60 protein-coding genes (2 of these 60 cut by a window edge) are annotated in these 57,671 nt (G+C 47.1%); 21 read left to right on the top strand and 39 right to left on the bottom strand.

Annotation, left to right across the window (positions count from 1 at the left end):
• The 21 genes from fliG to nrfB form a co-directional block, all read right to left on the bottom strand.
• On the bottom strand, window positions 1–924 hold the 5' portion of the coding sequence (gene fliG / locus U9J37_RS01575; protein ID WP_005471842.1) for a flagellar motor switch protein FliG. 135 nt of this gene lie to the left of the window's left edge; 924 of the gene's 1,059 nt are visible here — the first part of the coding sequence; the start codon lies at window positions 922–924; its stop codon lies off the left edge, out of view.
• Window positions 917–2,665 carry a flagellar basal-body MS-ring/collar protein FliF gene (gene fliF / locus U9J37_RS01570; RefSeq protein WP_005471729.1) on the bottom strand — a complete coding sequence of 583 codons (1,749 nt, stop codon included), beginning with the start codon at window positions 2,663–2,665 and terminating at the stop codon, window positions 917–919. The genes fliG and fliF overlap by 8 nt, the downstream gene beginning before the upstream one ends.
• A gap of 15 nt (window positions 2,666–2,680) precedes the next feature.
• Window positions 2,681–2,992: a flagellar hook-basal body complex protein FliE gene (gene fliE / locus U9J37_RS01565; RefSeq protein WP_005471738.1), complete on the bottom strand. Its 312-nt coding sequence runs from the start codon at window positions 2,990–2,992 to the stop codon at window positions 2,681–2,683.
• Window positions 2,993–3,089: 97 nt separating this feature from the next.
• Window positions 3,090–4,496, bottom strand: coding sequence for a sigma-54-dependent transcriptional regulator (locus U9J37_RS01560; RefSeq protein WP_005471653.1), 1,407 nt, complete (start codon window positions 4,494–4,496; stop codon window positions 3,090–3,092).
• A gap of 2 nt (window positions 4,497–4,498) precedes the next feature.
• Window positions 4,499–5,557 (bottom strand): sensor histidine kinase, encoded by a 1,059-nt coding sequence (locus U9J37_RS01555; protein ID WP_005471760.1) that lies wholly within the window; start codon window positions 5,555–5,557, stop codon window positions 4,499–4,501.
• A gap of 125 nt (window positions 5,558–5,682) precedes the next feature.
• Window positions 5,683–7,149 carry a sigma-54 dependent transcriptional regulator gene (locus U9J37_RS01550; RefSeq protein WP_005471867.1) on the bottom strand — a complete coding sequence of 489 codons (1,467 nt, stop codon included), beginning with the start codon at window positions 7,147–7,149 and terminating at the stop codon, window positions 5,683–5,685.
• A 257-nt stretch (window positions 7,150–7,406) separates the two neighbouring features.
• Complete coding sequence (fliS, locus tag U9J37_RS01545; protein WP_005471670.1) at window positions 7,407–7,817, bottom strand: flagellar export chaperone FliS; 411 nt, start codon at window positions 7,815–7,817, stop codon at window positions 7,407–7,409.
• Window positions 7,818–7,828: 11 nt separating this feature from the next.
• Window positions 7,829–8,152: a flagellar protein FliT gene (locus tag U9J37_RS01540; RefSeq protein WP_005471735.1), complete on the bottom strand. Its 324-nt coding sequence runs from the start codon at window positions 8,150–8,152 to the stop codon at window positions 7,829–7,831.
• Window positions 8,139–10,160 (bottom strand): flagellar filament capping protein FliD, encoded by a 2,022-nt coding sequence (gene fliD, locus U9J37_RS01535; RefSeq protein ID WP_322413860.1) that lies wholly within the window; start codon window positions 10,158–10,160, stop codon window positions 8,139–8,141. Before fliD ends, U9J37_RS01540 begins: the two co-directional genes overlap by 14 nt.
• A gap of 21 nt (window positions 10,161–10,181) precedes the next feature.
• Window positions 10,182–10,610, bottom strand: a complete 429-nt coding sequence (flaG, locus tag U9J37_RS01530) for a flagellar protein FlaG (RefSeq protein WP_005471797.1) — start codon at window positions 10,608–10,610, stop codon at window positions 10,182–10,184.
• Between the two features lie 69 nt (window positions 10,611–10,679).
• The gene (locus tag U9J37_RS01525; RefSeq protein ID WP_005471766.1) at window positions 10,680–11,810 is read right to left on the bottom strand and encodes a flagellin; all 1,131 of its coding nucleotides are present in this window, start codon (window positions 11,808–11,810) and stop codon (window positions 10,680–10,682) included.
• Window positions 11,811–12,069: 259 nt separating this feature from the next.
• Window positions 12,070–13,203 carry a flagellin gene (locus U9J37_RS01520; protein WP_005471736.1) on the bottom strand — a complete coding sequence of 378 codons (1,134 nt, stop codon included), beginning with the start codon at window positions 13,201–13,203 and terminating at the stop codon, window positions 12,070–12,072.
• Between the two features lie 264 nt (window positions 13,204–13,467).
• The gene (locus U9J37_RS01515; protein WP_005471846.1) at window positions 13,468–14,601 is read right to left on the bottom strand and encodes a flagellin; all 1,134 of its coding nucleotides are present in this window, start codon (window positions 14,599–14,601) and stop codon (window positions 13,468–13,470) included.
• Window positions 14,602–14,714: 113 nt separating this feature from the next.
• The gene (locus tag U9J37_RS01510) at window positions 14,715–15,617 is read right to left on the bottom strand and encodes a Dyp-type peroxidase (protein ID WP_005471845.1); all 903 of its coding nucleotides are present in this window, start codon (window positions 15,615–15,617) and stop codon (window positions 14,715–14,717) included.
• Between the two features lie 81 nt (window positions 15,618–15,698).
• Window positions 15,699–16,157 carry a DUF2919 domain-containing protein gene (locus U9J37_RS01505; protein WP_038140215.1) on the bottom strand — a complete coding sequence of 153 codons (459 nt, stop codon included), beginning with the start codon at window positions 16,155–16,157 and terminating at the stop codon, window positions 15,699–15,701.
• Window positions 16,158–16,230: 73 nt separating this feature from the next.
• Window positions 16,231–16,665, bottom strand: coding sequence for a cytochrome c-type biogenesis protein CcmH (locus U9J37_RS01500; protein ID WP_005471752.1), 435 nt, complete (start codon window positions 16,663–16,665; stop codon window positions 16,231–16,233).
• Entirely contained in the window at window positions 16,655–17,203 is a 549-nt protein-coding gene (locus U9J37_RS01495) for a DsbE family thiol:disulfide interchange protein (RefSeq protein WP_005471721.1), read from the bottom strand. The genes U9J37_RS01500 and U9J37_RS01495 overlap by 11 nt, the downstream gene beginning before the upstream one ends.
• Window positions 17,181–19,088 (bottom strand): heme lyase CcmF/NrfE family subunit, encoded by a 1,908-nt coding sequence (locus U9J37_RS01490; protein ID WP_005471870.1) that lies wholly within the window; start codon window positions 19,086–19,088, stop codon window positions 17,181–17,183. Before U9J37_RS01490 ends, U9J37_RS01495 begins: the two co-directional genes overlap by 23 nt.
• Before the next feature lie 2 nt (window positions 19,089–19,090).
• Window positions 19,091–20,062 (bottom strand): cytochrome c nitrite reductase subunit NrfD, encoded by a 972-nt coding sequence (nrfD, locus tag U9J37_RS01485; protein WP_005471703.1) that lies wholly within the window; start codon window positions 20,060–20,062, stop codon window positions 19,091–19,093.
• Window positions 20,059–20,751: a cytochrome c nitrite reductase Fe-S protein gene (nrfC, locus tag U9J37_RS01480; protein ID WP_005471632.1), complete on the bottom strand. Its 693-nt coding sequence runs from the start codon at window positions 20,749–20,751 to the stop codon at window positions 20,059–20,061. The genes nrfD and nrfC overlap by 4 nt, the downstream gene beginning before the upstream one ends.
• Before the next feature lies 1 nt (window position 20,752).
• A complete protein-coding gene (nrfB, locus tag U9J37_RS01475) occupies window positions 20,753–21,340 on the bottom strand; it encodes a cytochrome c nitrite reductase pentaheme subunit (protein WP_038217740.1) in 588 nt (195 codons plus the stop codon).
• A 534-nt stretch (window positions 21,341–21,874) separates the two neighbouring features.
• Between nrfB and nrfA the strand changes: the two genes are divergently transcribed.
• Window positions 21,875–23,242, top strand: coding sequence for an ammonia-forming nitrite reductase cytochrome c552 subunit (nrfA, locus tag U9J37_RS01470; RefSeq protein ID WP_005471723.1), 1,368 nt, complete (start codon window positions 21,875–21,877; stop codon window positions 23,240–23,242).
• A gap of 80 nt (window positions 23,243–23,322) precedes the next feature.
• Here nrfA and U9J37_RS01465 read toward each other — a convergent pair whose 3' ends face one another.
• Window positions 23,323–23,862: a TPR domain-containing protein gene (locus U9J37_RS01465; RefSeq protein WP_039624277.1), complete on the bottom strand. Its 540-nt coding sequence runs from the start codon at window positions 23,860–23,862 to the stop codon at window positions 23,323–23,325.
• A gap of 88 nt (window positions 23,863–23,950) precedes the next feature.
• Here U9J37_RS01465 and U9J37_RS01460 point away from each other — a divergent pair, with 88 nt between their 5' ends.
• Window positions 23,951–24,292 (top strand): DUF2956 domain-containing protein, encoded by a 342-nt coding sequence (locus U9J37_RS01460; protein WP_005471769.1) that lies wholly within the window; start codon window positions 23,951–23,953, stop codon window positions 24,290–24,292.
• Window positions 24,273–24,626 (top strand): DUF4156 domain-containing protein, encoded by a 354-nt coding sequence (locus tag U9J37_RS01455; protein ID WP_039477948.1) that lies wholly within the window; start codon window positions 24,273–24,275, stop codon window positions 24,624–24,626. The genes U9J37_RS01460 and U9J37_RS01455 overlap by 20 nt, the downstream gene beginning before the upstream one ends.
• Here the strand turns inward: U9J37_RS01455 and U9J37_RS01450 are convergent.
• Window positions 24,623–24,910 (bottom strand): winged helix-turn-helix domain-containing protein, encoded by a 288-nt coding sequence (locus U9J37_RS01450; protein ID WP_038140190.1) that lies wholly within the window; start codon window positions 24,908–24,910, stop codon window positions 24,623–24,625. The genes U9J37_RS01455 and U9J37_RS01450 overlap by 4 nt on opposite strands.
• 201 nt (window positions 24,911–25,111) lie before the next feature.
• On the opposite strand from U9J37_RS01450, the gene U9J37_RS01445 reads away from it, so the two are divergent.
• Genes U9J37_RS01445 through U9J37_RS01430 form a run of 4 tightly spaced genes read left to right on the top strand, consistent with a single transcriptional unit; the run spans window position 25,112 to window position 27,473 of the window.
• The gene (locus tag U9J37_RS01445) at window positions 25,112–25,459 is read left to right on the top strand and encodes an ArsC family reductase (RefSeq protein WP_005471750.1); all 348 of its coding nucleotides are present in this window, start codon (window positions 25,112–25,114) and stop codon (window positions 25,457–25,459) included.
• Window positions 25,460–25,480: 21 nt separating this feature from the next.
• The gene (gene dapE / locus U9J37_RS01440; protein ID WP_005471663.1) at window positions 25,481–26,614 is read left to right on the top strand and encodes a succinyl-diaminopimelate desuccinylase; all 1,134 of its coding nucleotides are present in this window, start codon (window positions 25,481–25,483) and stop codon (window positions 26,612–26,614) included.
• A gap of 2 nt (window positions 26,615–26,616) precedes the next feature.
• A complete protein-coding gene (locus U9J37_RS01435; protein WP_005471858.1) occupies window positions 26,617–27,291 on the top strand; it encodes a M15 family metallopeptidase in 675 nt (224 codons plus the stop codon).
• An 8-nt stretch (window positions 27,292–27,299) separates the two neighbouring features.
• On the top strand, window positions 27,300–27,473 hold the full coding sequence (locus U9J37_RS01430) for a DUF2897 family protein (RefSeq protein WP_005471631.1): 174 nt from the start codon (window positions 27,300–27,302) through the stop codon (window positions 27,471–27,473).
• Between the two features lie 17 nt (window positions 27,474–27,490).
• Here U9J37_RS01430 and U9J37_RS01425 read toward each other — a convergent pair whose 3' ends face one another.
• From U9J37_RS01425 to syd, 6 genes are all read right to left on the bottom strand, one after another.
• Window positions 27,491–28,612: a diguanylate cyclase domain-containing protein gene (locus U9J37_RS01425; protein WP_322413859.1), complete on the bottom strand. Its 1,122-nt coding sequence runs from the start codon at window positions 28,610–28,612 to the stop codon at window positions 27,491–27,493.
• Window positions 28,555–29,394 carry a CHASE sensor domain-containing protein gene (locus U9J37_RS01420; protein ID WP_322413858.1) on the bottom strand — a complete coding sequence of 280 codons (840 nt, stop codon included), beginning with the start codon at window positions 29,392–29,394 and terminating at the stop codon, window positions 28,555–28,557. The genes U9J37_RS01425 and U9J37_RS01420 overlap by 58 nt, the downstream gene beginning before the upstream one ends.
• Window positions 29,391–29,921: a YfiR family protein gene (locus tag U9J37_RS01415; protein ID WP_043886851.1), complete on the bottom strand. Its 531-nt coding sequence runs from the start codon at window positions 29,919–29,921 to the stop codon at window positions 29,391–29,393. The genes U9J37_RS01420 and U9J37_RS01415 overlap by 4 nt, the downstream gene beginning before the upstream one ends.
• Before the next feature lie 2 nt (window positions 29,922–29,923).
• Window positions 29,924–32,071, bottom strand: a complete 2,148-nt coding sequence (locus U9J37_RS01410; protein WP_005471786.1) for a TonB-dependent receptor plug domain-containing protein — start codon at window positions 32,069–32,071, stop codon at window positions 29,924–29,926.
• A gap of 233 nt (window positions 32,072–32,304) precedes the next feature.
• A complete protein-coding gene (locus U9J37_RS01405; RefSeq protein ID WP_005471839.1) occupies window positions 32,305–33,081 on the bottom strand; it encodes a Zn-ribbon-containing protein in 777 nt (258 codons plus the stop codon).
• 2 nt (window positions 33,082–33,083) lie between these two features.
• Complete coding sequence (gene syd, locus U9J37_RS01400) at window positions 33,084–33,629, bottom strand: SecY-interacting protein (RefSeq protein WP_043886852.1); 546 nt, start codon at window positions 33,627–33,629, stop codon at window positions 33,084–33,086.
• An 82-nt stretch (window positions 33,630–33,711) separates the two neighbouring features.
• Between syd and queF the strand changes: the two genes are divergently transcribed.
• From queF to U9J37_RS01370, 6 genes are all read left to right on the top strand, one after another.
• Window positions 33,712–34,557, top strand: a complete 846-nt coding sequence (gene queF / locus U9J37_RS01395) for an NADPH-dependent 7-cyano-7-deazaguanine reductase QueF (RefSeq protein WP_038217762.1) — start codon at window positions 33,712–33,714, stop codon at window positions 34,555–34,557.
• Between the two features lie 14 nt (window positions 34,558–34,571).
• On the top strand, window positions 34,572–36,842 hold the full coding sequence (locus tag U9J37_RS01390; protein WP_043886853.1) for a tetratricopeptide repeat protein: 2,271 nt from the start codon (window positions 34,572–34,574) through the stop codon (window positions 36,840–36,842).
• A gap of 110 nt (window positions 36,843–36,952) precedes the next feature.
• Complete coding sequence (locus tag U9J37_RS01385) at window positions 36,953–38,518, top strand: GGDEF domain-containing protein (RefSeq protein WP_005471687.1); 1,566 nt, start codon at window positions 36,953–36,955, stop codon at window positions 38,516–38,518.
• Window positions 38,519–38,691: 173 nt separating this feature from the next.
• Window positions 38,692–40,053, top strand: coding sequence for a nucleotide 5'-monophosphate nucleosidase PpnN (gene ppnN, locus U9J37_RS01380; RefSeq protein WP_038190039.1), 1,362 nt, complete (start codon window positions 38,692–38,694; stop codon window positions 40,051–40,053).
• A gap of 62 nt (window positions 40,054–40,115) precedes the next feature.
• Window positions 40,116–40,895, top strand: a complete 780-nt coding sequence (gene xni, locus U9J37_RS01375) for a flap endonuclease Xni (RefSeq protein WP_005471615.1) — start codon at window positions 40,116–40,118, stop codon at window positions 40,893–40,895.
• Between the two features lie 214 nt (window positions 40,896–41,109).
• Window positions 41,110–41,859 carry a DNA/RNA non-specific endonuclease gene (locus tag U9J37_RS01370; RefSeq protein WP_005471847.1) on the top strand — a complete coding sequence of 250 codons (750 nt, stop codon included), beginning with the start codon at window positions 41,110–41,112 and terminating at the stop codon, window positions 41,857–41,859.
• 65 nt (window positions 41,860–41,924) lie between these two features.
• Here the strand turns inward: U9J37_RS01370 and rlmM are convergent, their stop codons facing one another.
• The 7 genes from rlmM to pomA all read right to left on the bottom strand — a co-directional run bounded on the left by rlmM (window position 41,925) and on the right by pomA (window position 48,640).
• Entirely contained in the window at window positions 41,925–43,016 is a 1,092-nt protein-coding gene (gene rlmM / locus U9J37_RS01365) for a 23S rRNA (cytidine(2498)-2'-O)-methyltransferase RlmM (protein ID WP_038217771.1), read from the bottom strand.
• Window positions 43,013–43,411: a DUF423 domain-containing protein gene (locus tag U9J37_RS01360; protein ID WP_005471814.1), complete on the bottom strand. Its 399-nt coding sequence runs from the start codon at window positions 43,409–43,411 to the stop codon at window positions 43,013–43,015. Before U9J37_RS01360 ends, rlmM begins: the two co-directional genes overlap by 4 nt.
• Window positions 43,401–44,027, bottom strand: a complete 627-nt coding sequence (locus U9J37_RS01355) for an alpha/beta fold hydrolase (protein ID WP_322413857.1) — start codon at window positions 44,025–44,027, stop codon at window positions 43,401–43,403. Before U9J37_RS01355 ends, U9J37_RS01360 begins: the two co-directional genes overlap by 11 nt.
• Complete coding sequence (locus U9J37_RS01350) at window positions 44,020–44,928, bottom strand: transcriptional regulator GcvA (RefSeq protein ID WP_038140155.1); 909 nt, start codon at window positions 44,926–44,928, stop codon at window positions 44,020–44,022. Before U9J37_RS01350 ends, U9J37_RS01355 begins: the two co-directional genes overlap by 8 nt.
• Before the next feature lie 378 nt (window positions 44,929–45,306).
• Window positions 45,307–46,755 carry a tRNA uracil 4-sulfurtransferase ThiI gene (gene thiI / locus U9J37_RS01345; RefSeq protein ID WP_005476044.1) on the bottom strand — a complete coding sequence of 483 codons (1,449 nt, stop codon included), beginning with the start codon at window positions 46,753–46,755 and terminating at the stop codon, window positions 45,307–45,309.
• Window positions 46,756–46,920: 165 nt separating this feature from the next.
• Window positions 46,921–47,865, bottom strand: coding sequence for a flagellar motor protein MotB (locus U9J37_RS01340; protein WP_038217777.1), 945 nt, complete (start codon window positions 47,863–47,865; stop codon window positions 46,921–46,923).
• Window positions 47,866–47,875: 10 nt separating this feature from the next.
• On the bottom strand, window positions 47,876–48,640 hold the full coding sequence (gene pomA, locus U9J37_RS01335; RefSeq protein WP_005476021.1) for a flagellar motor protein PomA: 765 nt from the start codon (window positions 48,638–48,640) through the stop codon (window positions 47,876–47,878).
• A 250-nt stretch (window positions 48,641–48,890) separates the two neighbouring features.
• Here pomA and xseB point away from each other — a divergent pair, with 250 nt between their 5' ends.
• The 3 genes from xseB to dxs are packed head-to-tail and all read left to right on the top strand — an operon-like array spanning window position 48,891 to window position 51,924.
• Complete coding sequence (gene xseB, locus U9J37_RS01325) at window positions 48,891–49,133, top strand: exodeoxyribonuclease VII small subunit (protein ID WP_005476034.1); 243 nt, start codon at window positions 48,891–48,893, stop codon at window positions 49,131–49,133.
• 20 nt (window positions 49,134–49,153) lie between these two features.
• Entirely contained in the window at window positions 49,154–50,038 is an 885-nt protein-coding gene (ispA, locus tag U9J37_RS01320; RefSeq protein WP_005476040.1) for a (2E,6E)-farnesyl diphosphate synthase, read from the top strand.
• Between the two features lie 20 nt (window positions 50,039–50,058).
• Window positions 50,059–51,924 (top strand): 1-deoxy-D-xylulose-5-phosphate synthase, encoded by a 1,866-nt coding sequence (gene dxs, locus U9J37_RS01315; RefSeq protein ID WP_005476004.1) that lies wholly within the window; start codon window positions 50,059–50,061, stop codon window positions 51,922–51,924.
• Window positions 51,925–51,977: 53 nt separating this feature from the next.
• On the opposite strand, the gene truC is transcribed toward dxs, so the two are convergent.
• A complete protein-coding gene (gene truC / locus U9J37_RS01310; RefSeq protein ID WP_005476009.1) occupies window positions 51,978–52,700 on the bottom strand; it encodes a tRNA pseudouridine(65) synthase TruC in 723 nt (240 codons plus the stop codon).
• Window positions 52,700–53,014, bottom strand: a complete 315-nt coding sequence (locus U9J37_RS01305; RefSeq protein WP_005476000.1) for a YqcC family protein — start codon at window positions 53,012–53,014, stop codon at window positions 52,700–52,702. The genes truC and U9J37_RS01305 overlap by 1 nt, the downstream gene beginning before the upstream one ends.
• 76 nt (window positions 53,015–53,090) lie before the next feature.
• On the opposite strand from U9J37_RS01305, the gene U9J37_RS01300 reads away from it, so the two are divergent.
• Window positions 53,091–54,128, top strand: coding sequence for a DUF3549 family protein (locus U9J37_RS01300; protein ID WP_005476022.1), 1,038 nt, complete (start codon window positions 53,091–53,093; stop codon window positions 54,126–54,128).
• A gap of 3 nt (window positions 54,129–54,131) precedes the next feature.
• On the top strand, window positions 54,132–54,431 hold the full coding sequence (locus tag U9J37_RS01295) for a DUF3301 domain-containing protein (protein WP_039477971.1): 300 nt from the start codon (window positions 54,132–54,134) through the stop codon (window positions 54,429–54,431).
• Here U9J37_RS01295 and U9J37_RS01290 read toward each other — a convergent pair.
• On the bottom strand, window positions 54,379–54,897 hold the full coding sequence (locus U9J37_RS01290) for a GNAT family N-acetyltransferase (RefSeq protein ID WP_038217789.1): 519 nt from the start codon (window positions 54,895–54,897) through the stop codon (window positions 54,379–54,381). The genes U9J37_RS01295 and U9J37_RS01290 overlap by 53 nt on opposite strands.
• An 832-nt stretch (window positions 54,898–55,729) precedes the next feature.
• Between U9J37_RS01290 and U9J37_RS01285 the strand changes: the two genes are divergently transcribed.
• The 3 genes from U9J37_RS01285 to U9J37_RS01275 form a co-directional block, all read left to right on the top strand.
• Window positions 55,730–56,011 (top strand): hypothetical protein, encoded by a 282-nt coding sequence (locus tag U9J37_RS01285; RefSeq protein ID WP_005476007.1) that lies wholly within the window; start codon window positions 55,730–55,732, stop codon window positions 56,009–56,011.
• 302 nt (window positions 56,012–56,313) lie between these two features.
• Complete coding sequence (locus U9J37_RS01280; protein WP_005476010.1) at window positions 56,314–57,267, top strand: BMP family ABC transporter substrate-binding protein; 954 nt, start codon at window positions 56,314–56,316, stop codon at window positions 57,265–57,267.
• 2 nt (window positions 57,268–57,269) lie between these two features.
• A protein-coding gene (locus U9J37_RS01275; RefSeq protein WP_005475994.1) for a diguanylate cyclase domain-containing protein crosses the window boundary here: on the top strand, window positions 57,270–57,671 show its 5' portion. 1,095 nt of this gene lie beyond the right edge of the window; 402 of the gene's 1,497 nt are visible here — the first part of the coding sequence; it begins with the start codon at window positions 57,270–57,272; the stop codon falls past the right edge of the window.

The raw sequence follows: 57,671 nt of genomic DNA, 5'->3' as shown, positions 1-57,671 counted from the left end.
ACGCATCATCTCAGCGGCACGTTTAGACATATTCTTGAAGATCTTCTCACGCAAGCCATCGTCTGCACCCTTAAGCGCGCGCTGTAGCGCATCTTGTGGTACATCACGCAGCAATTTCTGAATACCTTGGTCGTCCACTTCGATAAGGTTTTCGAACACGAACATCAAGTCTTGGATTTGAGTCGCCATGTCCTCGTCTTGATCGCGGATTTGATCCATCAAGATACCTTCGACGTTGTTGTCCATGTAGTTCATGATCTCTGCCGCTGCCTTCAGGCCGCCAATCTTGGCCGCTTGTGCACCCGCTTGACCCGCGAACTGTTTCTCCATGATTTCGTTCAACTCTGCCAGTGCCGATGGCTGAACTTCTTCAAGGTTGGCAATACGCATCATCAAATCGAGGCGGTCACGCTCAGCAAACTGAGACAAGATTTCGGCTGATTGATCCGGCTCTAAGTAGGAAAGTACGATAGTCTGAATCTGCGGGTGCTCGTTGATAATGATGCTGGCCACTTGACGTGGGTCCATCCATTTCAATGAGTCGAGACCTTTTGAGCCCGTACCCAACAGGATTTGGTCAACCAGGTTGTTCGCTTTGTCTTCACCCAGCGCCGCAACAAGGGCATTACGCATGAAGTCTTCACTGCCCATACCAATGTTGGTGTATTTTTGAATGTCTTCCAAAAATGCACGGTGTACCGCACCGACTTTTTCTTGGCTGAGATCCGCAGCACGCGCCATTGCGCTACCCACGCGTTGAACCTGTTTCGGCTCCAAATGGCGGATGATGCCCGCGGCGTCTTCCTCGTTCAGGCTAAGAAGAAGAATCGCTGCACGCTCTTCCCCAGGAATGGTTGATATGTCTACGGCGTTTTCGGCAACGTCACCACCGCCCTCTTGTTGAGGCACTATTTCGTTAGGCATCTTGCATCCAATTCTTCACTACTTGAGCCGCAAGCTCTGGTTCATTTGCCACAAGAGCACGGACGGCTTTCAATACGTCTTCATCTTTGTGTAGGTTAGGCAAGTCAATGCTTGAACCAAATTCAAACAGCTCACCACCTTCAAGGTCGCTACCAATTAAGCTGGTTTCACCATCAGCGCCAATTGGTAATCCATCTGGTCCATACAACTGGTCATCGTCATCATCCGACGCAGGGTTGAGAAGTTTCTTCATCGCTGGGCGAACAAGCACCAACACAACCACAATAATTACGAGTGCACTTGCGAACCAACGTACCCAATCATTGAAGTTCGGGTGTTCCCAAATCGGCACATCTTGCAGCACTTCAACTTCAGGTTCTGCAAACTGCATACTCAATACGTTTAGTAGATCGCCGCGCGCTTCGCTGTATCCAACTGCCCCAATCAGTACTTGGCGGATCGAAGATAGGTCAGCGTCCGATAAAGGTTGATACGTTGTCTCACCCGTATCTGGATTCACAATCGCGCGATTTTTGATAGCGACGGCTACGGTTTGACGGTTCACCACACCTGTCTGGCGACGTTCATGGCTGATGGTCGTATCAAGCTCATAATTGCGCGTTGCTTCTTTGTGAACAGAGCCCTGCCCTAAACCTGTCCCATCTTTCATTTGCGCGACATCTTGTGGAATTGAGGCATCCGCTGGCGGTTGATTACTCAACGCACCCGGTACGCCCGCTACCACACTTCCATTATTATAGTCTTCAAGCGTGTATTCGCTTCGCGTTGATGGGGTATTGGGGTCAAAGCTTTTACGTGTTTGTTCAACAGCGCTGAAGTCGAGCTGAATATCAACCTGAGCGGTGTAGTTACCAAAACCAAGAATAGGAATTAATACAGAATCGATTTTGTCACGTAGCGCTTGTTCTTGCTTGCGCTCAAGCTCGTGTTCTTTACGGCGAGCGGCAGAGGCAGGGTCTTGGGAACCCGAACTCAACAATCGACCATGTTGATCGGTGACCGTGATGCGATTCGGTTTCATGCCAGGAACGGCACTCGACACCATATCGACCACAGAGTCGACTTCTTCTTGTTTGAGGTTAGCCCCGGTTGCCAAGGTCAAAAAGACAGACGCAGATGCCTCTTGGTTATGGCGAACAAACACACTTTGTTTTGGTAGCGCAAGCAGTACACGAGCCTTGCGCACTTGCTTCATTTCTTCAATTGCTTTAGAAAGCTGGCGCTCACGACTGAGCTTCAAGCGCTCAAGTTCAAGACGCTGAGAAACGCCAAAACCCATATCTTGAAGCAAAATATCATCGCCCGCGTTTTTCTCTTGGTTCAATCCAGCACGAACCATATCCAACTTAAGCGTGTTGTATTCACTTGAAGGCACTAGGATAGTGTTGCCATCAAGTTTGTAATCAAGTTTTTGTTGATCAAGGTAGTCCAGAACAGGAATCAGCTCTTCGGTCTCATAAGCTCCAAGAGGTCTCATCTCTGGCTCTTTCACCCAGAAGAACAACATCACGATCAAGGCAACACAAATGGAAATAGAGAGGACTAACACGACTTGGCGAAGCAGGTCGAGGTCACCCACCGCCATGTCGAACTTGGAGCTGCTTTTCTCGTCGAGATCGGGGTTTTGCACACCTGAATCAAGATCAGATGTCGCCAACATTGCGCTGTCAGCACCCGCTTCTGCTACGGTTAGGTCTGTTGATTGATTTTGCTCTGACACAGGTGTTACCTATCTTTACACTGGCATGTTCATCAATTCTTTGTACGCTTCCACAAGTTTGTTACGTACTTGAATTGTTGCTTCAAACGCCACGCTGGACTTATTTCGGGCGATCATGACATCAGACAGTGATACGTTTTCATCACCTCGATCAAAACGTGTTTGTAGATCACCTGATGCTTTAGAAAGACTGTTGACGTTGTTAATCGCATTATTGAGCAGCTCACCAAAATCCGCGCCGACCGTATGGCCTGTTACTGCGGGCTTGGTATTCCCTGCTTCAAACATCATCGCTTGCATTTCGCTTTGGAAACCATCAATTTTCATCGATACCTCGGTCGTCAACTCTTTGACTAAAACTTTTGTTGTATTTATGACGCTGCAAAGTGTGTGCCATTTCCTTATGAGCGTCGAAAATAGCATGTTAGTTTGGAATATCAATCCCCGCATCGCGCATTTTTGCTAACTTGTAGCGCAAAGTTCTCGGACTGATTCCAAGTTTTTCCGCCATTTCTTTTCGGCGTCCGTTACACTCCACTAAAGTTTCAAGAATGATGGCGAATTCTTGGTCTCTTAGTTCACCACCCAGTCCACCAACCGATGAGGCCACTTTGCTCGAATCCACCTCTGCAACAGGCTGAATCACAGGCGCACGGGCGTCAGAATTTTCCACCACTTGCTGTAAACCCGAGGCGTCTTGCCAATCTAACCCTTCAAGCAAAATCTGCTCTGCGCCAATGTGATTGTTTTCACTCAAAATAAGCGCACGCTGAACGACGTTGTCGAGTTCACGAACATTACCTGGCCAAGCATACCCGGCAAGTTTGCTTATCGCTTGTGGGCTTAGGGTCGGTACCGGCATCCCCAGTTTTTTGCAGTTACGTTCAATAAGGTGGACAGCAAGAGGCTCAATATCGCCAGGACGGTCGCACAATGCAGGCCACGCAATTGGGAACACATTTAAACGGTAGTACAAGTCTTCGCGGAAGTTACCTTCTTGAACATATTGCTTAAGGTCTCGGTTACTGGTAGCCAAAACACGAACATCCAACTTAATGCTCTTTCTGCTACCTAAGCGCTCGACTTCTCGCTCTTGAAGAACACGCAATAGTTTGGCTTGCAGGTTCAAATCCATCTCACTGATTTCATCAAGTAAAATAGTGCCGCCTTGCGCTTGCTCAAACTTACCCGGACACGCTTGAACCGCGCCAGTAAACGCACCTTTTTCATAGCCGAATAAGGTCGCTTCGAGCATGTTGTCAGGAATCGCTGCACAGTTTATTGCAACAAAAGGCCCATCTTTACGATTTGACGCATTGTGGATATAGCGAGACATGACCTCTTTACCTGAGCCACTAGGCCCTAGGACCATCACGCTGGCGTCAGTTTTCGCCACTTTATCGGCCAGTGCCAACAACTTAATGCTCTTTTCGTCGGCAACCACCGCATCGCCATTGTCTTCCGACTTTACCGGCGCATAGCGGCTAACCATGTTAAGCAACACTTCTGGGGCAAAAGGTTTCGCCATGTAGTCGATCGCGCCATCTTTCATGGCCGAGACGGCATCTTCAATGTTGGCATACGCCGTCATCAACAGTACCGGGAGGTTTGGCCAATGCTGTTTGATATTACGCAGAAGAGCCAGTCCTCCCATCCCCGCCATCTGAACATCGGAGACCACAATATCAACCGTATTGGATTTAAGTTTGACCAACGCATCTTCTGCGCTATCTGCTTCTAGCCATTCGTAACCAGCCAAAGCGAGCGTGTCGACTAGGGCTTCGCGTAGACCTTCATCGTCTTCAACAATCAGTACCTTACTTTGAGCCATTATTACTCTCCAGTCTCAATATGTTGTTCAGAAGTGGTGTGGCGCTCTAGCGGGATGCACATGGTAAAACAGGCACCATCCCCCTCTTCTGAGATCAGCTCTAACCTTCCGTCGTGAGCACGACAAACCATTTGTACAACCGCTAAGCCAAGGCCGGTCCCCTGAGAGCGAGTCGTAAAGAAAGGTTCCATAATTTTACTTTGCAATTCCTTGGGCACGCCTGGGCCACTGTCTTGCACCGAAATTCTTAATTCGTTGTTTACGGGTCTAAAAAAGACGTCAACTTGAGAGGCTTTGCCCGCAATTTGGATCGCGTTCATCACCAAGTTACTTAAAGCAGATGCAATCGCGTTCGCGTTACCAAGGAGCTCTGTCTCTTCTTGTTCCACTTCGATGAAGTAATCGATCTGATTATTCTTCAGCGCCGTTTCCACCATGGGCGAGTATTCAGCCACAAGGTCTGAGATGGTAAAAGGTTTGACGACTTTATTGTCGCCGCCTTTTGCAAACAACAACATGTCGTTGACCTGCTTTTCTAAATCATGCAAACGATCCATCAGCTTGCTTTGAAAGCGATCTTTGGTTGCTGGCGGCAGATTTGGAGCACCAAGGTTCGAGGCGTACAACATGGCACTCGATAACGGAGTTCGTACCTGATGAGCCAAAGAGGCCACCATTCGACCCAGAGATGACAAACGCTGTAAATCACTGATTCTCGACTGAAGCAAGCGCGTCTCGGTGAGGTCCGTGATCAGAATAAGCTGGCCTGTTGCCGACGCAGATATCGCAAGTCGAACCTTACGTCCATTACGCAAAGAGATCTCGTGCCCGTCATCTTCACGCGGCGCGAAAGCTTGTTGAATGATGTCGAACCACTTTTGACCGACAAGAGGAACTTCAAGTAAGCGCTGCGCTTCTGGGTTTGCTTCACACACCGTACCTTGAGTGTCGAGTAGAATTACGCCTGCAGGCATCACATTGAGCACTTGCTGATAACGTTCTACTTGTTCTTCTAAGGTACCAAGTGAGGTTTGATTCTCAGTAACTGGGTTGGGCTGCATGACGTATTTCTGCCTTAAAAACTACAATAGCCTAGAATGCAAAAATCATTCCAGACTATTGTTGTTTATTTTCAAGCAGTTAGAGAAAGGTCGAGATTTTGACAGTCTCGTGAACGTGCAGTTTTCTAACGTTGCAGATTGTATTTGCGCATTTTTTCAACCAAGGTTGTCCGGCGCATACCGAGCATATCGGCCGCTCTCGCGACAACGCCACCCTGTGCTTCAAGTGCTTGGTTGATCATGTTCACTTCCAAATCGGCGAGCATTTCTTTCAAATTAACCCCTTCAGGAGGTAAGTTTTGCGGCGCTGCCTCGCTATCTTGGAACAGGTCATTCGACTCTAAGCTAAAATCTTCAGAGAAGATATCGTAAAACGCATCGCGCTCTTGTTCTTCAACCGTGCGTCCGGTGTTATACCCAGGTTGAAACTCAGGAATATCACTGTAGCGGTATTTGGTTGGCAAGTGGTTGACATCGACAAGACTGTTCGGATAAAGAATGATCATTCTCTCAACTAAGTTGGCAAGCTCACGAACGTTACCTGGCCAGTCGTGCTCCATCAAAGAGTTAATAGAGCGTGGTGTGAAGCAGATTGGTTGCGCGCCTTCCGCTTCCATCCGTGTCATCAGTTCTTGAAGTAGAAGTGGGATGTCATCTTTGCGATCACGAAGCGCTGGCATCTCAATTGGGAACACATTCAAGCGATAATAGAGGTCTTCACGGAACGACTCATCTTCGATCATTGACTCTAAGTTTCTGTGAGTTGCCGCGATGACACGAACATCAACCTTAATCGTGGTATTGCCACCAACACGCTCAAAGCATCGCTCTTGCAGCACGCGCAACAGCTTGACCTGCATAGGCATTGGCATATCACCAATTTCATCAAGGAACAGTGTCCCGCCTTCAGCCAGTTCAAAGCGCCCTTTTCGCGAGGTAATGGCACCAGTAAATGCGCCCTTTTCGTGACCGAATAACTCACTCTCTAGCAAGTCAGGTGGGATTGCGCCACAGTTAATCGGAACAAATGGACCGCTTCGACGAGTGGAATGGTAATGAATGTTTCTTGCAACAACTTCTTTACCTGTCCCCGATTCACCCAAGATGAGCACATTCGCTTCTGTACTCGACACCTGCTCTATAAGATGGCGAACTTCCTTAATCCCATGACTTTGGCCAACGAGACTGCGGAACAAGGTATTTTTGCGCGCCGATGAGACGACATTCATGCCTTTACGGCCAAGAAAGTCTTTACAGTGTCTTAGTGCTTCGCTTAGTTGTGGGTAGTTAAGAGGGAAATCGAGCTCACCAACATAGTGAGTCAGCTCATCGACAGGGTAAGAGTGTTTACCAGCAATCAAGAGTGGGACATGATTTGCACGGGCTAGCTTCTCGCTTAGGTTAGGGGCTAGATTTCCACCAGCCACAGAGCCGACAATGCATCCAGCCCAAATCGCCGACCAGTCAATTTCTTCAACTTGGTCAGAGCTGATCGCTTCGCACTGCTCTCCAACAAATTCTAAAATATTACTGAGATTCGTCCGCGCTTGTGCGTCGTCCTCAATCACAAGTAGTTTCGCTAAACCTTGCATGGGTGAGAATAATTGCCTTTCTTTTGAAACGTTGTGGCTGATTTATGTTTCTAACGTCAATTCTAACTATAGAACAGAAATAACGATTAACAATTTATAAATTTCAGCAACAAAATAAGCCACTAGGCTCGTGAGTGGCTTCTATTCTATTTGATAAAAAAAATAAGGCAACCAAGCAATTAGTCGGTGTGATGTTAGCCCAAAACCAATTGGCGCGATTTTGACTACATAAGCAACCAATTGGTGATTATTTGACTCTAAATACCCACATCTGACGCAGTTAAATTGTGATATTCATTTGGAATTTGATCCCATGCCGATTTGATCTCGCGAATAATATCGATCACATCATCGATCTTGGCAGGGTTATTTTGATGATTCGCTTCTGTGATTTGCGTAATCATGAACTCATACAGTTGGTCTAAGTTTTGTGCGATGTCACCACCGTCATCCATCGACAAACAGCTGCGTAAGCTAATGATAATATCAAGAGCCTTACCTAGGCGCTCACCTTTGACAGGAATGTTGCCCTGCTCCATCGCAGCTTTGCCTTGAATCAGACGTTCGATTGCGCCTGCCATAAGCATTTGCACAATTTTATGCGGGGAGGCCGCACTCAGTTGGCTATCAACTGATACCTTTTTGTAAGCCTGTAATGAACCACGCATAAATAACCTCTCTATAAAAATTTCTTGTACTGCTGAACAGAACGTTGACCATGTCGGTACTTTTGTAATGATTTGCCGACTTCAGCCGTTTTTACTTGCATCAACTCTACGATAGCTTTTGTTTCTTGAATTGCTGAGTGCCACTGCGCCGTTTGCGCCAACTCGGCATCGCGTTCTATCAAGCTGAACAAGTTCTGCAATATTCGTTCCCTTGTATCGACCAAAGCGAGGATTTCTTCAGTCTCAAACGCCTCTTGTGTAATCACTGATGAAATAGTGTGATTTATATCACGCAATTTATCTAGATTTTGCTCAAACTCTTCAACCAAGTGCATTCATCATCCCAGCCAGTTGAGACTGCATTTTGCTCGTTGCATCTTGCATTGCCGTAAATTTGGCGTGAGTCCGCTTTTCTAAACTCTCCATACGGCGATCCAATGCCGCTTGATCATCTTGCAATGAATAAGTGCGCTCTAGCATGCTCTTTTCACGTGTGCGGATTGCGCCTGTCACACCAGTGAGCCCTTGAATCGCATCTTCCACTTTTTTGGCAAAGCCTTTGTTGCCACCAAAGAATCCTTCAAGTTTATTGAAGTTGTTGTTTAGCTGGCGGTCGAGCATGTCGTAGTTGATTTCCAAGTTACCTTGACGAGTCGTGGTCACACCAAACTCAGTCAAGGTTTTAAGATCTTCCGGTGCTGTTTCGACATCAGCAGAGAAAACCGACTTTAGTCGAGCATCGGCATTACGAACCACACTGTCACCCGATAATGGCCCTGCCCTACCCGTTCGAGGATCAACCCCCGCGAGTTCTTGTGAAAGTTGGTAGAACTGGTTGTAGGCAGCCACGAATCGTTCAATGTCGTCTCTTACTCGTTGACGGTCATATTCAATGTCAATTTCCGATACTGGTTTTCCAACTTCGGTGCGGCCTTTGAGTGTCAAATCGACCCCTTCAATGGCATCTTCAATGATGTTGTTGTCACTGGACAATTGCGCCACACCATCAAGCATCACTTTCGCATCTTGGGCGCTTTGAACTTCGGTCATACCATTATAGGTATCAAAAGAGGCTTGTGCCGCCTCCAGATCCGCTTGAGCTTTATCCACGCGCTCAAGGTATTCTCGCTCTTCTTGGGTCAATTTAGCTCGTTCAAGCTGCTTCGCCTGTTCTGGCGTTAGCTCACCACTGGCGACTTTTCGCTCGATCTCAACTTTTTCATTAACCAACTTCTGCTCGATCTGAGCTTTCTCTTCTTCGAGCTTAGCCTGCGCTTCTTTTGGGGTCACGTAAGAGTCGGTAAGAGTACCAGACGCGGTGTTTGACCAGCCTGGAACATCACCCGACTTCTCAATCGCTTTATCGTCTAGCTCTGGTTCTGGCTCCCAGTAAGAATCCAGAAGCGTTCCAGATGCCGTTTCTGTCCAGCCTGGGATACGCTCTTCTGGTTTGAGATATTTGTTTGCTTCCACGCCAGCTTTAGCCGCTGCGGCCGCCGCTTGCGTCGATAACTCATTATCCGCACTCGCATCTTTGGCGGCTTTAGGATCGGCTTTGATTGCCGCTTGTTTTGAGTTGTCGGCAATTTCTTGATCGACAATTTTTGCCGCTTCAATGTTTCGCTGGGCAATCTTATCGGCGAATTCTTGTTCTTTCGGGGAAAGAGGATTCAACAACTCTTGAGCAGCAGACCGCGCTTTCTCTAGGTCTTTAACACGCTGTTCTAGCGTTTTATATTCAAGTCTTTTTAGGTTATCGCCCGGTTTTGCGTCAGCGACAATCGAGAGGTCGTTCGCTTCACCAGATTTGGTTGAAGCGACAATGAGTCGTGGGCCTTCGGTGTCATTGATGATAGACGCCCGAACCCCAGGGTTAGATTTGCTGTTGTTAATGCCTCTAACGACATCAACCAGTTTGGAGTTATTAGAGATTTCGACGGTGAATTTTTTGTCGCCAAGCGAAACCTGCAGCTTACCAGGGCCATACTTTGCGTCTTCAGGAAGTACGTCTGACGCAATTTTATGGCTCTGCGCAAGCTGCAACACATCGATAGCATAGCGACCAGCGATGGCATCAGTGGTTGCTGTCGCTGATACAACGGTATCATTTGTCGTTTCGACTTTTCTTGCGGCGAAAGCTTTCTCCTGACGAAAGCTCGCCATCAAGTTTTTCATCGTATCCAGCGACTCTCTGAGCCGACCATAGGCACTGATCCCGGTATCAATTTGGGCCCGCTCATTGTCGATACGTTGCTGCTTAGGTACGCGCTCCGAATCTACAATTTTGCTGACCATGGAATTGATATCCATGCCAGAATTCATCCCTATAGGGCCAAAACTCATCTACATCACCTCAAATTACGATTACACCGTTTGGTTCACCAATCCCGACGAATACCTCGCGGTTTGGTCCCTTAGGCGTCGAAGAATCTCCAACAGTTCCTCATCAGGAATCTGGCGAATAATATCACCGGTATCCGCTTCGTAAATGGTCACGACGTCCCGACCGGACTCTTCGTCGACACGAAACGATAAGCCTTTGTTGATGGATGAGATGAAGTCATTCACCTGTTCAACAACCCGCTCGCGCTCTTCTCGATTGAGTTTCTCTCGCTCTTTCGTTGCTTCGATCACTCTTTCGACTGCTTGAGCGGCAGATTCACTTACCTTTTCATTTACTTGCGGTTCCTTTTTCAAGGAATCGAGCAGTACTCCTTCGTTTTTTGAAGCAATTTTAGTGCCACTTTCTGAGCCGTAAGGCTGGATGTTCGATGTGTAGGATGATATGTCCATAACGATCTCCCTTCCACCTTTAGGTCACAGCACAAAGCTGCTACCAATAAGCTCCGTCGAACCTATCGATTAACCTAACAAGCTAAGTGCAGACGATGGTGACTGCTTAGCTTGAGCTAGGATTGAAGTACTCGCTTGCTGCAGAATCTGAGACTTAGTCATTGCGGTTGTTTCTTTCGCAAAGTCTGTGTCCAAGATACGGCTACGAGATGCGTTTACGTTCTCGTTGATGTTGTCTAGGTTATTGATCGCATGACCAAAACGGTTTTGGAAAGCACCCAGACCAGCACGCTGGCTGTCTACGTTCTTCAATGCGCCATCAATGATCGATACGGCCATTTGAGAACCCGCTACCGTGGTAACATCAACGTCTGCAACTGTCTTGTTTTGAGCGTCACCGAAACCGATTTCACCGCCAAGACCGCCCGTAATTTCAACGTCTGTTGCCACTTTATTGGTTGCAGCAAACAGTTGAAGCTTACCATCTTCGCCTACAGACGCTTTTACATCTTCGCTTTGACCGTTGATGTAAGTCGCAACCTGCTCAATGTCGTCGCCGACTTTAGCGTTGATCGTTAGCTCTTTCTCTTCACCATGTACATCAGTATAGCCAAGAGTCAGATCGGTATTGTCTGAAACTCTCCAATCTGCACCTTTGCCTTCTTCAGCAACATACGCTTTACCACCCATGTCTGCCGTGTCAGAACGCATGTTACCCATAGAAAGCTGTACCGCTTCACCTGAGCTCGCACCGATTTGGAATGATTGGCTACCGTAAGTACCGTTTAGAAGTTTGTTACCACCAAAAGAGGTCGTTTCAGCGATACGGTTTAACTCGTCGTTTAACGCCGTTACTTCTTCTTGAATAGCGATACGCTCTGAACGCGAGTTAGAGCCGTTTGAAGATTGCAGCGCTAGATCACGCATACGTTGCAGGATGTTGGTACTCTCGTTCATTGCACCTTCAGCAGTTTGTGCAATAGAGATACCATCGTTTGCGTTTTTCACCGCCATGTCCAAGCCACGGCTTTGTGATGTCAAACGGTTTGAGATTTGTAGGCCAGCAGCATCGTCACGAGCACTGTTGATTTTGTAGCCCGATGACAAACGCTCCATCGATTTCTGCATACCTTCAGCTGCACCGTTCAGGTGTCGCTGAGCAGTCATCGCAGACACGTTAGTGTTTACGTTAATTGCCATATTTGATCTCCTTAGGCATTAGGGCGATGTGCCTTTGCGTCTCTCACCTCGCATTGGCACATCTCATTTCTCTCAATCCTTTAACGGCGGACTTAGATTAACCTTTAGGAGAAAATTAACTTTTTTACGAATTTTTCTAGATTGAACACTAAAGTGTGATTTGGGTCTAAAAGTGATTTCTATAGCGCCATTCAATATCAATCACTTAGCTAAAAACAAAAAATCCAGCCGAAGCTGGATTTTTTTCTAAAGCTGACGCTTAGCCTAGTAGGCTTAGTGCCGAGTTCGGTGCTTGCTTCGCTTGAGCAAGAATCGAGCTTGATGCTTGAGATAGGATTTGCGACTTGGTCATTGCCGTTGTTTCTTTCGCGAAGTCCGTATCTTTAATTCGGCTCTTAGACGCGTTCACGTTTTCGTTGATGTTGTCTAAGTTGTTAATCGCGTGGTTGAAACGGTTCTGGAATGCACCCAGTTCAGCACGGTGGCTATCAACATAGTTTAGAGCCGCATCGATAATCGCTACCGATTCTTGTGCGCCACCTACAGATGTTACGTTGATAGTGTCAACGGTTACCGCTTGACCATCTTGCATACCTAGCTCACCAGCTAGACCACCACCGAAACTTACCTCACCTTCAACTTTGTTAGTGCCCGCAAACACTTGCAGCTTGCCATCTTCATCGACAGACGCTTTTACCATGTCTGTTTGACCGTTGATGTAAGTCGCCAGTTCTTCAATATCATCCCCCTCTTTTGCAGAGATATTGATCGTCTGCTCTTCACCATCTTTTGGTGTTAGCGTGATTGTTAGGTCATTTGAGCCAGCTTGAACAGACCAGTCCTTGTTTTTACCGTTTTCAGCTTTGTAGCTCGTACCACCCATGCCAACGTTATCAGAGCGCATGTCGTTCAGAGTCAGCATAACTGCTTCACCGTTATCCGCACCAATCTGCATTGATTTGGTTGTAAACGTACCGTTTAGCAGTTTGTTACCACCAAATGATGTGGTTTCCGCGATACGGTTAAGCTCGTCGTTTAGTGCCGTAACCTCTTCCTGAATTGCTACACGCTCAGACTTAGAGTTTGAACCGTTAGCCGATTGTAGCGATAGGTCACGCATACGTTGCAGGATGTTGGTTGTCTCGTTCATCGCACCTTCAGCAGTTTGCGCGATTGAGATACCGTCGTTCGCGTTACGTACCGCTACGTCTAGACCGCGGCTTTGTACGTTTAAGCGGTTAGAGATTTGTAGACCCGCTGCATCGTCTTTTGCACTGTTGATCTTAGAACCTGATGACAAACGCTCCATTGAAGTTTGCTGTGCGTTCGTTGCGCTATTTAGGTAACGCTGTGCTGTCATCGCTGCTACGTTAGTATTTACATTCACTGCCATGGTGATTTCTCCAATTGATTTTCCGATGTTTCCGGTTTCCGACGTCTCGGAAAACCAAGTAGTTCTCTCAAAGTTACTTTTATTAACGGCACGGTTTGGAAAACCTTGAGAATTTTTTTAAGTTTTTTTTGAAAAAAGTGCATTTGGGGAGGAAAGCGTGACCAACAGGAGAAAAACTTAAAAAAAGTGTTTTTTTTACTAAAGCTTTCTATTCGCCTGTCGATACCGTTCTCTTTTATGAGAAAAACAGATTCTCAGATTCGATTAACCTAACAAGGTAATCGCAAGGTTCGGCTGTTGTTTAGCCTGCGCCAATATCGACGTGCTCACTTGTTGCAAGATCTGTTGCTTGACCAGCTGTGTGGTCTCTTTCGCGTAGTCTGTATCTTTGATTCGACTGTTCGACGCCGCGAGGTTCTCATGCACATTATCTAGATTGGTAATGGCGTGATTGAATCGGTTTTGCAGTGCGCCAAGTTCTGCTCGATGGCTATCAACATACTTTAGCGCCGTATCAATCACGGATACCGCTCGCTGAGCGCCGCCGACATCAGAAATGTCGAGGTTATCAACCGCTTCATAACCCGCTAGGTTCATTTGCAGTTCATTGGCTAAGTTACCCGAGAACGAGAGTGTCCCTGCGGTTTCTTTACCCGCCATAAAGATTTGTAGCTGGCCTTCCTCATTCACCGAAGCGGAGACTTTATCGGTTTGACCATTGATATAGGTCGCCAACTCTTCTATATCATCGCCCGCTTTGGCTTTGATTTGAATGACCTCTTGTTCACCGCGAGCATTGGTGTATTCCATGTTCAAGACATGATTTCCCTGCCCAACCTGCCAATTGGCATCAGCTTTGCCTGCTGCAACGTAACTAAAACCGCCCATTTCTAAGCTGTCAGAACGCATGTTCTTGAGTGACACTTGAACCGCTTCACCTGAGCTGGCGCCAATTTGAAAAGACGACGAAGCGAACGAACCATTGAGCAATTTTCGACCACCAAAAGAGGTGGTTTCAGCGATTCGATTCAGTTCATCGTTCAAAGCTGCCATTTCTTCTTGTAATGCGGTTCGTTCAGCTTGGCTATTGGAGCCATTGGACGATTGAAGTGACAAGTCACGCATACGCTGAAGAATGTTGGTGGTTTCATTCATCGCCCCTTCCGCCGTCTGCATGATGGAGATCCCATCATTGGCGTTTCGCACCGCCACATCCAAACCACTCATTTGAGTCTCGAGTCGGTTAGATATTTGCAGTCCGGCCGCATCATCTTTTGCACTATTAATCCGGCTCCCCGAAGCTAAACGCTCCAGAGATTGATTCAGCAAATCCGTCGCATTCGTCAGGTGACGCTGCGCAGTCATTGCAGAAACATTGGTATTAACAGTGATGGCCATGAATGACGGTTTCCTTTTATGGGCTACCTAAGTTATCGGCCTAAACGCGAGATCTTTAGAAAAATTGCACAAAAAAGCCGAGCGAGTTGCTCGGCTGTGGTTTCATTGATGGCTCACTTTAGTTTCAGTGACTGAAGCATCTGTGCAGACGGTGAGAAGAAATAAGCCCCCGTCACCGCTTTAGTAAAGCGCAGGAGTTGATCGGTTTTACCGTCAGTCACGCCATACATGCTTTCTAGCATGGCTTTGAAGTTATGGAGAGTGTTGCAGTAGGCAATAAACAGTAGGCCATGTTCGCCAGAGACACTGCCATATGGAAGACTGTGGCGAACAATCTTCAACCCTTTGCCTTCTTCTTTAATGTCAACGCGACCAACATGGGAAGCCGCAGGCACATCGTCTAGCTCGATAGAATCTGGCTTAGTACGACCAATCACTTTCTCTTGCGCCAACACATTCAAGCGATTCCAAGAAGGCAGATTATGAATGAAGCGTTGCACCATGACATAACTGCCACCAGCAAACTCACCTTCCGGAATGATCGCCACTTCCGCGCGCTGGCCTTCCTTCGGATTCTCGGTACCATCGATAAAGTCCGTCATATCGCGAGAGTCAAGGTAACGGTAACCGTAAGTTTCATCAACAACTTGCACGTCTTGCTCAACGTCAGCCATCAACTTGCGCAGTAGATAGAAATGCAAATCATGACGGTTTGAGTGGCAATGGATCAAGACATCAACGTCTGAGCTCGGCGCGACCACCTCGCCTTCACCGAGAACTGGGAAATCAATCAGTTCTGGCGGCATTGCAGCGTCAAGTTGAGTCCAGAATGACTTGGTGAAAGCAATCGACAGCGTCAAATCTGCGCCAGGTTGCTGCTGGTTAAGCTCTTCGACGAGTTGCGGTAATGCTTTGAGTTTCTCTACGACCGACTGCGGATTTTGTTTGATTTTCAGTAACGTATACTGAGCGAATGGGCCCGCTTCAGGAAGTATTGCACTTTGAGGGTTTGACATAGAAGATTCCTCACATTGTTATTTTGCACAGTGTATTTTGTTTTATGTTTGGGATATTGACACCGATCAGAGCTCACTCAATTAGGAAGCTGGCGGATTGTAAAAGCTGTCTCGCACGCTGCGGCTTTTCATCACGTAAAGACCAAACCAAAGCAGGACAAGCATGGTGATGCCATTTGCCCAACTAAAGGCCCCTTGCTCTAGATATACATGATAAACGCTTTGCGAAAATTGGCTAACCACGGTCACAAGCGTAATGCTTTTTCCCCAGCTGACTAATTTGTTTACCCAGCCCCTTTCAGGGTTTCGTAAGCTAATTAACCACATCAAAAAGATGCTCGGTAAGCCCATTGCCAAGCCTAGATACAGCATGGAATGATCAGGATAGACGATATTGAGAATCTTACTGCCACTTTCACGACTGGCGCCCGCGACAACAAAAACGACCCAAGCTTTGGCCATAAATAACCAGCCCAGCCACAGCCATTTCGGCGCTTTCAAAAATCCATGTTTGTCGTATTGTTCTATTGAGTACCGCACTAATTCCTACAACATCTTCATTTCAATGGGATTCAATGTAACCCAATGAGAAAAAAGATCTATCAGATTTTTGTTAAGCCTGTCGATTTCGCACTGACTTTACGGAGAGCCAAAAGAATCCAATCAACAACAAAATCGGTAACCCCCAAAGCAGGCTATTTTGCCAAGAAAAACTTGGCTTGTAGCGGACAAACTCACCGTACCTTGCCGTCATAAAATCGATCACTTGCTGCTCATCTTCCCCTGCATTTATTTTCTCAAACACAATTAAGCGCAGATCTTTGGCAAGGGGGGAGTTTGACTCGACAAGGTTTTGATTTTGGCATTGAGGACAGCGCAATGATTTGGCCAGTGCAATCGCTCGCTTTTGATGAGCCGGACTTTCAAACTCATACAACTCAACTTTGACTTCAAGCTCACTGTCTGATGCCGCGAAGAGTTGTGGCTCTTGGGCACAGAGGTTGAGCGACATCAACACCGCAACGACAATCCCTATATTACGAATCATGGTTATCCACTTCTTGGCTAAAATATTGGGCGAACCGAGCATCCCATGAAGTTTGATTCAGTAGACCAAAATGCTTGTAGACGATTTCGCCCTCACGATTGACCACATACGTTTCCGGCGTCCCCACGACTCCTAGTTCTATTCCAAACTGACCCTTGGGATCAAACATGACCTGTCGATAAGGGTCGCCCCCCAAGGCTAAATAGTTTTGCGCCGCGGCTTTTTTGTCTCGATAGTTTAGACCAATGATTGGAACCCCCGCACTGGAGAGTTGATTGAGAAAAGCATGCTCGGCCTTGCACACACCACACCAAGAAGCCCACACATTCACTAACTGAAAATCTTGTCCGAGAAGCGTATCACTGTGAACCACAGAGCCACTGGCTAGCAATGTGACAGGTATGGAAGGGAGCTGGCGTACAACAGGCTGCTGACTAGGGCCAAAGTTTCCCGATTGAAGCCCCGCCACCAAGAAACCAATAAAGCCCGCCAACAGCAGGACAAAAACAAACACTTTACGATTGTTGAATAGCGCCATGAGTCACTCTCGACTTGATCAACGAAAAAGAGCGCAGCAATGGCAACAATCCACCCAGTATCGCCATAATTGCGCCCGCCCAAATCCATGCAATATAGGAGCGATATTGTATTTTGACCGCGTACGCCTTGCTATCAACCTTCGCTCCCAATGTGACATAGTAATCACCATGCCATGTTGAGCGAATCGCTGGCTCACTCATATTCATGACACGCACTGGATAGTGGCGACGTTCTGGTGCCAGCCTGAAGCTCGCACCTGCCGGAGACGAAAACTCAAGCACCCCCTGCTCGGCAGTATAATTGGGGCCAACGTACCATTCGGTAGCAAGGTAGGTCACTTGCCACTGCGCCAGTTCAGTGGTTGTGCCTGGCTCCATTTTACGATTGAGCTCATAAGAGTGTTGGCTGTTCATACTCGCCCCAATACAAACGACGGCTAGCCCCGCATGAGCCAGCACCATAAAGCTCACAGTTCGGTTCTTGGCTGCGATCAGCAAATGACTACCAATAACCCACGCGCCAAGCATCCAAACCAGCAAGGTAGCGAAGCGCCAGTCCGTCACTTGAAGCCGATACGCCGCAGCCCCAACGAATGAGGCAATCGTAAATAAGAGCACTATCGCGCGCCAACTCACATAGCTCCCATGATGCCACTTCATAAGAGGCGCCATCCCCATCCCCAGCAAAGCGAGCAAAGCTAAAGGTTGAATCAGAGTATTGAAGTAAGGCGCCCCGACCGATATGGAGCCTAAACCCAGCAACTCGTATAGCATCGGATAAAAGGTACCCAAAAACACCGTAAACGTTGCCACAATCAATAAGCCTGCAGACACCAATATCAAGTAGCTTCGACCCAGCACCGAGTGCAATCCTTCGCTACGAATAGTATCGCTTTGGCGAAGAAGCAGAACAAACGAGCCGAGCAAGGTGAGGGCTAAAATCGCGAGCAAGGTAATCCCTTTGCTAGGGTCAATCGCAAATGCATGCACCGAGGTTAAAATTCCTGACCGGACAATAAAAGTTCCGAGAATACTCAAACTGAATGTCACCAACGCCAAGCTGAGCGACCATAATGTAAGCTGCTGATAGCGCGATGAAGCAATCAAGGTATGTAGCAGTGCCGTCCCCGTGAGCCAAGGCAGTAACGACGCGTTTTCTACTGGGTCCCAAAACCACCAGCCGCCCCACCCTAGTTCATTGTATGCCCACCAAGAACCGACCAAGATACCTAATGTCAGTAGCATCCATGATGACACCGCCCACAGTCGACACTCTTTCACCCAGTGAGCATCAAATTTGGGTTCAAGCAATGCCGCTAAAGCAAACGCTAAGACGGTAGAGAATCCTATGTAGCCGAGATAAAGCAAAGGCGGGTGAAAGATCAGCCCGACATCTTGCAGCATCGGATTCAAGTCTCGCCCTTCAGTGACATAAACCTCACTGTAGCTAAACGGGTTTGACGCCAGCAAGGTAAACCAACTAAACGCAGCGACAAAAGCCAACATAATCCATAAAACATGCTGAATGTAGCGCGACGGTTTACGTGGATGAAACGAGATTAACGCACTCCATAAACTTAAGGTAAACACCCAAAACAGCATGGAGCCCTCATGCCCACCCCACACGGCAGCGAGCTTGTAAAATTGAGGGAGCGCCGAGTTGGAATGGGTAGCGACGTAGGCAAACTGGAACTGATCATTTAAAAATAGGAACGCCAGTAGCCCTAAGCTGAGAATCGCCCCCACCGCAACCAAACGTACTATGCAAACTAGGGAGAGCCGCGAGGCTGCATTGCGATAGCGTTGCCAAGCAAACGTCGCCACACTCAAACTGCTGAGCACCGCGATCCACACCAACGACAATAGCCCTAGCTCTCCCGCCATAGTTACACGACCGTCATCTGGCCAGCGTACAAAATAAAGGTACGCAACATGAGTACACCAACTAGGCTCAGCATAGTCACAACAAAGATGTACCCACCATTATGGCGAACCTCTTTTGGCGACACCGCGTTCAATGTGAGTGGCAATAACATCCCAATCAGCACAACACCAAACCAGAACCAGTTCGACCAGAACCCGCCTCCAATCGCATTCCAAGCCGCCACTTCGTTTTGTCCGCCACTGAAAATCAATCCCGTAAAGAAGGTAACCAGAACAAACAATTCAAACAGCACAACTGGACGTTCAAAGCCATGCACCCAAGACACGCTAGGGCTGCTCGCTGATTCTTTAAAGACTAAGATTCCAAACAGCAAGCAGGCTGCCGCGCCGGAAGAGAGGCTCGAGAACAAAAACAGTATCGGTAACACTGGGTTGTTTAGCATCGGATACGTCTTCAATGCCGACAATAAGAAGCCGGTATAGGCAGCCAAAACCAAGGCAAGGAAACCAAGAAACAGCTCCAACGGGTTATTGACTTGCTTGGCTTTAATGAGCAAACCATCCACCAAATCCAGCAACCCACTTGGCAATTTTCCTTCACAGAAGCTGATGATTTGATGGCGAAATAGCACGCCGATCCAAACAAACAATACCGCCATATAGACTTGGAATAAAATGACGCCCATCGACATAACCGAGGTCACGTTGAAGTAAATCATAATCTTCCAAAACTCGAGCGGCTTGGTTAAGTGGAAAACCAAGATCAACAACCCGACGATAATGCCAAATGGCGCAAGCCAAGCCACCGCTTTCAAAATGCCGTTATTAGCAGGGTCACCCTCAATGACTTTGCGGCGTAGGTAGAGACCAATCATCACCGCCCCCGCAGACATACCCGCTAAGAAGAGATAGATGGCAATGATCCAATCCCATACTAACGAGTCAAAGTGAAAAGCACTTTCAAATCCATTCATGATGAGATCTCCCCTTTCTGATGAGGCACTTTATACAGTTTGGGCTTCGTCCCTAAATGCGCCTTATCGCGATAAACCACTTCGGTATTCAACACTTGGTTAATGTCGCTATCGGGATCGTTGAGATCACCAAAAATCAACGCGTTCGTTGGACAAGATTCCACACAGGCTGGCAGTTTACCTTGTGCTAAATTGGTATCGCGGCAGAAGTTACACTTGTCAGCGGAATGGTCTTCAGGATTAAAGAAACGCACTTGATAAGGGCATGCCGCCAAGCAATAGCCACACCCCACGCACTTCTCTTTATGAACATCCACAATGCCCGTTTTCTCATCTTTGTAAGCGGCTCCCGTTGGGCAAACATAAACGCAAGGTGGATTTTCACAGTGTTGACAAGATTTGCGAGTAAAACGGTAATCAACATTTGGGAACTCACCTTGGGGCTCACTACGAATTATTTCTAAGCGCGAGACGCCCTCAGGGACCTTATTCACTTCACGGCAAGCATCGGTACATGCTGTACAACCAATACATGCGGTTTCGTCGTGAACCATGCCGTAGAGTTTGTTTCCATCTTCTTCTACATTGGCCAATGTTTTTCGGCTACTTAACACCGCAGTACCCGCAACGCCTGTCGTAAAGATAAGCGCCCCTGTACCGGCTAAAAAGTTTCGTCTAGAACAACTCATATCACTGCTCCTTTTTCTGCTGGTTAAAGTCAGAATGGCAGTCGACACAAAGCTTAATTTTCTCTTTGCGTTCCAAACCAAGCACTTTGGTTTTGCTGGCATGTACATCGTGACAATTCGAACAGGTCAAATTCTTTGCGTGCACATCGTGAGTCCAGCTATCGTCGCGCAAATACTTAGGCTGGTGACAGTCTGTACATTGACTATTCGCTTTGAGTATCTGCTCAGGATCGAGGAAGACTTTATCGGTCCCTGGTTGTGACTGAGCACTTGAATACTTAGTGACAATCGGAGCACCTTCACGGTGGTCTGGTCCAATGTTGTTATGACATTCGGTACACGTCACTTCACGGCCAAGGATCTTGTGTGCATCCTCACCGTGTGAACCTTGTAAAGATTGTTTCGAATCCTTATGACATTGGACACATTTATAGTCCTTGTCACGGATAAGCGTGACTTCATGGCGAGCGCTTTGGCCTTCAGTTTGCAAGCTTGAAGTGTCGGCAACGGCATGAAGCGAATAACCATAGAGGCAGAATGCTAGGAGAGACTTTAGCATTATGACTATGGCCAACTTTATATTGCCCATATTATCCTTTCCTTATTCCAGACCCACCATCGCCGAAAGCAACAATAGAAATCTGGTCAAAATTAATGCCCTTCGATATCGACGAGATATCAATATCAAATGAGATCAATTCTTATTTTGGAAAAGCCACAACGCTATATAAATAGTCTACTCCACCCACTCTTTAGAGGTAGTGTTTACTGTCTAAAAAACGATCTAAATCACCATAAATTTCGCGCGGTTTTCGCCATAAGTGTTTGATGATAATAACTTTCATTAACAACAAGGAAATCCTCACATACCCCTTTAGAGGTATTGGCGAGGTAATTTGAACTGCGTCACTTAGCTAAATTGATCTAACGCAATGATGAGTTGTTACCAAGTTATTTTATTTATTTCTCTTTATTACAATTTATTTCAGTTCTCCAATTCTTAATTTGGATATAGCCAGTTCACAACGCTGTTTATAACAAACGGAATTACGGAGATAGCACTGTGAAAAAATTGCACTGGATACCAACATCCGCCGCGGCAATATTCCTGTTGGCAGGCTCAATGATGAGCTCAGCCAGCTTCGCGGCGTCTGAAAACAACGATCTCATCGATCCTAGAAACGATGCCTATGAGCAAAACCACCCAGATCAATACCAAAGCTGGAAAGCAACGTCTGAAAGTGACCACATTGAAGACGCACTAGCCGAAGACCCCAATATGGTGATCATGTGGGCGGGGTATGGGTTTGCCAAAGACTACAATAAAGCTCGCGGCCACTTTTATGCACTCGACGATGTGCGTCAAACACTGCGTACAGGTGCTCCCCAAGATGACAAATCTGGCCCTATGCCAATGGCATGTTGGAGCTGTAAAAGCCCTGATGTGGGGCGAGTCATTGACGAACGTGGAGAAGATGGCTACTTCGAAGGTAAGTGGGCTCGCTTAGGTGAAGAAATTGCCAATCCAATTGGCTGCGCCGACTGTCACGACACTCGTAGCGAGGGTTTCAAAAAGGGAGAGCCAGCACTAGCGCTTGCAAAACCTTATGTTGATCGCGCGTTCCAAGCCATCAATAAACCGTTTGAAAAACAGTCTCGCCTTGATCAACAAGCGTCGGTTTGTGCACAGTGCCACGTTGAGTACTACTTCACTGGGCCAACCAAAGCGGTCAAGTTCCCTTGGGATATGGGCACCTCTGTCGATGAAATGGAACAGTACTATGACGCGCTCAACTTTAAAGACTGGACGCATAAAGTCTCAAAAGCGCCAATGCTAAAAGCTCAGCACCCTGGGTATGAGACGTGGCGTGACGGCGTTCATGGTAAAAACAAAGTGGTCTGTGTGGATTGCCATATGCCTAAAGTGACCAAAGAAGATGGCACGGTTTACACCGACCACAAAGTAGGCAACCCGTTTGATCGCTTCGAAGACACCTGCGCTAACTGCCACACTCAAAGCAAAGAGCAAATGTATGAAATCGTTTCGAGCCGTAAAGCGCAAGTTCTCAACATGAAGCTGACGGCTGAGAAGCAAATTGTTGCCGCTCACTTTGAAGCAGGAGCGGCGTGGGATGCTGGCGCGACTGACGCAGAGATGAAAGATATCTTGCAAGACATTCGCCATGCGCAATGGCGCTGGGATTATGCGATTGCATCACACGGCGTTCACATGCACGCTCCAGAAGTCGCGCTTGAAGTGCTCGGTACCGCGGTAGATAAAGCCGCCGACGCGCGAACCAAGTTGGTCCGTTTGTTAGCGAAAAAAGGCATCACCGATCCCGTTGTTCTGCCGGACATCTCTACCAAAGAAGCAGCTCAGAAAGCTCTGGGGATGGATATGGAGAAGATGAACGCAGACAAGGCGCACTTCTTAGATACCGTAGTACCAGAATGGGACAAGGCCGCAAAAGAACGTGAATCTCAGTACTAAGCGTTAACAACCAAAAAACCGGCGAACTTCGCCGGTTTTTTATATTCGTTGCATTTATCAACTCGTGGCCAAGCAAAACGCTACTGATTGTTCTGCATCTGCTTAGCGAGGTTTAAAGAATGAATGATGGAAGCTCGGTCTAAATCACGGTCTTGTGAATCGAGCATCTTTGTCCAAGTGTCAATCGCTTGCTGATAACGAAAGCTAATGAAATGATCACTGGCAATCAAAGAAAGGGCGGTTAAATTGAGCGGTTCTATCTTAAGAGCCTTGTTCAACAATGCGCTGACCTCATCATCGAGCACTTGGTTGTTCAAGTAGTAACGCGCGGTTGCTTTCGCCGCGTAGTGGCTGGCCACTGGCTCTGGGCTCAGTCGAATTGCGTAGTCAAAGCTCGTCAAGGCCGCATCAAACTCTTGCTGGTTCAGATAACCATGACCCAATTGAAACCACAATGGCGCTTGATTTGGATCTTGCTTGAGCTTGCCCTGAATGTCGCTCATTGGGTCACGCTGACGAGTGACCTGCTCAGCGGCTTCGGGCGGGAGAGGCGGTGAACCTTTAAACCAGAAAAACAGAGGCACGGCGATAACCGCACTGAAAAGCACTATTTTTTTCACACAATACGCCTCATGCCGTAAATCTCAATTCCGCTTTAATTATATCGTGTTAGGATAAACGTATCTTTGATCCAGCAGTATTTATCTCATGAACAAAAAAGTCGTTCCGTCGCAAGAAACCCAGCAAGAAGCAATGAAAATTGCCAAAGCCACCCAAAAGCCCGGACAGACCAAAGAGCAAACCAAACTGATCGCTCAAGGGATTGAAAAAGGGATTGCGCAATACAAAAAACAGCAAAAAGAGAAGTCCCGCCAAGCCGACAAAGCAAGAAAAAAAGCACAGAAAGCCAAACGTGTTGAGCAAACCGACGTTGAAGCAGAACTGCCAATGGATTCTCACTCACAACCCTCAACCCCAACTCGATTACCTTGGGTGTTGCTAGCCCTGAGCTGGATTGGATTTATCGCCTATGTTACTCAAATTCAATAATGCACTAACCCTTTCTCTGGTTGCCGTGTTCATGGCAGGTTGTACCTCGCCGATGAACCGTCTAGACAGCCCAGCTCAAGCCGTTCACTTAAGAATGGATGCTGGATTTGATGCTGATGATTGCCAATGGCTAGGCGAAGTGACTGGCAGTGAGGGGCATTGGTACAGCTATCTGTTTTTTACCAATGATGTGATGGTGCAAGGTGCGATGAATGACATAAAAAATCGCGCCAAGAAGCTTGGCGCGAATACTGTGTTTGTCACTGCTCCTCAAGACTTCACCACCTCCTTTACTGTGATGGGGAGTGCTTATCGGTGCAGCAATAAAGACTAGGCTTTAAAACCTAAACTGGCGGCGATGTCTGGCTCTCGGTCTATTACCCACTGGCTATCAAATGGGCCCCAATCAGAGAGTTGGTAATACCCATCATTGTGACGTCGCCCATCTTGAACAAACATCAACTCAATACCTATGCCAGGAAGAGCCTTAATGACATCTTGAATTGTTCGGCGTGGCCACCCAGTCTTTTCAATCAGTTTTGGAACGTTAGGTCGTTCTAAATTCTCGACAAGTAGCGCTAAATACAGTCGCCTTGCAAAAACAGGACTCAATTCCATTGATACCTCCTATAAAATTCTAGAGTCATTATTTCTGTTTTGTCGGGTCATGTGTTGCGTTTGATCAATAACTCTACAATCCCAACTTCCTGAAACACATTTTTTTTGCCCATTGAAATATATCGATCACACTTTTTGTCTCGACACAGAGTTCCTGATAGGATGCTGAAATAACAAAAAAGTCACTTCAAAGGGTTTATTATGACAATTACCATGTACGGTATTCCTAACTGCGACACCATTAAAAAAGCCAAGAAATGGTTAGAAGCGGAAGGCATTGAGTTCCAGTTTCACGACTACCGTAAGCAAGGCGTAGACAAAGCCATGGTGGAAACGTTTTGCCAACAGCTCGGTTGGGAAAATGTCCTCAATAAACGCGGAACCACCTACCGCCAACTAACCCAAGAGCAAAAAGATGGGCTAAACGAAGCCAATGCGATTGCCCTACTGGTAGAACAACCGGCAATGATTAAACGCCCTATTCTCCTGTCAGGTGATAGCTACCACCTAGGTTTTAAAGCAGATCAATACGCTGCGATTTTTTCATAAAGTAAGTAAAGGATTTCAAGGATGACAGATAGCCCGACACTGGCTCTCGCAAAGTACTTAATCAGCCGCCAGTCGGTAACCCCTGAAGATGCTGGTTGCCAAGATGCGATGATCGAACGTTTAAAAGCCCTCGGCTTCGAAATTGAAGTGATGGTGTTTGAAGACACCACTAACTTCTGGGCACGCCGTGGTACGGAGGCTCCACTGTTTGCATTTGCGGGTCATACTGACGTCGTACCGGCTGGTAACTTAGACCAATGGCACACGCCCCCATTCGAACCGACTGAAATTGATGGCTATCTGCATGGCCGTGGCGCGGCCGATATGAAAGGCTCGTTAGCCAGTATGATTGTCGCCGTGGAGCAGTTCATCGCAGACAACCCAAATCATAAAGGGTCGATCGGTTTTTTGATTACATCGGATGAAGAAGGGCCATTCATTAATGGTACTGTCCGTGTGGTAGAAACTCTAATGGCACGTGGTGAGAACATCGATATGTGTATTGTCGGTGAACCATCAAGTACCGAAGTGGTGGGAGACGTAGTGAAAAACGGTCGTCGTGGCTCGATTACTGGCGATCTCACGGTCAAAGGCACGCAAGGTCACGTGGCGTACCCTCACCTTGCGAATAACCCCGTGCACCAGTCACTAATGGCAATTCACGAACTCGCGACCACCGAATGGGATCAAGGTAACGCTTACTTCCCACCAACCAGTTTCCAAATCCCAAATGTTCATGCAGGCACTGGTGCATCGAATGTCATTCCAGGTGAGTTTAACGTTCAGTTCAATCTAAGATTCAGCACCGAACTCAACAACGACATGATCGTTAACCGTGTTGTTGAGACCTTGGATAAACATGAGCTGGACTACGACCTAAAGTGGACCTTCAATGGTGACCCATTCTTGACCGATACTGGCGCGCTATTGGACGCAGTCGTCGATGCGGTGGATTCAGTTAACCAAACCAAACCAGCGCTACTCACCACTGGTGGCACATCTGATGGCCGATTCATCGCCCGAATGGATTGCCAAGTGGTCGAACTTGGCCCTGTTAACGCAACCATTCATAAAGTGAACGAGTGCGTGAAAATTGATGATCTGGAAAAACTCACCCAGATGTATCAAAAAACCCTCGAAAACCTGCTCGCTTAGTAATGAACGCAGCGCAACTAACCGGAAAAGTATCCACCCATTTGGTGGATGCTTTGATTGGCCAGAAACACTTTCTCGTTCACCCTGAGGTGCGAGAGGATTTACTCGCACTGAAGCAGGCTGCCGATGGGGCAGGCTTTAACCTCAATATCGCCAGTGGGTTTCGGGATTTCGAGCGTCAATTGATGATTTGGAATCGCAAAATGACGGGCGCTGCGACAATTTTAGACACGCAAAGCCAACCGCTCGCCCCAGAAACCTTGAGCGAGCAAGACAAGGTATTCGCGATACTGCGCTGGTCGGCACTGCCAGGCGCCAGTCGACATCACTGGGGCAGTGATTTTGATCTATTCGATCGTGATGCGCTTCCTCAAGAGGAGGCCTTGCAGCTAGAACCTTGGGAGTACTTCAACGCTCACCAGCGACCGTTTTATCTGTGGTTAAAAGAAAACTTGGCGCAGTTTGGCTTCTATTTTCCGTACCAAGAGGACAACGGCGGTGTTGCGATTGAACCTTGGCACATTAGTCATCGCGAGACTGCGCAGCGGTGCCTTAACCACCTGACTTTAGATGTGTTACACAAAGAGATCGAGTCTAGCGCAATTATTGGCAAACAAGTCGTGTTAGATAATTTAGAAACCATCTACAATCAGTATATTACTAATCTTTCTCGCTAGGAGCCGTTATGGATTTATTGACCAACCCTTGGGTGATTATTGCGATTGTATTGAGCGTGGTCGTTGGCAATATCATGGCGCTGAAGTACACCGCAAAAATGAAGTTTGATTACAAACCCAAACAGCCCAAACCCAAAGACGAACAAGAGAAAGAAGACGACATCCCTAAAGACGCACCCTAGCGTCTTTTCTTTTTCGCTCAGAGTGCGTAATAAAAACGGTTTTTCCCTAAACGCTTCGCGACATACATATTGCGATCAGCTTGGTCAATTTTCTCATCCAAGATCACCTCATCTTCCGCGGCCCAGTAGCTGATGCCAATACTTGCCGTCACTTGACAGGTTTTCTCGTTGATCACAATCGGAACGGCCAACGTATCGATGATGCGCTGAGCGATTGGCTGACATTGGCCAGAACTGCGAATCGCGATCAAAAACTCGTCCCCAGCAATCCGCGCGACCAAGTCTTTTGCTGATATGCAGCCTGTTAGCCGCTTAGCGACAATGCGCAGTAACTCATCTCCCACACCATGCCCATATTGATCGTTCACCGCTTTGAAACCATCAAGATCGAGGAAAAAGATAAACTGAGCTTGCCCTTTGCGATGACGAGCTTGCAAACTCTTCAGCGCTTTAGAGCGATTAGCCAGTCCGGTCAAGGTGTCATGGTTAGCCGCAAAGCTCAGTCTTTCCAGCTCAAGACCCAGAGTCAAATCCGTCAAACTGATCACGAAGGCTTCAACTCGACCTTCGCCACTTTTTAACGCTTTCGCTTTCAAGCGATAGGGCGACCAAGTCTGATTAGTATGTCGAATAATGGTTTTGCTGATCATAACGCCACTGTTGAGCAAGGTTTTGGTCAAAGCGAGCGAGAAATAGAGCGGCTTTTTCACCACCAGCTCTTGAATGGAACTCAACACACCAAATCGTTCCAACGAAGTTGTATTTTGCGTCGTTACGTTTAAGTCTCTATCCAAAACAAAAATAGCGTCTTGGTTTTGATCGAACATGAGCTCTAACAACTTACGTCTTTGCTCTGACAGGTTTTGGGACGTGACATCTTGAAACTGCAACAGAGATTGACTCGCCTCTTCCATCGGGTGACAGCTCACTCGATAGCACTTTTGTCCATCCAGTGTACGGAGCTCAACTGCCGCCAGTGGCTGATGTCTCTCAATCGCGTCAATCACCTGCTCGATTGCCGCTTTGGGCTCAAAGCGGCTTGCCAACATTTCACGCGTTGTGAATCGGCTCTGGCTTTCCATCAATTCACTGATCGCCACCGGATTGCCGTAGTTGATCTTATTGCCCGGAGAAACCACAGAACCCCTCGCTTCATTGCATCAAGGGCGCCGTGAATGTAGCGATTTTTCTGTTCAACACGCTGCAATGCACTTTGCAGCTGGCTCTCTCGGTCAAGGAGGTTAGCGACCATTTCGTTGAAGCAACGGGTCAACTTGCCCACTTCATCATCATGAACAATATCTATCGAGCTCTTTGCGATCCCTTGAGTAATCATTCTTTCCATGGTGCTGTGCAACGCGGTTAAAGGCTTCACAATCACACCGTGCAACAACTGCGCAAATGCCAAAGACAGCAGAGAAATAAACACTGTCAACGCGCCTAAATAACTAAATAGTCGCCTTTCATTACTCTGAATAGACTCCAACGATTCCCACACGACGAGCGTACCAAGCTTTTCTCCTTCGAGGAAAATATCGGTATTATCCACCTGAAACCTGGTATCTGCACAGGTCACCGATTCTTGTGTCCACTGGCACTGCGATGGAAGTTGGTGAATACTTGTGATGGTCTCGCCATACTCGTTGATCACCTTGGCAGCAATGATGTCTGGGTCAAACGTAAGATTCACCAACTGCTCTTTGGCGGTAATCGGATCATCAAACATCAGAGCGGCTTGTAGTGTACTTGCTACGCCTTGAGACAAGATATGAACACGATGCTCTTGCGCTTCTCGCTGAGACAAGAACAATAAGTGAATCGCGGGAGTGCCTATGATCAAGACGATGAACATCACCATAAACCAAGTCGGTAATATCATCTTGTAGCGTAGTGGAAGCTGAGTAAAACGCGCGCTGATCATGTCGCCTCCTCATAGATTTCAGAGACTTCAAGCAACTGAGAGCGAATCTGTACCCGAGACTTTTCAACGTTTTGGCGTGAGATCAACGGACGAATGCGGTTGCGAACTTTAATAAAGGCGACCATGCCACCGTTAGCGACGAATTCAACGCCATTGCCAACCAGCAGTGCATTAGGATATCTAACATGCAGGTTGGCAATGATCGCCTCATCGCCGTTTTCGATAAACAAGATATGGCATACCGAAGGCGCAACACCACTTAACATGTCATGAAACCTTGCCATGTCCGGCTTTGTCGCCACAATCGCTTCCAACCGAAGGCCGACGTCACTTTGTTGAGCAACACAGTAGTCAATGTGGTCAGTCGCTATATCGGTGTGATTCCAGTCCGACAGCAGCGCAAAACGAAACAGGTAGACCGCTTTTAGGTCAACATCATCCACTTTTGCTTGCGCGAGGAGTGGAACAATTAAGAAACCCAAAGCGACCAAATATTTGGTCGCCAAAATAGAAAAACGTGGGCTCATGTTTATCTTGTCCAGTCGACGGCGCCGTAATTCCAGTCAAGCGTTAACCAGTACTGAGTGCCATTTTGAAACGGCTGCTGGCTATCTGGGAATTCCGTCGACTGGTCTGCGCCTAGATTCTCAACCGAACCTGTAATTCTTGGTGTGCAATCGGCATACTGCCAACTCACCGAGGCATCGAAACTTAATACTTTCGGCCAGATGTAACTTGGATCATCGACAAAGTCACGATGCAATTTTGACTCAGAGACATACTGCATAGACGCACTTGCCCACCACTGCGGAGTGATGTCCCACATCACTTGGGCATTCACATAATGATTAGGTTGGTTTTCCAACTGACGTTTTACCGCATCGTTAGATCCACATATCGCACCTTCACAATGACCAACAATGCGCTTATAGCTGTAGTTGGTGTTGATTTGAAGGGGTTCAATCGGCTGCCATTTGAGTGCAATTTCTCCACCCATGGTTTCAGACCAAAGAGGGTCAACGTATTCTGATACGTACTGTTCAATGTAAGTCCCAACCGTACCTGGTGATGAGTCACCTGCAATCACCCAGCCTTGAGCACTCACCCCTTTTAGGGCTCGAATATTCTCGTGAACGCTGTAGAAACCACTCATATTAAGCTGCACTTTGTTAGTGTCCCAGAAGCGATAACCAAGTTCGTAAGTTTCAACACTCTCTATACTAAGGTCATCTCCACCTCGATAGAGATACGTCGCAATGTAGTCGTACTTGTTTCCTGCGCCATCGTGCGCCCCAGATTCAACGTAGTAGTTCTCTTGGAAGGTGGTCTCCAACTCCAATCGCGAAGGGGTCACCACCGCGCGTCCCCATCCTGCCCATAAACGTTGGTTGTCGGACAGTTGGTAACTCAATCTAATCTGAGGCTGGGCATCGACACTATGCGTCAAGTTGTTGTATTGCCAGCGGTTACCCAAGGTTAACGTCGACTTATCGCTGATATCAATGTTCCAGTTCGCATACAAACCGTAACTTTGATTCAAGAAATCGGCGTTATCCGTCACTCTAATATAAGGAACAGAATAGCGCTCACTGTCACTGTATTGACCTAGTTGTTCATCAATTATCCGAACATTGCCACCTAAACTGAGCTGTGTTCCCCACCAATCTTTAATGGTGTAGTGGGAATCAAGATCGACACGCCAAAATTGCGCATCTCGAGCGGTACTATCGTTTGAACTGTAAGTGAGCCAAAGCTTGTTTTCCCAACTATCGCCATTTTCAACATCATAAATGTGTTGTAAGCCTGAGAAGTACTCTTGCATCGTCATTTCAGTATCGTAAACGCTGGCACTTGGCTGACCGGGATTGAGAAAGTGAGGGTGGTATTTCACCCATTGATAGTCCTCACGTGAGCGAATCCCGCCCGCTTGGACACTCACGGTGTGGGCAAACTTTTGATAGTCAAACCGCATACCAAAACGCTCGGTATAGACGTTGTAATCTTGAACCGGCTGTACACGCTCTTCGTCACTGGTCCACGGCATATGGTCGACAAACTCAAAATATCCGCTTAGATAGCCATACTCACCAATCTGGGTCGACTCATGCAACTGATATTCAGAGTAACCATAGTTGCCTTCTTTAATTGCGAGCTTGCCATCGGGTGCGCTCTCGGCTTCAGAGGTGATGATGTTGATAACCCCATTAACTGCGTTCCCTCCCCAGATGGTGCCAACAGGCCCGAGTACCACTTCAATTTGGGCAATATTGTCCATGCTTACCGGAATCAGATCCCAGTCGACACCTGAAAACATTGGGTTGAATACACTGCGACCATCCACCATCACAAGAAGTGTATTACTCAACGCTTGGTTCTGACCTCGCGCGGTAATACCCCAGTCATAGTTTGAATATTTGGCGACATGTAACCCTGGCGCCAGAGCTAACGCATCTGCGACAGAGCGCGCGCCTGAGCGGTTGATCTCTTTCGCCGTGATCACATATACAGACGCGGCAGTATCAGCAAGGCTCTGCGCCGTGCGAGTAGCCGAGACAACTTTTGTATCCGCTAACGAACAGAGAGGCATTTCAAGCAATGAGTCGAGGTCAAAATCAGCCGCCGCGAGCGGAGCGATCAATAGCGATGAGGCGATCGCAATTGGGAATGTAAAACGCATGGTTGGTTTCTCGTAGCACGTTGCCAACAAGCGGCAATATTCCCTTAAGCCGCGCGCAACGAATGAACAGTTTTAAACAAAAAACAGTATAGCGTTTTCATATTATTCAATCATTTGCTAACCGCATGATCTCCTATCAAGTTTCAAATCCTCACGACAAAAAGGATTTGTTTTCACACTTTCTGTCGTGCTTTAGCTACAAAAAAACCTCTCCGAAGAGAGGTTGATTATCACTACTTTATATGGTCCCACGACATATTGGAGACTATCCGGCAGTCATCACATTTGAAATAGAAGATGTCGTGTAGCGGTTCATCCAACAACCAATCACCCCCACACTTGGGGCACTTGCGCGCTTTTTCATCAGCAAGACTTTGGCCCCCCACTCGGTACTGGTAATAATAGGTAGGGACTTTAGTGATGTATTCAATTCGACCACGCAAGTCCCAACCGCGCTTAAATAGCACACTGTCAGCATCACAAATCTCGTGCAATGCGGCATGCTCTGCTCGACATCCCCCCGCCATTTGGATTTCATCGCAGGCTTGCCACTCCGTTTGCCACTTAATCACCGCTTTGTGATCGCCATTAAGAGTTGGACCATTTCGATACAGTGGAATAGGCAGCAAGGTATCACCACTTCTCAGCGGTGAGCAGGTGTGAACGTAAGTCGTGTATAGCACTTGCCAACTTGGGGCGCCCTCTTCTGCCGCTTCCTCTGAGTTAATATCTCGACCCAGCAAACGGACCTTAGGTGCCAAAAGAGACGCATCCGAAAGGCGGCGGATACAAACATTCACAAAGTCAGAGTGGTTGTTTGGATGCAAACTCTGTTGCTCTGGGCACACTGCACGAACGAAAAACTCACCGTCGCCCATCACGATAGGAAACTCTCGCCCTAACACTTGACCGTTGTAACGCAACGCATCCATTAAGCCATTAATCGCCTTATCCACCGCAGAGATAGTGGTGTTATCGAAACACTCAAATTGAAGTTCAACTACGTACATGGTTACACCACAGGCTCAAGCTTAGCTAAAAACTCGGCGACGTTTTGAGCCAAAACATCACGCTTATCGGTCCCCAACCGTTCAAGAATAACTTGACCCGTTAAGTTGCAAATTGAAATGACATCCAATTCCGCATCAGTCGCCGCAATAAACACCGTAGGTTTCAGTTTGAGTCGGCGCTGAGTCACCAAATGACCAAGAATGTTTTCTTGTAAGCGAACAAAATCGTCGTCACTCCAAACTTGCAGCAACGTCAGTTCGTTACCATTCCACGTAGCCTCCATATCTCCACAATATTGGACGCCATAAAAGAGTTTAATGTCTTCATGTAGCGTCAACTCAATGCCTGCTTCCACGTTCGAAAATTCGGCTTGCTGCTCTCTGACAAACGCTTTCCAATCCACTGCACCGTCACTTTTGCTTTCAACACATGGTGAGACAAGATCGTACAACTCTTCACTGCGCGGAAGATGACCATGAGCGTCAAGGTAAGCTTGGTGGTAGTTTTCAGTGAATGTGAGTAACGCTTGTTGAGCATTATCAGCCATTAGATTCTCCAACATGAATGGTCGCTTTTAGAGGCGAGATTGCGTAAAATTCTCGACATTCTAATAGAAAATGAACAAAAGTATGAGCAAATATTCTGACGCAAAAGAGCTTGCTGGCCTAACCCTTGGCCAAAAAACAGATTACTCAAATCAATACGACCCTAGCCTTTTGCAACCTGTACCACGCAGCTTGAACCGAGACGACCTCAACCTTGGTGACGAACTGCCATTCCAAGGCTGCGATATTTGGACATTGTATGAGCTATCTTGGCTTAATGAAAAAGGCTTGCCGCAAGTCGCGGTCGGTGAAGTTTCGATCCCTGCCACCAGCGCAAACCTGATCGAATCCAAATCGTTCAAACTCTACTTAAACAGCTTCAATCAAACGCGTTTTTCTAGCTGGGATGAGGTAGAAAACACACTCATCCAAGATCTGTCTCAGTGCGCTGGTGAAACCGTTGCCGTTACACTACGTTCGGTGGTCGATTACACAGATTCAGTCATCGTATCGATGGATGGTGAATGTATCGATGACCAAGACATTGAAATCACCCACTACGATTTCGACGAAACTCTGCTGCAAAATGCCACTGACAATGAGGTTGTTGAAGAGAGCCTTCACAGCCACCTACTAAAATCAAACTGCTTGATCACCAACCAACCAGATTGGGGCAGCGTCGAGATTCGCTATCGCGGCAATAAAATCAACCGTGAAGCGCTGCTGCGTTACATTGTCTCTTTCCGAGAGCACAATGAATTTCATGAGCAATGCGTTGAGCGTATCTTTACTGACATCATGAAGTTCTGCCAGCCGCAGCAATTGACTGTCTATGCTCGCTACACTCGTCGAGGTGGATTGGACATCAACCCATACCGCTCCAATCAAGATGCTCAGCCGGCACACAACCAACGTATGGCCCGTCAATAAGGACTCGGACAAGCATGAATTTACTACGCTGGGCACGCCATATTGGCGCACTAATACTGCTGTTCTCCTCTTCGCTGGCATTTGCGACTGTTTATTCATCGCCAATGTTAAGCGAGGCAAACAGTTTGGTGGATATCGTCCCTAAGCAAGCCAAGCAGCTCGCGACTGACTATATTACTCAGCGTACTTTGACTGACAAAACCGAGAAAAGCCCCTCTTCCATCTCACGTGATGAAACGGATGCACGGACACGTACTCCCGGTGGGACAATCGACGCACTACGAATTCTCGCGCGTGCCGAGTTCAACCTCGGTAACCAGCGTGACGCGCTTCGCCATTTAAAAGAAGCAGCAGTGCTGGCCACCAACTACAATCTTCCTTACTTACTGCTGGATATTCGCTTGGTTGATATCCGACTTCGATGGCAGATTTCGGGCGATGCCATTACGGCAAGAAAAGCACTGGAAGAGTGGGAAACGTCGTTTGGAGAAATCCAAAACCCGCAGCAATTGGCGCGTGGTCTACAATACAAACACACCATGCTGCTGGCTGACATCGCCTCTGCGGAAGGGGATATGAGCGTTGCCGATAGACTTTACTTGCAGGCAAAACCCTATTCCGACGAAGCAAAATCTAACCAAGTCATGATCAGCTACCACACAACGTTGGGAAGCCACTATCTCGCCGCGAAAAAATACAACCCGGCGCTCTCTGAGCTACTCTTCAGTTACTGGAGAGCCATCGAAAGTGATTCAGGCGTTGAACTGGCAAAAGTAAACCGCTTACTTGGCCAGTTGTTCTATGAACGAAAAGTGCTGGATAAAGCCAACGAGCACTTATCTCAAGCCGCAGACTTTTACGACAATTACGAACACTCTCCGCTACTCGCTCCAATTTTAAAGCGAATGGGCGATATTTATTACCACCAAGGTAAATACAACCTTGCTCTCGTTCATTACTTTAACGCCATGGACCATGAGCGCATTCAAAACAACATTGAAAGCGTCATCGACATCCGCGTATCACTCGCTGCCACCTATTTGCATTTGGTCAACTTCCCCTTGGCTGAGCAGTACTTGGACCGAGCACAAAAGCTACTCGAATATGCAGATATCCCGCGCCTAAAAGCGTACGCCCTATTGCTAGAATCTGGGTTGGCGAGGCATCAATTTAACGCCGAAAAGGTAATCGAAAAAGCGCAACAAGCGTTGGAAATTGCCCAGCAATCGTCCGATATCAGTACCCAGAAATCCGCCTATCAGTTGCTCTACTTGGGCTATGAACTCAAGGGCGATTATCGACAATCACTTGAGTACCTCAAGCAATACAACTCGCTAGCGAACATTGAACAGCAAGAGATTGATCTCTTGAACGAAGATGCGTTTCGCCAGCAAAAAGAGTTTGTCGAGCAAACTTTGCATCTCACTGGTCAAAAAGAAGAGTTAGAACAGACGCGAACCGAGTATCACAAGTTCCAAAAAATCACCTTCACACTGTTTGTACTATGTGCGTTGCTGTTTGTATTCATTCTTCGTCGCGGCCACATAATTAATGTCCAACGTGAAGAACTCGACAGACTAAACCAAGACTTATTCACCCACTCTCGATCTGGCCTACGCAATTTAAGAATGCTCAATGCCCGTTTACCAGCATCACTTGAAGAGAGCATCAGCAAGTTTGAGCAGTGGCACGTGGGCGAATTGATCCACGAACCGCTTAATGATCGGCTTCGCTTTGTGATGATTGACGTCCCATTCCTTCGCAACATGTATTTGCAACACGGTTATGAAGAAGGGCTAAAACTTGAGCGCGCGTTTGGCGATTACTTGCGAGAGAAAATCGAATCACCTGCGCGTATCTATCACTTCTCGGACGCGAACCTGCTTTATATAGAACCGAATAAAGAGCAAATGAGTGACCCAGAAGAGTTGTTCAACAAAATTCAACAGTGGGTGATGGAGTTTGAGCCAGAACGCCGCATCAATCGCATCATTCGTATGGGCATGGCTGACTATCCTTTCCTACCTAGAGCGTATACCGCGGTTAATGATAAGGAACTAGTTGATGTGCTACTAATGTCAACCAGTACTGCTCGTACGCTGAGCATGAAAGAACATTGCAGCCAATGGGTCTACCTAAAAGCCATTGAAAATGCGCCAGCAGCCAGTTTAGCAACAGGTAATATACGCAAGGCCTGCAAGCATTCTATAAATCAAGGGCTAATAAAGGTGCACTCTTCGTACAAGAATGAGGACAGCATCAAAAAACTATTAAAAGATGAGTAAAACCTCATCAATCAAACGTTGTAACCCGTGACGGATGAGTTTTATTTGATATTATCAATAAATTCATAAATAGAGGTGGACCATTCCGCCTGTCTGTAAGTTAAGTTTTGATGGGCGTCCTAGAGCAAGATCTTCAGTCACAGCTGCACAATCTGAAATCTCAATTGGAACAAGTCCGATTGACACAGAGAGATACCTCGTTCAAATTTAAGAGAGAGCAGAAGGTACTCAAGCGCATCATTGCATCTATGACTGACGCTCACAGAAGTGAAGACCCGCGACTTAAAACTGGGCTGATTGAGCTAAAACAGGCACTCGAACAACAACAAGATGTCAGCTCCCTCATACCCAAACTTGCGGTGCTTGAGCGCTTGCTTAAACAACAAGGCTTGGCTATGGAAAAACAGACGGAACATCTCGACGCTCAGATTCAACACAGCGGCGAAACACTACTGCGCCTGACTGGGTTACCAGCCAAGGTGAAACGCGATCTGCGTGATCTATTGAGTTACTCGAAAGGGCTTCAACGACCGAAAGCCGAACAGGCCATGAAGTTGCTTGGTTTGTACGAGCGCTCAATCAAAATCATCACCTCAAACCCAGACACCCCACTTTGCCAAATTTCAAGCAGCTCAAATCGTGAACTTCTAACTCGGCTCTCTGACGAACTCCAGCATCTGATCACCGAACTCGATTTCGAGGGTGAATCGGGCGAGCTGCTGATCGACATTCGCGCCAAACTTCTCGTTGGTGTGAATACCCACTCGTTACTTGAGTTGACGCTCCAAACGCTGAAACTCGTCATTGAAGGTACTCAGTTTGAGCGTAAAACATCGGAGCAATTCCTAGAGCAAGTCAACACCTCACTCTCTTCTTCGATGAAAAGCTCTGAACAAAACGTCAGTCAATCGCAAAGCTACTTTGAACAGCGCCAAGAGATGAACGACGAACTGTCTGGGTTGATCGAGCAAACCGAAGCAAAAGTGGCTTCCGCGACAGACCTAAGCCAACTCAAGTCTGAAGTTAACCCACTTGTGGCACAGTTAAACTCTCTCTCCGAGCGCCTTCGTCATGCCGAGCAGCGAGAACAAGCGCTGATAGAGCGAATGAATTATGGCAAAGGTCAACTTGAGGCACTGTTTGAAATGACTCAAGATTACCGACGTCGACTGGAAGACCAAGCTCAACGAATGCTGTTAGACCCACTCACAAAAGTCTATAACCGAACCGCATTTGGCGATCGTATGGAGCTCGAGTATCGTCGTTGGATTCGCGCGCAGCACAACCTAAGAGTCATCCTATTTGATGTCGATGGTTTTAAAACCATCAATGATAGCTTTGGTTATACTGCAGGTGACAAAGCCCTCAAGATCATCGCCCGAACGATCAAAAAAGAGCTTTCAGAGACCGACACCGTGGCTCGTTTTGGCGGTGAGGAATTTATTATTCTTTTGCCTGAACGCTCTGACTCTGACTGCTTTAACCTTATCCAAACCATCCAAGGTCAAGTATCTAAACTGCCATTCAAGTTTAGAGATCAGCACCTCACCATTACCTTGTCGGCATCCAGTACTGCCTTCAAAGAATCTGATACACCAGAAGAATTACTGGAACGTTTGAACCTCTTCCTTAAAGAAGGCAAAGCGATTGGCACCAATCAGCTTGTGTGGAAATAGTCCTAATAAATTCCTACCATTGTCATAGAAATATCAAATAGTTAGCTATAAAACCATTTAAGCGTGCTAAGCTAACTAAAGTCCTACCTGTTTATTGAACAATAACAACAATGACTGAGGACAATAATAATTAGCGACTCTTGGAGAGTTCGTCTCTAGTCAAGGAGGTTCTTATGATCACTCATATCAGTCCAGCTGGTAGTATGGATCTACTCTCTCAACTTGAAGTTGAGCGCCTTAAAAAAACCGCTGCCAGTGATCTCTACCAGCTTTACCGCAACTGTACGTTGGCGGTTTTGAATTCAGGCAGTCACACCGATAACTCAAAAGAGCTATTAGACAAATACAAATCCTTCGACGTTAATGTGGTGCGCCGAGAGCGCGGCATCAAGCTCGAGCTGCACAATGCACCAGAGCATGCGTTTGTCGACGGTGAAATCATCAAAGGAATTCAGGAGCACTTGTTCTCTGTTCTGCGTGACATCGTCTACGTTAACATGCATTTGGCCGACAACCAGCGGCTCAACCTCACCAACGCCAGCCACATTACTAACCTCGTCTTTGGTATCTTACGCAATGCTGGCGCGCTGACCCCGGGTATTGAACCCAACCTAGTGGTCTGTTGGGGCGGTCACTCAATAAATGCAACAGAGTACCAATACACACGTGAAGTCGGCCATGAGCTAGGCTTACGTGAACTCAATATCTGTACTGGTTGTGGCCCAGGTGCCATGGAAGGTCCAATGAAGGGGGCGGCGATCGGTCATGCCAAACAGCGCTACTACGATCAGCGTTACCTCGGCCTTACAGAACCGTCAATCATCGCGGCAGAGCCACCAAACCCTATCGTCAATGAGCTGGTGATCATGCCAGACATTGAGAAGCGTCTCGAGGCATTCGTGCGCATGGCGCATGGCATCGTCATTTTCCCTGGCGGCGCAGGAACGGCCGAAGAACTTCTCTACATTCTTGGCATCATGATGCACCCAGAGAACAAAGATCAACCGTTGCCAATTGTGCTGACCGGACCAAAAGAGAGTGAAGAGTACTTCCGCTCTATTGACCGTTTTATCGGTGAGACTCTGGGTGAAGATGCACAAAAACACTATGAGATCGTGGTCGATGATCCAGCTCGCGTTGCACAAATCATGAAGCAAAGCATGACGGATGTTCGCCAGTACCGCAAAGATACCGGTGACGCCTACAGCTTTAACTGGTCGCTCAAAATCGAACCTGAGTTCCAGCTCCCCTTCGAGCCAACCCATGACAATATGGCCAGCCTCGATTTGCACCTTAATCAAAGACCAGAGAATCTCGCCGCCGCTTTACGCCAAGCCTTCTCAGGTATTGTCGCGGGTAACGTGAAAGCAGAAGGCATTCGTGAAATTGAGCGTCACGGTCGATTTAAGCTCGACGGCGATAGCAGCTTAATGAAGAAAATGGACAAGTTGCTCCGCGATTTCGTAGAGCAAGATAGAATGAAACTGCCTGGAGGCTCAGCTTACGAGCCTTGCTACGAGATCAAGACAGGCTAGCGGTGGTATTCTCACTCTCATTCGATACAATAAGGGCTTAATGCCCTTATTTTTTGAGTTTTATGTCTATTCATCTTGTTATTATCGATGCCCTTAACTTAATCCGACGCGTTCACTCCGCACAACCGGATCCTAACGATATAGCAAGAACCATCACCACCACGACGCGAACGCTGAATAAAATCATCAAAGAATCCCAACCGAGTCACATGATTGCGGTTTTCGATCACCACCTCCAAGAACGTGGCTGGCGCGCGGAGATCCTGCCTGAATATAAACAGAACCGAAAGCCAATGCCTGAGCCGCTGTTAAACGGATTAGAGTCCATTCAAGATGCTTGGTGGCAACTGGGCATTGATTCGCTCCTGTCGGATGGCGATGAAGCGGATGATTTGGTCGCGACGCTCGCCATGAAGGTGGCCAATCATGGTGAAAAGGTCACCATCATTTCTACGGACAAAGGATACTGTCAGTTGCTCTCTCCGACACTGCAGATCCGAGACTACTTCCAGCACCGTTGGCTAGATGCGCCTTTTATCGAAAAAGAGTTTGGTGTCACGCCAAAGCAACTGGCCGATTACTGGGGTCTTACAGGGGTGAGTTCGAGCCAAGTTCCAGGAGTGCCGGGTATTGGTCCTAAAGCTGCGAAAGAGATCTTGACCCAGTTTGACGATATCGAAGCCGCCTACGCCAGCGACGAGTTGCCAAGCAAATATCGGAAGAAGCTCGACGAACACATCGATTCGGCTCGACGTTGCAAACAGATTGCTGCGTTAAAAACAGACATCGAACTCGGCTTTAACTTGCAAGCGATTCGCTATACTGGTCCGCAAACCGCTTAGGACTCAGTACATCACGTTCTCACGGCGTGTTTATTAGTAAGTCATTGATTAGTTTACGGTTGTTAAACTTAACTGTTGGGTAAACCGTTGCCCTCTCAACTTCGACAGTTACCTAGCTCTTACCCGATCAAGTACGGTGCAAAGTCGCACTTTCATCACAGAAGCCGCTACTGATTAATCTATTTTTAGTGCTCCACTAACAAGGAGCACAATAATGAAAAAAGGTCTAATTCTCTCCCTTACTTGTCTATTCTCTCTACCCGCTTTGGCTGCCACATGTGGTCAGCACCTTGCGATGGGCACACCCTCAGAACTTTCAGATCAACTGTTATGCCGTGACGGATATGCCGTTGGCTACAACTATCAAACGAAGAACGCCGACTGGGTGGCGTATCACCTCACTGCTGAAAGCGTTAACGCCAGTTACAAGCGGAGCAACAGCTTTAAAATCGACGCTGAGCTGCCTGACTATGCGCAATCAACCTTGGATGACTATCGAAGCTCTGGTTACGACCGCGGTCATTTGGCCCCTTCAGCGGCGATGGACTTTACTCAAGAATCTATGAAGCAGAGTTTTCTTATGAGTAATATGTCGCCACAACTTCCGGGGTTCAACCGTGTAGGATGGCGTTTACTTGAAGAGCACGTGCGCGATGTCACTAATGAGTACAATGAAGTGTACGTGGTCACCGGACCAATTTATAACGGCAATGAAAGCACCATTGGTGATGGCGTGGTGATTCCAAGCGCGTTTTACAAGGTCATCTTAGACCCTTACTTTAATGACGCGATTGCCTTTATCGTGCCGCACCGTGATGTGTCTGGCAGCGAGCTAGCAAACTTTGTCACTACAGTCGATGACGTGGAACAGCAGACAGGGTTAGATTTCTTCTCGATGATTGATGACAGCGCTGAAAACACGATGGAGTCACAACTATGGGAAATGTGGCCAACGTCTAATTAAGGTCGGTTGCCCTTAGTACTTCTGCCACAAAAAACGCTCCAATCGGAGCGTTTTTGTTGGTTTAACTATCGCGGTGAGATATTCGACAAGCACTGGACATGGACGGTGATTTCTTCACGGTCATGGTAAAGGTGCTTAGCCTGCAGCTTGAACTTTACCTCATTGTCTTTTAAGAAGATTTTCAGATTTTCAATATCCTGAAGCACTTCATCGTAACGCCCTTTCATCGGCAATTTAAGGTTAAAGATCGCTTCTTTAGCCCAACCACTGATGATCCACTCGCCCATCAACTGAGCAACGCGAGACGGCTTTTCAATCATGTCACAAACAAGCCAAGTGACGTTCTTACGCGCAGGTTCAAATTTAAAGCCATCTTCTTGGTGATGCTTTACTTGACCGGTTTCCATCAGGCTGTCTGCCATCATGCCATTATCAACTGAGTGAACAAACATCGAGCGTTTCACAAGCTGATACGTCCAACCGCCAGGGCAAGCACCAAGGTCCACTCCCCACATGCCAGCAGCAAGACGCTCGTCCCACTCTTCACGAGGGATAAAGACATGAAATGCTTCTTCAAGTTTTAGCGTAGAGCGACTTGGTGCATCCGCTGGGAACTTGAGTCGAGGAATACCCATAAAGAACTGCGAGTTGTTTGTTGGCAGAGAGTAACCGACAAAACAGTGGCCAGGCGCAACAAAGCAGATGTGTAACACAGGCTTTTTCGGGCTGTCTTTTGGAAACAAAATGCCTTTTCCGCGAAGCGCTTGACGCATAGGTACGGTGAACTTACGGCAGAATTTCAGTAACTCTTTTGCTTCATTGGTGTCGGGCGTTTCAACACGAATATCGCCACAACGAGGCATGGTTTCTACATAGCTCAGATCGTGCAAGATTGGGGAAATACGGTCTTCACGTGGCAACTCTTGGATTTCAGCCGCAACCGCAAAGATCTGGCGAGCGAAGATCAAAGACTTAAAATCGAGTTCTTTAACCAATCGCTGCGCGTCACCTTCTTGGTAACATTCAAAAATAACGTAGCCACTGTTTTTCTTAACGCGAGGGAAACCAAACACTTCTAGCTGAGTGGCACGATCTTGAATTTCACCTGCACACTCTTTTTCAAAGCCGCTGCGGCAATAGAGCATTAATTGTTTCACTGATTCACCTCTTTAATCTGTAGTGCTGCGTAAACGAACATTCCCCACCCAAGCATAAACGTCAATCCACCGAATGGCGTGACTGGACCAAACCATTTGATTCCCGTTATGGCTAAAGCGTAAAGGCTGCCGCTAAAACAAAAGATGCCGATGATAAAGCAAATCGCGGCTAGGAAGAAATATTTTTGTGACTTAGGTGGTAATTTTATCAGCAACAGAGCGCCGCATAAGATTATCCCAATAGCATGGATAAATTGATACTGAACGCCTGTGTTAAACACATCTAACAAATACGGAGTGAGTGTTTTCTTTAGCCCATGCGCAGCAAATGCGCCAAGCACTACGCCAGTACCCGCAAACAAACCACCGATGGTAAGTAACTGCTTACTTTTCACGCTGAACCTCGAAGATGAACTGAGCTAACTTATCGACCGCTAACTCAATATTGCCTTGCTCCGTATAGCCAGAGCTTTTGCGTGGTTTAAAACTGTGGTCCCCATCAGGAATAAACTCAACTTGCACCGCTGAAGACAAGTCAAAATCGGAGAACTCCTCCTTTTTACCAAAGGTGTCACGCTCTCCTTGAAGGATGAGTGTTGGCTTATCGAGTTCGGCTAAGTGCGCACCCTTGTAGTTTTCAGGTTTGCCAGGAGGATGAAATGGAAAACCCAAACAAGCAACGCCGGCCACTTGGCTCTCACCTGATAGAAGACTTGCCATTCGCCCCCCCATCGACTTGCCACCAATCACGACCGGCTTCTGGCCTGCGACATCAGCAATCACAGCTTGATACGCTTCCAGCAACTTTGGAGCACGATCTGGCGGACGCTTTTTGCCATCTTCCGCACGCTTAATCATGTATGGGAAATTAAAGCGCACCACTTGAATACCTTTACTTGCCAGCCCTTCGGCCACCGCCGCCATAAAAGGATGATCCATCCCTGCCCCCGCACCATGCGCGAAAACAAAAATCGGCTGTGTTTTCTGCCCATCAATAAGATAGCTACTCATCCAACAACTCCTCTTGTTCACTTTGCGCTTTTGCCAACATCCAATCTCGAAACGTTGCAATTCGTCCCATATCAGCTTGTTTTTCGTGACACACGACATAAAACGCATTCTTAGTGACGAGCACTTCATCAAACGGCGCAATCAAACGACCCGCTTCCATCTCTGGCTGAGCAAGAACGTTGTTACCTAATGCCACCCCTTGGCCATGCGCGGCTGCTTGCAGAACCATTGTCGAGTGACTGAAGATGGGACCATGATTGACGTTCACCCCCTCAATACCATTCTGCTTGGCAAATTGTTTCCAGTCTTTTCGAGATGTATCGTGCAATAACGTATGTTGTTTCAAATCACTTAGCGTTTCTAATGGTTTGGGTCCAAGAAGAAGCGACGGTGAACAGAGCGGGATTAGGAATTCTTGGTAAAGTTTGTCGGCTCTTAACCCAGGCCAATTTCCTCGCCCGTAGTAAATAGCGACATCAACATCGTCCGTTAATGAGCCTTCATCCATATCAACGGCTTTGATGCGTACATCGATATCAGGCTCTTGTTGGTTAAAGTCGGCCAAACGCGGCACCAACCATTGAATAGCGAAACTTGGTGGTAAGCTAATGGTCAACGCACCTTTTTCACTACGTTCCAGCACTTTATCAGTCGCTTCTGCTAGTGAGGTAAAGATATCTTTGATATCGAGAAAGTAACTTTGCCCTTCTTCAGTAAGAAGCAAGGAGCGATTTCTACGACGGAAGAGTTTTAAGCCAAGGAATTCTTCTAACGCTTTGATTTGATGACTCACTGCAGCTTGTGTGACGAATAATTCTTCCGCGGCACGCGTAAAACTGAGATGGCGCGCGGCGGCTTCAAACACTTTTAGTGAGTTAAGTGGAGGCAATCTTCTGGACATGTTGGCCTTCTATAAATTGGATTAGTTTTTTTAATCTGAAACATTATAAAATGTCCATTGCCTGACGACCAGAGAAATTCTATATTTCACCCCGCAGCAAAGAGCCAGAACGGCTTGATTCCTTTTCGAATCAATTGGCATATTGTTGCGATGTTGTGTTTGCAAACTCGTATTTCGAGTTAGGTAGGTTTCTACCAAGTTTTGTCTCCCGAGACGAAACATATACTTCCTGTATTTATTTTGACCTGTCTGTCAAATTTTTTAGCACCGCCTATATGGCGGTGTTTTTTTATGCCTGCGATTACTCAATACAATGAAAAAAGCGCAAACCGAATGAACGATTTGCGCTTTGTTTATTCTGAAGGCAAGTCTCAACGACTAAGGGCGGTAAACCTTAACGTTGTTGAAACCTTGCTCTTGTAAGTAGAGAGCTTGTAGGCGGCTCATTACACCACGGTCACAGTACAGAAGGTACGTTTTAGATTGGTCTAAATCACCAAACTGCGTGCCTAACTTAAAGAATGGGATGTGCTTCACTTCTACGCCATCGATTTCAAGCGGGTTATCGTCTTCTTCTTCAGGACTGCGGATATCCAGCACGATTGCATGCTCTTCTACCGCTTGAACCTGTTCAACTTCTGGTGCTGCTTGCTCGGTCTCTTTAGCGATATCACGAATATCCATCACACGTGCGTCACGAACAACCTGCTCTAGGATATCAAAGTCAAACTTCGCTTCTTCCTCATCCAACTTGGCTTTCACCGCTTTGACTGTTGGCTTCTTAGAAATGACGCCGCAGTATTCTGGCATCGTTTTCGCAAAATCTTCCGTACCGATCTCACGTGCAAGATTGATGATGTCTTCTTTGTCCCAGTTAATCAGTGGACGCAGAATCAATGTATCAGTCACGTTGTCGATATGACGAAGGTTTGTCAGTGTTTGGCTTGAAACCTGACCAAGCGCTTCACCAGTTACCAAGGCTTCAATCTTAAACTTGCTGGCTACCATACCTGCCGCACGCATAAACATACGTTTTAGGATAACGCCCATTTGGCCATCATCCACTTTCTCAAGAATTTCCGCCACAACTGGCTCAAAGTCGACAGAAATGAAACGCACCTTGGCAGAAGAGCCGTATTTGTTCCATAAGTAGTGAGAGACTTGCTTAACCCCAATCTCGTGTGCAGGACCGCCTAAGTTGAAGAAACAGTAGTGCACTTTAGAGCCACGTTTGATATGCAGGTAGCTTGAAACGCCCGAGTCAAAACCACCCGAGATAAGGCTAAGCACATCTTCTTGAGTGCCCAGTGGGAAGCCACCAAGACCTTTGTAGCGAGCGATCACTTGGTTGAGTGTCTCACCTGATACTTCAACGTTCACCGTAACATCAGGATTACGCAGCTTAACGCTCGCGCTTTCGATCGCTTGGTTTAAGCCGCCACCCACGTAGCGCTCTAACTCAATTGAGGTAAAGTCATGCTTGCCACGACGTTTCGCACGAACAACAAACGTTTTGCCAACCAAACTGTCTCGGTTTAGTTCCAATACCTGTTCAAAGATATCGTGCAGATCTTTAAAGCCAGACTGCTGCACTTCCAGAACATGGTGAATACCTGGCGTGTGCGTTAATACTTCAATCACTTCCTGGCGATATTGATCGGACTCTGACGTCACTTCAATATGGTCACGGCGGTTGAAGACAGCGACAGACTCACAGCGGCTTTTAATGATGTTGCGAATATTACATTCAAGAATCTTTGTGAAGCGCTTGCGCACCGATTCACTTTTAACGAAGATTTCTGGATGGGGCTTAACGATAAATTTCATGGTTCACTTCACAAGTTAACAGGTTTGTAGATTCGCTTTGGGTCGCTACCATAATAGTAGTCATACTATTTGTACGGTCACCACCCACTAAGGGCGCAAGATTATACATTAAGCGACAGACATAAAAAAGACGAGCGTGATGCTCGTCTCATTGTTTAGTGGGGATCAATTATTGAGGACAGGCACTTCGTCACTTTGGAGCGCTTCGCCTTGCATGATGCTGATTTCCACGCGGCGGTTACGCGAACGCTGCGCTTCAGTATCGTTTGGACCGAGAGGTTCGGTATCTGCCATGCCTCGAACACGCAACCTCTGCGAGGTAAATCCACGGACTTTTTCCATCTCTTGGGCAACCGAAACGGCGCGTTGAGCAGAAAGATCCCAGTTTGAACGATACAGCTCTGACTCAATTCGCTGATTGTCCGTATGGCCCGATACTCGCACAATGCCCGGAATGTCTTTGACGAGATCAGCAATCTGCCTCACCAATGGGCGGAACTTAGGCTGCAAGAATGCAGAGCCTTCAGGAAATGCGCCTTTTTCTCGAATTCGAATATCGATTTGCTGACCAAGGTTCTCCACTTCAATGGCCCCTTGTTCAATCTCTCGCTCGAGCGCTTTCTTGATGCTTTCCATCAAGGTTTCAAGCTCTTGAGACATTTCCGCTGACTGCTGTTGCTGGCTGTCTGATTCCGAGTTTTGGTTGTTCTGGGTTGATGTATCAGGCGATTGCCCACCCGTTAACTTACCTTGGTCACGCTGCGTGCCCCCCGCTCGGTCAGACTCCCCTTCGTGGAACTCCAACGTCTGCTGAGTAATATCAATGGTTTGCTGCATGATGACGTCAATCGGTGTCGGCTCAGGACGTCCAGGACGAAACTCTTGTGCAATGATACTGGTCCCTTTGGGAATGTCTTTCACTTCCAAACGGTTTTGTACACCAAAGGCAAATTTCATCGAACCAGCAATCTGCTTGAACTTCAGTACATCCATCTCAGAAAACGAGAGCAGAAGTACGAAGAAGCACATCAATAGAGACATCAAGTCAGCAAAAGTACCCATCCACAGTGGTAAACCGGGGGGCGGGCATTTTGGTTCTTCTTCTTCCATCCCTTCACCCTTACTCGTTATCTACATCAAGAGCACGTTTACCTTCGTTGAGGTAGTTCTTCAGATAACTATCAATGACACGAGGGTTCTGGCCATCTTGGATTGCTAACACACCATCCATGATTAGGCGGCGATTGAGTTTTTCTTGTTCACGACGAAGCGACAGTTTATCGGCAATCGGGAAGAAAACCATGTTTGACAGGATTGCACCGTAGAGAGTGGTCAAAAGCGCTACCGCCATTGCCGGACCGATCGATTTCGGGTCATCCATGTTGGACAGCATGGCTACCAGACCAACGAGGGTACCGATCATTCCCATCGCTGGTGCTACGTCACCAAAGGCTCTAAATACACTGGAACCAAAATCGTGACGCTCGTCCGTAAGAGCGATGTCTTTTTGCAGGGCCGCTCGAACCACATCCGCATCGTGACCATCCACCAGCAAGTCGATGCCTTTCTGCATAAAGCTATTGGTGATCTCCATCTCTTCTAGAGCAAGAAAGCCACCTTTGCGCGCTGCATCTGCCATTTCGACGACTTTAGCGATGAGATCTTCTGGTTCATCCGCTTTAAACATGAAAGCTTTCCCCGCGATCTTCGCGGCTCCGAAGAACTGGCCCATAGTAAACTTCATCAACACCACAAATGTTGAACCACCTACTACGATCAGAATCGACGTTACGTCGACGAACATCATGATGCTTCCGCCCAGTATCATCGCCATGATAACGAAAGCAAAACCACCGATCAGTCCTACCAGCGTTGCTAAATCCACAAAGCACTCCTCATGCTATCTCAAAGCTTCTACCAAATTATATCGGCAACATCTTCAGATCTTTAGTGTTTTCTCTACTTCTACTATAGATACTTATCCCAACTAGTAAACTAGCCTTTCGTCAACTGTTGACCTTTCCCTCGCTTATCAACGTCTCAGTTCGACTTTTCTGACAAATTTACTCGGTTAAATTTGACCATCATTGGCCGCTAAGGTAACTTTCGTGCATCTTTATCAACGTAGACATATTATGGCGAGCAAAAAACCTGAAAATATGACCTTCGAAGCCACTATCGAAGAGCTCGATGTTATCGTAGACAGTTTGGAAAATGGTGACTTAGCTTTAGATGATGCACTCAAAAAATTTGAACGCGGCATTGCCCTAGCACGCTCAGGTCAAAGCAAACTTCAAGATGCCGAACAGCGCGTCAGCATTTTGCTCAATAATGATGACCAATCGCCACTTACTGACTTTAACGCTCAGCCAGAATAATTGATTTAGAAGATACCCCTATGCAAGAGGCTCTAACCTCACTCCAACAACGTAGCAACCAACAGCTTGAACGTTGGCTTGATACGCTCCCTCACCAGCAACAACCGCTTATCGACGCAATGCGCTACGGACTGCTGCTCGGTGGCAAGCGTGCAAGACCATTTTTGGTCTATATTACAGGCCAAATGCTAGGCAGCTCACTTGAGCAACTTGATACGCCCGCAGCGGCCATTGAGTGCATTCACGCCTATTCATTAATCCATGATGATTTGCCTGCGATGGATGACGACGAACTGCGTCGCGGACAGCCGACCTGTCACATTAAGTTTGATGAAGCGACCGCAATCCTAACTGGCGACGCTCTACAGACACTTGCGTTTACAATTTTGGCAGAAGGTCAGTTGAGCCCCGAGGCAGAAGCTCAACGTATAATGATGGTTAAAGTACTGGCAGAAGCCTCTGGCGCTGCAGGTATGTGTATGGGACAAGCGCTCGATTTAGCGGCGGAAAATCGTATTGTTTCTCTGCAAGAGCTCGAAGAAATCCACCGCAACAAGACCGGAGCACTAATGAAATGCGCCATTCGTATGGGCGCGTTGGCAGCCGGAGAGAAAGGCATTGAGGTCCTTCCTCTACTTGATAAATACGCCGACGCGATTGGTCTGGCATTTCAAGTTCAAGACGACATTTTAGACGTCATTAGCGATACAGAAACCTTAGGTAAGCCGCAAGGTTCTGACCAAGAATTAAACAAGAGCACCTACCCAGCCTTGCTTGGACTGGAAGGCGCTATTAACAAAGCTCACACTCTGTTAAAAGAAGCACTTCAAGCCTTGGATGCTATCCCATACAATACAGAGTTACTCGAAGAGTTCGCCCGATACGTCATCGAGCGCAAGAACTAACAGAATAAGCGCGCAAAACTATGACTCTTGATATTTCAAAGTACCCAACACTGGCACTGGCTGATACGCCAGATGAGTTACGCAGCCTTCCGAAAGAAGTGCTGCCTAAGCTGTGTGATGAGTTACGTACTTACCTTTTAAACTCAGTTAGCCAATCTAGTGGTCACCTTGCCTCAGGCTTAGGTACGGTCGAGCTGACCGTTGCACTTCATTACGTCTACAACACGCCGTTTGACCAATTAGTGTGGGACGTCGGCCACCAAGCCTACCCACATAAAATTTTGACTGGACGTCGCGATCAAATGCCGACCATTCGTCAGAAAGACGGTTTACACCCTTTCCCATGGCGAGAAGAAAGTGAATACGACACCTTGTCTGTTGGTCACTCCTCTACCTCGATCAGTGCCGCGCTAGGCATGGCGATCAGTGCCGGTAAAGAGGACAAGAATCGTAAAGTTGTCAGCGTGATTGGTGATGGCGCTATCACCGCAGGCATGGCCTTTGAGGCAATGAACCACGCGGGTGATGTCCACCCTGATATGCTGGTGATTCTCAACGACAATGAAATGTCCATTTCAGAAAACGTTGGAGCACTGAATAACCACTTAGCACAAGTCCTTTCCGGCAGCCTTTACACCTCGATTCGCGAAGGCGGAAAAAAAGTACTGTCGGGCGTTCCGCCAATCAAAGAGTTGGTGCGCCGCACAGAAGAGCACTTGAAAGGCATGGTTGTTCCAGGGACGCTTTTTGAAGAACTTGGCTTTAACTACATAGGCCCAGTTGATGGCCATGACGTGAACGAGCTGGTCAAAACTCTCAAAAATATGCGAGAGCTTAAAGGCCCACAGTTCCTACACATCATGACGAAAAAGGGTAAAGGGTACGAGCCGGCAGAGAAAGACCCAATTGGTTATCATGGCGTGCCTAAGTTCGACCCTAGCCACAACTCACTGCCAAAGAGCAGCGGCGGAAAGCCAAGTTTCTCCAAGATTTTTGGTGATTTCCTATGTGACATGGCTGCGCAAGACCCTAAGCTAATGGCAATCACGCCAGCCATGCGTGAAGGCTCTGGCATGGTACGCTTTTCGAAAGAGTATCCAGACCAATACTTTGATGTCGCCATCGCTGAGCAACATGCGGTGACGCTAGCTACGGGTATGGCGATTGCTGGTGATAACCCTATCGTCGCGATTTATTCAACGTTCCTTCAGCGTGGATACGATCAGTTGATCCACGATGTCGCCATCATGGACCTTCCAGTGATGTTTGCCATTGACCGTGCTGGTTTGGTGGGCGCCGATGGCCAAACTCACCAAGGTGCGTTCGATCTTAGCTTCATGCGCTGCATACCAAATATGGTGATCATGGCGCCTAGCGATGAGAATGAATGTCGCCAAATGCTCTACACTGGCCACAAGCACACTGGCCCTTCAGCAGTGCGCTATCCTCGTGGTACAGGTATGGGAGCCGAGATAAAACAAGAATTTACCGCACTAGAGATTGGTAAAGGACGCCTAGTTCGCCAAGGTGAAAAAGTCGCGATATTGAGCTTTGGTACTTTCTTGGCTAACGCGCTAGAAGCCGCAGAGAAATTGAACGCTACTGTGGCGGATATGCGATTTGTAAAACCTCTCGACGAAGCACTCATTAAACAACTAGCGGATGAGCACGACGTCATTGTTACGCTCGAAGAGAATGCGATTGCTGGTGGCGCAGGTGCGGGTGTCGTTGAGTTCATGATGAAAGAGAAAATCATCAAGCCCATCTTAAACCTTGGCTTACCGGACAAATTCATTGCTCAAGGCACTCAAGATGAGCTCCATGAAGAGCTCGGCTTAGACGCCAAGGGCATAGAAAAATCGGTCCTAGAGTACCTCGCTAAATAAGCAAGGCTCTCTCAAATCTAAAAGCCCTCACACTGCTGTGAGGGCTTTTTTGTCTAGTTCGGCATCTGCCAATCAAACTCCTGACACAGCGCTTGCCACGTCTCGTCCACACTCGCTTTAATGAGCAGTTTCTCATTGGTGAAGGGGTGAACAAACTCTAGACTTGACGCGTGAAGCAGTAATCGGTGCGAGTCATACACGTCTCTAAATAACTTATTGTGTTTTCCATCACCGTGAGTGGTGTCTCCAACAATAGGGTGCCTTAGATGGGCCATGTGCCGCCTAAGCTGGTGTTTTCGTCCTGTCAGTGGCTTCATCTCCATCAAACAATAACGAGTCGTTGGGAATTTACCTGTCGAGTGAGGAACCTCGACTTTGGCAAGAGGCCAATAATCCGTAATCGCTTCTTGCGCTTCTTTATCTTGGCTAGCATGTTTGTCGGCAATCTTATCCAGCTCCACTTTCAGTGCATAATCCAACCGCCCAGACTCTTCTATCCAACCGCGCACGATTGCATGATAGGTTTTCTCCATCTCATGGTTGGCAAACATCGGCATCACCTGTGAAGCCACTTCACTGGATAAAGCAAAAATCAGCACGCCCGAAGTCGGCCTATCTAAGCGATGAAGTGGAAATACATGCTGACCAATTTGGTCACGTAGGGTTTGCATGACGAATTGTGTTTCATGCTTATCGAGCCAACTGCGGTGGACGAGCATCCCTGCGGGCTTATTGACTGCAACAAAGTAGTCGTCTTGATAAATAATCTCGAGCATTATCGGCACACCTCATCAATGGAAACTAATAAACTGAGCACAGGTGCGTATTCTGGGCAAGATTTCCAGCTCTCCTCAAAGTAAGGGGAAATCGAAAACCCCGTCGGCAAAGGCATTTTTTGCTCGACTAGAGCCGTCATTTTAGGAAGGAAAACCCATTGCAACCATTGCTCTGGCTTCAAAGTATCGACAGAAAAAGGCTCATTACTTGACAGCTCTTCCGTTGATGGGGCGTCTTGCTGCCACAGCCCCAATTGGCGCATAACTAAAGGAAGTTGCTGTAAAAGAGGTAACAATTGTTGTGCTTTTGTCATAAACCGTTCGTGTTGGCCTTGAAAAATGCTGTAAGGGTACCATTTATAGTAGAAATAAAGTTAGGACTATTCTCTAATGGAAACCATTCATACTCTGACCCAACTTCTCACCAACAGTCACTGTCAGTATCAAGTTTACGACCTCGGCCGTCGTATTCGTCATATTGACAGCAAAGTATTTGCTGATGTCGAGCAAGGCTCAATGCCCTATCCATTTCCAATGCAACGCAAGGCTCACCTTGCCATCGCTTACTGGAATGAGCAAAAACAGCCTTGGATTTGGTTTCTAAAGTTCGAACTGGATGAGCGCGGTCTATTTAAGCAAGCGGATATTGGCAACTTCCTCAAATACGTTATCGAAGCAATGGGTACTCGCATTAGCCAAGATATGAGCGAAGAGCAACAACAAAAACTGTCGAACAATCCATATACTTTCAAACCATCTGAAGACAAAATGGCGGTTTTCCACAGCCAAATTCGCGCCCAACTGGATTTACCGTGTAGCCAATATTACGAACACGCACAGCATTACTTTGCCGGAGGCTTAGGGTGGGATAAGTGGCAAACTGTTGGTCTGCAAGGTGTCACAGATATGTGTGCTCGGTTGGGACAAGAACAAAATGGGGTGAATATTCGCAAAGCGTTAAAACACCTTCCCAATGAGCCTCTCTATGCCCTGCTCGGCGCGCTCGAACATAGCACATTACCGACCAAACTGGCCCATCGGCTTGCTGAACTGGCGATGGATCAAATCAACAGTAACGACCCCGATATCTTTTTACTAGGCGCATTAAGTCGAGCACTCTCTGGCGCGGAAGATAGTATCGCTACGCCAATTTTACAACAGATACTGAGCTCCCCTCGCCTAAGTCATCAAGAGGTCCTCATTGGCATCGCAGGACGAAGCTGGCACCTATTAGCAGATAGCGACATCGCAGAATCTTACTTGCTGCGCTTGGCTCAAACAGGCAATCAAACCTTGTTCAATCAGTTATTTGCAGATTTGGTCATGCTGCCGGAGCTTCGCATGGTATTGCTACCCCTGCTTCACTCTAGTCCTTCAGAAGAACTCGCAAAAGCGCTTCTTTCATTGCAACAAGCTGCGCGAGGGTAACCTATGATCGGAGACCTCCTTGCTATTCTCACCCTTGCTATTGTCTGCTTTGCCTTTTGGCAGCAACGACGTCAGGCCGAACTGGCAAAAATGATCGCAGCAAGAAAGTGCGAGCAGATGGAGTTGCAACTGATCAGTGTGGCGTTAAAAGGCCATAAACTAAAAACGCCAGAGGGTATCTGGCGTTGGCATTCTATCTATCAATTTGAGTTTTCATCTTTAGGAGATGACTGCTACCAAGGCTCTCTTGTTATGCAGGGATTCCACTTAACCAAGATTGACCTTCCACCGCATCGGATGTGAAAACAAACTCGTCATAAGGGCCGAATGTATCACGCTTATGTGCAGAGAACTGAAAGCCCAATTTTGTCAGCAGCTTGATAGAAGCATGATGCTCGACATTGGAGGTTGCAGATACCTGAGTCAGGTTTAGATCTCTGACTGCTTTAGGAAAGAAAGCAGCCAGTACTTCGGTCGCAATTCCCTTCCCCCAAAATGCTTTATCGAACAAATAGCCAAGTTCAGGTTTGTTGTCTAAATCACTGATGAACACATGTCCCATGTACTCGCGAGTGTGGCTATCTAATACCGCTCTGGCGTAGATATTTGGATCATGCATTACTCGTTCAAACAACTGCTTTGCAGACGACACGGTATGAGGCCCATTCATCTGAGCACGGTTTTTGGCGCAGCAATTAAGCAATAAGAAGTCTGATTGTAACGACTCGTTATAGGGGACCAATAACGAACGGCGAGTCACTATTGTCATAAGACATCCTTGTAAACAGCGTGCTGTCTATTGTTTTAATCATCACCATAGAGAACTCACATCACTAAAATGATAAACACGAGCTATGGTAGAAAACAAAGCCGAAAAGTTATACCAACTGGACAAATATATTATTGATCTAGGTTGTTTTTTGGTCGAAGTGATAAAGAAAAAGAGTATTAAGAAAAGCCCCGACACTCACGTATCGGGGCTATAGTCTTACTCGCAGCAGTCCGGCTACAAAAGTTGCTCCATGCATCTTCCATAATAGTTGCTGATTCCATCAGCAATTTCCATTCATCGCCATCCTAGCGGTGTCCTAATCATCCTGAAAGCCAACATTCCCCGTTAGCGCACTTCACTTGTTCCTTGAGCGGTGTCCTTGGTATCGTCCTGATACAGTCCTTCCTCTTCCAAAAGGTGTCCATCTCAATCCTTTGTCACCGATTTCCTATCGATGAACGTATCCATACAGCGTCCTTCGCATCCTGCCGAACGACCTCCTAGTCAATCAAATCTTCTTCCTGAAGATAACCGCATCCTTGGTTATTCCTATTCCCTGTCAGTATCCTTCCGACACCTTCCAATTTACTCCAACCACTGACTTAAACAATGGAGTAATAGTCATCTTTTTCTGTAACAATTGTTATACAACTCATCATTTAAATATAAATCAGACACTTAAGATAAAATCACAAGAAAACTCTGCGTATCAATTCTGCTTGTCTTACATCATTTGTAAGAGATCTCGCACGCGCGGTTACCAAAATTTCCATTCGCCAAATGTGGGAGGCCGCAGTAATATGAAGCCAACGATAGAAATGGAGGCAGTATGCTCACACAAAACGTAAGCCAAGAGCTCAAAGATGTATTAGAACAACTGCATCAAGAGGGAAAAGAGCCGACCGTAGCGCTAGTCAAGGCGCGCCTAACAACCTCAGTCCCTATGCCAGCCCTGATCACAACGCTCAAAAGTTGGAAGAGTTCCAAACGAGTACCAAAAGTTGAAGTGGCAGCCGCTCCGAAGACTGAGCAGGATCGCATCAGTGAGTTGGAACAACAGGTCGCCGAGCTGACTAAACGAATTGAGCAACTAGAATCAAAGTTCAATTAATCGATGTCGGCTTCGCTATTGAAGCTGACATTCACGATATCTCAAATTCGAAATGCAATTCACCGCATATGCATCAATTATTTGCGATTCAGGTCATTGTTTAGCGTCACATCTGATAATAAAATCCACACTTAACTTATTAATTGCATTACTGTTTCCTAAATCTGTGATGCCTAACTTTGTGCAAAAAAGTGTGTATCAAGATGATGCTATGCGGTCATGAAATTAATCAAACATCAATCCCCCATTATTTCATTCGGTTGAAACCCTTGTTTCTCCTATTTTCGCTGTGTCTGTCATTCGTGACTTCGGCAGTCGCAAGCGATGACAACTTTAAGCCAGTTGTATTGTTCCAAGGTGAGGTTCAGCCTGGCTCATACCTGCAGCTGATCGAGCAAGGCGTGGCAAGGTTCGAGCAAAACACTGGGATTTTGGTTAAGCGAATTCATTTAAAACCCAATAATGAGAAATATCTAGCTGAACTCGAGCAGGCAGCCAAGGACGGATTGAGTCCAATCATCGTCCAAGAATCGAACATCATCACAACCTTTCCTGATGTGGCTCTGCGTTATCCGTCTACACGGTTTATTTCGCTCGATGTCGCCTATCACGTCCCCAATATCCTCGGCCTTACTTTCAGCCATGCGGAAGGAGCCTATGTCATTGGCTACCTAGCCGGTCGTAAGACTGAAAGCAATAAGCTTGGTTTTGTCGGTGGTGTAGATGTTGACGTCATCAATCAGTTTCGCTGCGGCTTTGAACTCGGCGCTCAAGATGCCAACCCGCTAGCAACGGTTAATGCGCAATATATAAACAAAGGCGCATTCTCTTGGGAAGATACTCAAGGGGCTGAGACCATCACTCAATCCTTGTTAGACCAGGGGGTTGACGTAATCTTCCCTGTGGCGGGGTTCGCAAGTTTAAGTGTGGTTGAAACCATTAAAAACAGTGGCCATGGCTTTAGCTTCGGGGTTGATTACGACTACTCTCAACGCTACCCAGAAACAACCCTAGCGTCGATGGAGAAGAAGGTGGACCTAGCCGTTTACGCCGCTCTAATGCAACTCAAAAATGGTATTTGGAATGGAAACCAGAAAAAATTTGGCGTGAAACAGGGCGTTATCTCTATCTCATTAAATCAAGACAACCCAAACTTAAGCGAAGACGACAAGCAAGCGGTTAAGAACATCTTGCTCGATCTCAAAGGAAAAAGCAGCGTCATCTCTCAACGAATTGACCAGCGCTGTGCCAGCTAAAGATGAAAAATCTATACTCTTACGTCATTAAGAACTATTTATTGCTGACCACCATCCCATTCTTCATTTTCGGCGGGTTGGATATCGCAAACGATATTTACTTCACCCACAATGTGGAGAATGCACAATATCAACGGGTTATCGCTCAGCAACAAACCGATTCAAAACGGGCGCTACTAAACTTCGACTTATTGGAAGCCGAGCTCGTCGCAACGCGTATCTCACAGCTCGATTACATCGTCTCAGTTACGCTCGACTCCTATCAATACGGGATGAAAATGGCGGAGATTATCAACTCCAACTCAACCAGAGGTGTCCCTCTTTACTACCCTATATTTGATGACCAACGTCAACAGATCGGCCAGCTCATCGTCGTCAAAGATTATTCAGCCTATTACACTCAA

This window comes from Vibrio sp. 16 (genome assembly GCF_963681195.1).
Classification (GTDB): Bacteria; Pseudomonadota; Gammaproteobacteria; order Enterobacterales; family Vibrionaceae; genus Vibrio; species Vibrio sinaloensis_D.
Note: the sequence above shows the minus strand (reverse complement) of the source record. Positions and strands in the feature narration are given on the sequence as shown.

Bases quoted from the DNA above. Each gene is read 5' to 3' on its own strand.
- fliE (WP_005471738.1), bottom strand. From the start codon at position 2,992: ATGAAAATTGATGGTTTCCAAAGCGAAATGCAAGCGATGATGTTTGAA.
- U9J37_RS01560 (WP_005471653.1), bottom strand. From the start codon at position 4,496: ATGGCTCAAAGTAAGGTACTGATTGTTGAAGACGATGAAGGTCTACGC.
- U9J37_RS01555 (WP_005471760.1), bottom strand. From the start codon at position 5,557: ATGCAGCCCAACCCAGTTACTGAGAATCAAACCTCACTTGGTACCTTA.
- U9J37_RS01550 (WP_005471867.1), bottom strand. From the start codon at position 7,149: ATGCAAGGTTTAGCGAAACTACTTGTGATTGAGGACGACGCACAAGCG.
- fliS (WP_005471670.1), bottom strand. From the start codon at position 7,817: ATGCGTGGTTCATTACAGGCTTACAAAAAGGTATCAGTTGATAGCCAA.
- U9J37_RS01540 (WP_005471735.1), bottom strand. From the start codon at position 8,152: ATGCACTTGGTTGAAGAGTTTGAGCAAAATCTAGATAAATTGCGTGAT.
- fliD (WP_322413860.1), bottom strand. From the start codon at position 10,160: ATGAGTTTTGGCCCTATAGGGATGAATTCTGGCATGGATATCAATTCC.
- flaG (WP_005471797.1), bottom strand. From the start codon at position 10,610: ATGGACATATCATCCTACACATCGAACATCCAGCCTTACGGCTCAGAA.
- U9J37_RS01525 (WP_005471766.1), bottom strand. From the start codon at position 11,810: ATGGCAATTAACGTAAACACTAACGTGTCTGCGATGACTGCTCAGCGA.
- U9J37_RS01520 (WP_005471736.1), bottom strand. From the start codon at position 13,203: ATGGCAGTGAATGTAAATACTAACGTAGCAGCGATGACAGCACAGCGT.
- U9J37_RS01515 (WP_005471846.1), bottom strand. From the start codon at position 14,601: ATGGCCATCACTGTTAATACCAATGTTTCTGCAATGACTGCGCAGCGT.
- U9J37_RS01510 (WP_005471845.1), bottom strand. From the start codon at position 15,617: ATGTCAAACCCTCAAAGTGCAATACTTCCTGAAGCGGGCCCATTCGCT.
- U9J37_RS01500 (WP_005471752.1), bottom strand. From the start codon at position 16,665: ATGATTCGTAATATAGGGATTGTCGTTGCGGTGTTGATGTCGCTCAAC.
- U9J37_RS01495 (WP_005471721.1), bottom strand. From the start codon at position 17,203: ATGGCGCTATTCAACAATCGTAAAGTGTTTGTTTTTGTCCTGCTGTTG.
- U9J37_RS01490 (WP_005471870.1), bottom strand. From the start codon at position 19,088: ATGGCGGGAGAGCTAGGGCTATTGTCGTTGGTGTGGATCGCGGTGCTC.
- nrfD (WP_005471703.1), bottom strand. From the start codon at position 20,062: ATGAATGGATTTGAAAGTGCTTTTCACTTTGACTCGTTAGTATGGGAT.
- nrfC (WP_005471632.1), bottom strand. From the start codon at position 20,751: ATGAGTTGTTCTAGACGAAACTTTTTAGCCGGTACAGGGGCGCTTATC.
- nrfB (WP_038217740.1), bottom strand. From the start codon at position 21,340: ATGGGCAATATAAAGTTGGCCATAGTCATAATGCTAAAGTCTCTCCTA.
- nrfA (WP_005471723.1), top strand. From the start codon at position 21,875: ATGATGAGCTCAGCCAGCTTCGCGGCGTCTGAAAACAACGATCTCATC.
- U9J37_RS01460 (WP_005471769.1), top strand. From the start codon at position 23,951: ATGAACAAAAAAGTCGTTCCGTCGCAAGAAACCCAGCAAGAAGCAATG.
- U9J37_RS01455 (WP_039477948.1), top strand. From the start codon at position 24,273: ATGTTACTCAAATTCAATAATGCACTAACCCTTTCTCTGGTTGCCGTG.
- U9J37_RS01450 (WP_038140190.1), bottom strand. From the start codon at position 24,910: ATGGAATTGAGTCCTGTTTTTGCAAGGCGACTGTATTTAGCGCTACTT.
- U9J37_RS01445 (WP_005471750.1), top strand. From the start codon at position 25,112: ATGACAATTACCATGTACGGTATTCCTAACTGCGACACCATTAAAAAA.
- dapE (WP_005471663.1), top strand. From the start codon at position 25,481: ATGACAGATAGCCCGACACTGGCTCTCGCAAAGTACTTAATCAGCCGC.
- U9J37_RS01435 (WP_005471858.1), top strand. From the start codon at position 26,617: ATGAACGCAGCGCAACTAACCGGAAAAGTATCCACCCATTTGGTGGAT.
- U9J37_RS01430 (WP_005471631.1), top strand. From the start codon at position 27,300: ATGGATTTATTGACCAACCCTTGGGTGATTATTGCGATTGTATTGAGC.
- U9J37_RS01420 (WP_322413858.1), bottom strand. From the start codon at position 29,394: ATGATCAGCGCGCGTTTTACTCAGCTTCCACTACGCTACAAGATGATA.
- U9J37_RS01415 (WP_043886851.1), bottom strand. From the start codon at position 29,921: ATGAGCCCACGTTTTTCTATTTTGGCGACCAAATATTTGGTCGCTTTG.
- U9J37_RS01410 (WP_005471786.1), bottom strand. From the start codon at position 32,071: ATGCGTTTTACATTCCCAATTGCGATCGCCTCATCGCTATTGATCGCT.
- U9J37_RS01405 (WP_005471839.1), bottom strand. From the start codon at position 33,081: ATGTACGTAGTTGAACTTCAATTTGAGTGTTTCGATAACACCACTATC.
- syd (WP_043886852.1), bottom strand. From the start codon at position 33,629: ATGGCTGATAATGCTCAACAAGCGTTACTCACATTCACTGAAAACTAC.
- queF (WP_038217762.1), top strand. From the start codon at position 33,712: ATGAGCAAATATTCTGACGCAAAAGAGCTTGCTGGCCTAACCCTTGGC.
- U9J37_RS01390 (WP_043886853.1), top strand. From the start codon at position 34,572: ATGAATTTACTACGCTGGGCACGCCATATTGGCGCACTAATACTGCTG.
- U9J37_RS01385 (WP_005471687.1), top strand. From the start codon at position 36,953: ATGGGCGTCCTAGAGCAAGATCTTCAGTCACAGCTGCACAATCTGAAA.
- ppnN (WP_038190039.1), top strand. From the start codon at position 38,692: ATGATCACTCATATCAGTCCAGCTGGTAGTATGGATCTACTCTCTCAA.
- xni (WP_005471615.1), top strand. From the start codon at position 40,116: ATGTCTATTCATCTTGTTATTATCGATGCCCTTAACTTAATCCGACGC.
- U9J37_RS01370 (WP_005471847.1), top strand. From the start codon at position 41,110: ATGAAAAAAGGTCTAATTCTCTCCCTTACTTGTCTATTCTCTCTACCC.
- U9J37_RS01355 (WP_322413857.1), bottom strand. From the start codon at position 44,027: ATGAGTAGCTATCTTATTGATGGGCAGAAAACACAGCCGATTTTTGTT.
- U9J37_RS01350 (WP_038140155.1), bottom strand. From the start codon at position 44,928: ATGTCCAGAAGATTGCCTCCACTTAACTCACTAAAAGTGTTTGAAGCC.
- thiI (WP_005476044.1), bottom strand. From the start codon at position 46,755: ATGAAATTTATCGTTAAGCCCCATCCAGAAATCTTCGTTAAAAGTGAA.
- U9J37_RS01340 (WP_038217777.1), bottom strand. From the start codon at position 47,865: ATGGAAGAAGAAGAACCAAAATGCCCGCCCCCCGGTTTACCACTGTGG.
- xseB (WP_005476034.1), top strand. From the start codon at position 48,891: ATGGCGAGCAAAAAACCTGAAAATATGACCTTCGAAGCCACTATCGAA.
- ispA (WP_005476040.1), top strand. From the start codon at position 49,154: ATGCAAGAGGCTCTAACCTCACTCCAACAACGTAGCAACCAACAGCTT.
- dxs (WP_005476004.1), top strand. From the start codon at position 50,059: ATGACTCTTGATATTTCAAAGTACCCAACACTGGCACTGGCTGATACG.
- truC (WP_005476009.1), bottom strand. From the start codon at position 52,700: ATGCTCGAGATTATTTATCAAGACGACTACTTTGTTGCAGTCAATAAG.
- U9J37_RS01305 (WP_005476000.1), bottom strand. From the start codon at position 53,014: ATGACAAAAGCACAACAATTGTTACCTCTTTTACAGCAACTTCCTTTA.
- U9J37_RS01300 (WP_005476022.1), top strand. From the start codon at position 53,091: ATGGAAACCATTCATACTCTGACCCAACTTCTCACCAACAGTCACTGT.
- U9J37_RS01295 (WP_039477971.1), top strand. From the start codon at position 54,132: ATGATCGGAGACCTCCTTGCTATTCTCACCCTTGCTATTGTCTGCTTT.
- U9J37_RS01290 (WP_038217789.1), bottom strand. From the start codon at position 54,897: ATGACAATAGTGACTCGCCGTTCGTTATTGGTCCCCTATAACGAGTCG.
- U9J37_RS01285 (WP_005476007.1), top strand. From the start codon at position 55,730: ATGCTCACACAAAACGTAAGCCAAGAGCTCAAAGATGTATTAGAACAA.